General features: G+C 65.4%; 51 protein-coding genes and 3 tRNA genes (1 of these 54 cut by a window edge). 32 read left to right on the top strand and 22 right to left on the bottom strand.

Annotated features, from left to right (window positions below):
- Nucleotides 1-113: the 5' portion of a hypothetical protein gene (locus M9H71_RS00270; RefSeq protein WP_455403126.1), read on the bottom strand. It extends 94 nt beyond the left edge of the window; 113 of the gene's 207 nt are visible here — the first part of the coding sequence; its start codon is at nt 111-113; the stop codon falls past the left edge of the window.
- Between the two features lie 173 nt (nt 114-286).
- Nucleotides 287-361, bottom strand: a tRNA-Thr gene (locus M9H71_RS00265).
- Nucleotides 362-574: 213 nt separating this feature from the next.
- Here M9H71_RS00265 and M9H71_RS00260 point away from each other — a divergent pair.
- Entirely contained in the window at nt 575-1,048 is a 474-nt protein-coding gene (locus M9H71_RS00260; protein WP_455403125.1) for a hypothetical protein, read from the top strand.
- Nucleotides 1,049-1,119: 71 nt separating this feature from the next.
- The gene (locus M9H71_RS00255) at nt 1,120-1,623 is read left to right on the top strand and encodes a hypothetical protein (protein WP_455403441.1); all 504 of its coding nucleotides are present in this window, start codon (nt 1,120-1,122) and stop codon (nt 1,621-1,623) included.
- A gap of 22 nt (nt 1,624-1,645) precedes the next feature.
- Here M9H71_RS00255 and rlmB read toward each other — a convergent pair whose 3' ends face one another.
- The gene (gene rlmB, locus M9H71_RS00250; RefSeq protein WP_455403124.1) at nt 1,646-2,473 is read right to left on the bottom strand and encodes a 23S rRNA (guanosine(2251)-2'-O)-methyltransferase RlmB; all 828 of its coding nucleotides are present in this window, start codon (nt 2,471-2,473) and stop codon (nt 1,646-1,648) included.
- Nucleotides 2,474-2,682: 209 nt separating this feature from the next.
- Between rlmB and M9H71_RS00245 the strand changes: the two genes are divergently transcribed.
- Nucleotides 2,683-2,768: transfer RNA gene (locus tag M9H71_RS00245), tRNA-Tyr, on the top strand.
- 231 nt (nt 2,769-2,999) lie between these two features.
- On the opposite strand, the gene M9H71_RS00240 is transcribed toward M9H71_RS00245, so the two are convergent.
- Nucleotides 3,000-3,494, bottom strand: a complete 495-nt coding sequence (locus M9H71_RS00240) for a MarR family winged helix-turn-helix transcriptional regulator (RefSeq protein ID WP_455403123.1) — start codon at nt 3,492-3,494, stop codon at nt 3,000-3,002.
- A gap of 164 nt (nt 3,495-3,658) precedes the next feature.
- Here M9H71_RS00240 and M9H71_RS00235 point away from each other — a divergent pair, with 164 nt between their 5' ends.
- The 10 genes from M9H71_RS00235 to M9H71_RS00190 all read left to right on the top strand — a co-directional run bounded on the left by M9H71_RS00235 (nt 3,659) and on the right by M9H71_RS00190 (nt 14,388).
- Nucleotides 3,659-4,936 (top strand): amidohydrolase/deacetylase family metallohydrolase, encoded by a 1,278-nt coding sequence (locus tag M9H71_RS00235; protein WP_455403122.1) that lies wholly within the window; start codon nt 3,659-3,661, stop codon nt 4,934-4,936.
- 7 nt (nt 4,937-4,943) lie between these two features.
- On the top strand, nt 4,944-7,319 hold the full coding sequence (locus M9H71_RS00230; RefSeq protein ID WP_455403121.1) for a xanthine dehydrogenase family protein molybdopterin-binding subunit: 2,376 nt from the start codon (nt 4,944-4,946) through the stop codon (nt 7,317-7,319).
- Nucleotides 7,316-8,146, top strand: a complete 831-nt coding sequence (locus tag M9H71_RS00225; protein ID WP_455403120.1) for an FAD binding domain-containing protein — start codon at nt 7,316-7,318, stop codon at nt 8,144-8,146. The genes M9H71_RS00230 and M9H71_RS00225 overlap by 4 nt, the downstream gene beginning before the upstream one ends.
- Nucleotides 8,143-9,327: a xanthine dehydrogenase family Fe-S subunit gene (locus tag M9H71_RS00220; RefSeq protein WP_455403119.1), complete on the top strand. Its 1,185-nt coding sequence runs from the start codon at nt 8,143-8,145 to the stop codon at nt 9,325-9,327. The genes M9H71_RS00225 and M9H71_RS00220 overlap by 4 nt, the downstream gene beginning before the upstream one ends.
- Nucleotides 9,328-9,406: 79 nt before the next feature.
- The gene (locus M9H71_RS00215) at nt 9,407-10,561 is read left to right on the top strand and encodes an ABC transporter substrate-binding protein (protein WP_455403118.1); all 1,155 of its coding nucleotides are present in this window, start codon (nt 9,407-9,409) and stop codon (nt 10,559-10,561) included.
- Nucleotides 10,562-10,626: 65 nt separating this feature from the next.
- Complete coding sequence (locus M9H71_RS00210; RefSeq protein ID WP_455403117.1) at nt 10,627-11,499, top strand: branched-chain amino acid ABC transporter permease; 873 nt, start codon at nt 10,627-10,629, stop codon at nt 11,497-11,499.
- Complete coding sequence (locus M9H71_RS00205) at nt 11,496-12,530, top strand: branched-chain amino acid ABC transporter permease (RefSeq protein WP_164607423.1); 1,035 nt, start codon at nt 11,496-11,498, stop codon at nt 12,528-12,530. The genes M9H71_RS00210 and M9H71_RS00205 overlap by 4 nt, the downstream gene beginning before the upstream one ends.
- Complete coding sequence (locus tag M9H71_RS00200) at nt 12,530-13,336, top strand: ABC transporter ATP-binding protein (protein ID WP_455403116.1); 807 nt, start codon at nt 12,530-12,532, stop codon at nt 13,334-13,336. The genes M9H71_RS00205 and M9H71_RS00200 overlap by 1 nt, the downstream gene beginning before the upstream one ends.
- A complete protein-coding gene (locus tag M9H71_RS00195; RefSeq protein WP_455403115.1) occupies nt 13,329-14,033 on the top strand; it encodes an ABC transporter ATP-binding protein in 705 nt (234 codons plus the stop codon). The genes M9H71_RS00200 and M9H71_RS00195 overlap by 8 nt, the downstream gene beginning before the upstream one ends.
- Complete coding sequence (locus tag M9H71_RS00190; protein WP_455403114.1) at nt 14,026-14,388, top strand: Rieske (2Fe-2S) protein; 363 nt, start codon at nt 14,026-14,028, stop codon at nt 14,386-14,388. The genes M9H71_RS00195 and M9H71_RS00190 overlap by 8 nt, the downstream gene beginning before the upstream one ends.
- A 3-nt stretch (nt 14,389-14,391) precedes the next feature.
- On the opposite strand, the gene M9H71_RS00185 is transcribed toward M9H71_RS00190, so the two are convergent.
- Nucleotides 14,392-15,237 carry an alpha/beta hydrolase gene (locus M9H71_RS00185; protein ID WP_455403113.1) on the bottom strand — a complete coding sequence of 282 codons (846 nt, stop codon included), beginning with the start codon at nt 15,235-15,237 and terminating at the stop codon, nt 14,392-14,394.
- Nucleotides 15,238-16,058: 821 nt separating this feature from the next.
- Between M9H71_RS00185 and M9H71_RS00180 the strand changes: the two genes are divergently transcribed.
- The gene (locus M9H71_RS00180; protein ID WP_455403112.1) at nt 16,059-17,822 is read left to right on the top strand and encodes a chloride channel protein; all 1,764 of its coding nucleotides are present in this window, start codon (nt 16,059-16,061) and stop codon (nt 17,820-17,822) included.
- A 17-nt stretch (nt 17,823-17,839) separates the two neighbouring features.
- Here the strand turns inward: M9H71_RS00180 and M9H71_RS00175 are convergent, their stop codons facing one another.
- The 3 genes from M9H71_RS00175 to M9H71_RS00165 all read right to left on the bottom strand — a co-directional run bounded on the left by M9H71_RS00175 (nt 17,840) and on the right by M9H71_RS00165 (nt 19,885).
- Nucleotides 17,840-18,283 carry a PPC domain-containing DNA-binding protein gene (locus M9H71_RS00175; protein ID WP_230757015.1) on the bottom strand — a complete coding sequence of 148 codons (444 nt, stop codon included), beginning with the start codon at nt 18,281-18,283 and terminating at the stop codon, nt 17,840-17,842.
- Between the two features lie 64 nt (nt 18,284-18,347).
- The gene (gene petA, locus M9H71_RS00170; RefSeq protein ID WP_455403111.1) at nt 18,348-19,031 is read right to left on the bottom strand and encodes a ubiquinol-cytochrome c reductase iron-sulfur subunit; all 684 of its coding nucleotides are present in this window, start codon (nt 19,029-19,031) and stop codon (nt 18,348-18,350) included.
- Nucleotides 19,032-19,210: 179 nt separating this feature from the next.
- Entirely contained in the window at nt 19,211-19,885 is a 675-nt protein-coding gene (locus tag M9H71_RS00165) for a site-2 protease family protein (RefSeq protein WP_415216604.1), read from the bottom strand.
- A gap of 316 nt (nt 19,886-20,201) precedes the next feature.
- Here M9H71_RS00165 and M9H71_RS00160 point away from each other — a divergent pair, with 316 nt between their 5' ends.
- Entirely contained in the window at nt 20,202-21,386 is a 1,185-nt protein-coding gene (locus M9H71_RS00160) for a S1C family serine protease (RefSeq protein WP_455403110.1), read from the top strand.
- 265 nt (nt 21,387-21,651) lie between these two features.
- Here the strand turns inward: M9H71_RS00160 and M9H71_RS00155 are convergent, their stop codons facing one another.
- The 4 genes from M9H71_RS00155 to M9H71_RS00140 all read right to left on the bottom strand — a co-directional run bounded on the left by M9H71_RS00155 (nt 21,652) and on the right by M9H71_RS00140 (nt 26,242).
- Nucleotides 21,652-22,509, bottom strand: a complete 858-nt coding sequence (locus M9H71_RS00155) for a transglutaminase-like domain-containing protein (RefSeq protein ID WP_455403109.1) — start codon at nt 22,507-22,509, stop codon at nt 21,652-21,654.
- Nucleotides 22,510-22,668: 159 nt separating this feature from the next.
- A complete protein-coding gene (gene glgX / locus M9H71_RS00150) occupies nt 22,669-24,870 on the bottom strand; it encodes a glycogen debranching protein GlgX (RefSeq protein WP_455403108.1) in 2,202 nt (733 codons plus the stop codon).
- Between the two features lie 283 nt (nt 24,871-25,153).
- Nucleotides 25,154-25,720 (bottom strand): DUF4142 domain-containing protein, encoded by a 567-nt coding sequence (locus tag M9H71_RS00145; protein ID WP_455403107.1) that lies wholly within the window; start codon nt 25,718-25,720, stop codon nt 25,154-25,156.
- 12 nt (nt 25,721-25,732) lie between these two features.
- The gene (locus tag M9H71_RS00140) at nt 25,733-26,242 is read right to left on the bottom strand and encodes a YciE/YciF ferroxidase family protein (protein WP_455403106.1); all 510 of its coding nucleotides are present in this window, start codon (nt 26,240-26,242) and stop codon (nt 25,733-25,735) included.
- Between the two features lie 225 nt (nt 26,243-26,467).
- Here M9H71_RS00140 and M9H71_RS00135 point away from each other — a divergent pair.
- Nucleotides 26,468-26,541, top strand: a tRNA-Gly gene (locus M9H71_RS00135).
- Between the two features lie 158 nt (nt 26,542-26,699).
- Here the strand turns inward: M9H71_RS00135 and M9H71_RS00130 are convergent.
- Nucleotides 26,700-27,689 carry an NADPH:quinone oxidoreductase family protein gene (locus M9H71_RS00130; protein WP_455403105.1) on the bottom strand — a complete coding sequence of 330 codons (990 nt, stop codon included), beginning with the start codon at nt 27,687-27,689 and terminating at the stop codon, nt 26,700-26,702.
- Between the two features lie 144 nt (nt 27,690-27,833).
- Between M9H71_RS00130 and M9H71_RS00125 the strand changes: the two genes are divergently transcribed.
- The 3 genes from M9H71_RS00125 to M9H71_RS00115 all read left to right on the top strand — a co-directional run bounded on the left by M9H71_RS00125 (nt 27,834) and on the right by M9H71_RS00115 (nt 31,775).
- Nucleotides 27,834-28,901 (top strand): AraC family transcriptional regulator, encoded by a 1,068-nt coding sequence (locus M9H71_RS00125; protein ID WP_455403104.1) that lies wholly within the window; start codon nt 27,834-27,836, stop codon nt 28,899-28,901.
- 100 nt (nt 28,902-29,001) lie between these two features.
- Complete coding sequence (locus M9H71_RS00120; RefSeq protein ID WP_455403103.1) at nt 29,002-30,528, top strand: acyl-CoA synthetase; 1,527 nt, start codon at nt 29,002-29,004, stop codon at nt 30,526-30,528.
- A gap of 35 nt (nt 30,529-30,563) precedes the next feature.
- Entirely contained in the window at nt 30,564-31,775 is a 1,212-nt protein-coding gene (locus M9H71_RS00115; protein ID WP_455403102.1) for an ABC transporter substrate-binding protein, read from the top strand.
- A 75-nt stretch (nt 31,776-31,850) separates the two neighbouring features.
- Here M9H71_RS00115 and M9H71_RS00110 read toward each other — a convergent pair whose 3' ends face one another.
- From M9H71_RS00110 to M9H71_RS00085, 6 genes are all read right to left on the bottom strand, one after another.
- On the bottom strand, nt 31,851-33,038 hold the full coding sequence (locus M9H71_RS00110) for an acyl-CoA dehydrogenase family protein (RefSeq protein ID WP_455403101.1): 1,188 nt from the start codon (nt 33,036-33,038) through the stop codon (nt 31,851-31,853).
- A 153-nt stretch (nt 33,039-33,191) separates the two neighbouring features.
- Nucleotides 33,192-33,968 (bottom strand): enoyl-CoA hydratase-related protein, encoded by a 777-nt coding sequence (locus M9H71_RS00105; RefSeq protein WP_455403100.1) that lies wholly within the window; start codon nt 33,966-33,968, stop codon nt 33,192-33,194.
- A 14-nt stretch (nt 33,969-33,982) separates the two neighbouring features.
- The gene (locus M9H71_RS00100; protein ID WP_455403099.1) at nt 33,983-34,810 is read right to left on the bottom strand and encodes an SDR family NAD(P)-dependent oxidoreductase; all 828 of its coding nucleotides are present in this window, start codon (nt 34,808-34,810) and stop codon (nt 33,983-33,985) included.
- Nucleotides 34,811-34,833: 23 nt separating this feature from the next.
- A complete protein-coding gene (locus tag M9H71_RS00095; RefSeq protein WP_455403098.1) occupies nt 34,834-35,259 on the bottom strand; it encodes a MaoC family dehydratase in 426 nt (141 codons plus the stop codon).
- The gene (locus tag M9H71_RS00090; RefSeq protein WP_455403097.1) at nt 35,256-35,702 is read right to left on the bottom strand and encodes a MaoC family dehydratase N-terminal domain-containing protein; all 447 of its coding nucleotides are present in this window, start codon (nt 35,700-35,702) and stop codon (nt 35,256-35,258) included. Before M9H71_RS00090 ends, M9H71_RS00095 begins: the two co-directional genes overlap by 4 nt.
- Before the next feature lie 10 nt (nt 35,703-35,712).
- Nucleotides 35,713-36,897, bottom strand: coding sequence for a lipid-transfer protein (locus tag M9H71_RS00085; protein WP_455403096.1), 1,185 nt, complete (start codon nt 36,895-36,897; stop codon nt 35,713-35,715).
- 126 nt (nt 36,898-37,023) lie between these two features.
- Between M9H71_RS00085 and M9H71_RS00080 the strand changes: the two genes are divergently transcribed.
- From M9H71_RS00080 to M9H71_RS00040, 9 genes are all read left to right on the top strand, one after another.
- On the top strand, nt 37,024-37,806 hold the full coding sequence (locus tag M9H71_RS00080) for a TetR/AcrR family transcriptional regulator (protein WP_455403095.1): 783 nt from the start codon (nt 37,024-37,026) through the stop codon (nt 37,804-37,806).
- The gene (locus M9H71_RS00075) at nt 37,724-39,280 is read left to right on the top strand and encodes an acyl-CoA synthetase (RefSeq protein ID WP_455403094.1); all 1,557 of its coding nucleotides are present in this window, start codon (nt 37,724-37,726) and stop codon (nt 39,278-39,280) included. The genes M9H71_RS00080 and M9H71_RS00075 overlap by 83 nt, the downstream gene beginning before the upstream one ends.
- 549 nt (nt 39,281-39,829) lie before the next feature.
- Nucleotides 39,830-41,182 (top strand): substrate-binding protein, encoded by a 1,353-nt coding sequence (locus M9H71_RS00070; RefSeq protein ID WP_455403093.1) that lies wholly within the window; start codon nt 39,830-39,832, stop codon nt 41,180-41,182.
- 266 nt (nt 41,183-41,448) lie between these two features.
- Nucleotides 41,449-42,456 carry a branched-chain amino acid ABC transporter permease gene (locus M9H71_RS00065; protein ID WP_455403092.1) on the top strand — a complete coding sequence of 336 codons (1,008 nt, stop codon included), beginning with the start codon at nt 41,449-41,451 and terminating at the stop codon, nt 42,454-42,456.
- Between the two features lie 4 nt (nt 42,457-42,460).
- Nucleotides 42,461-43,684, top strand: a complete 1,224-nt coding sequence (locus M9H71_RS00060; RefSeq protein WP_455403091.1) for a branched-chain amino acid ABC transporter permease — start codon at nt 42,461-42,463, stop codon at nt 43,682-43,684.
- Nucleotides 43,681-44,451, top strand: coding sequence for an ABC transporter ATP-binding protein (locus M9H71_RS00055; protein WP_104512108.1), 771 nt, complete (start codon nt 43,681-43,683; stop codon nt 44,449-44,451). The genes M9H71_RS00060 and M9H71_RS00055 overlap by 4 nt, the downstream gene beginning before the upstream one ends.
- Nucleotides 44,448-45,200 (top strand): ABC transporter ATP-binding protein, encoded by a 753-nt coding sequence (locus tag M9H71_RS00050; RefSeq protein WP_104512109.1) that lies wholly within the window; start codon nt 44,448-44,450, stop codon nt 45,198-45,200. The genes M9H71_RS00055 and M9H71_RS00050 overlap by 4 nt, the downstream gene beginning before the upstream one ends.
- Nucleotides 45,201-45,616: 416 nt before the next feature.
- The gene (locus M9H71_RS00045) at nt 45,617-45,883 is read left to right on the top strand and encodes a hypothetical protein (protein ID WP_104512144.1); all 267 of its coding nucleotides are present in this window, start codon (nt 45,617-45,619) and stop codon (nt 45,881-45,883) included.
- A 206-nt stretch (nt 45,884-46,089) separates the two neighbouring features.
- Nucleotides 46,090-47,751: an NRAMP family divalent metal transporter gene (locus tag M9H71_RS00040; RefSeq protein ID WP_455403090.1), complete on the top strand. Its 1,662-nt coding sequence runs from the start codon at nt 46,090-46,092 to the stop codon at nt 47,749-47,751.
- Between the two features lie 29 nt (nt 47,752-47,780).
- On the opposite strand, the gene M9H71_RS00035 is transcribed toward M9H71_RS00040, so the two are convergent.
- Nucleotides 47,781-48,443 (bottom strand): TetR/AcrR family transcriptional regulator, encoded by a 663-nt coding sequence (locus tag M9H71_RS00035; protein WP_455403089.1) that lies wholly within the window; start codon nt 48,441-48,443, stop codon nt 47,781-47,783.
- A gap of 244 nt (nt 48,444-48,687) precedes the next feature.
- Here M9H71_RS00035 and M9H71_RS00030 point away from each other — a divergent pair, with 244 nt between their 5' ends.
- Nucleotides 48,688-49,920 (top strand): acyl-CoA dehydrogenase family protein, encoded by a 1,233-nt coding sequence (locus M9H71_RS00030; RefSeq protein ID WP_104512111.1) that lies wholly within the window; start codon nt 48,688-48,690, stop codon nt 49,918-49,920.
- 164 nt (nt 49,921-50,084) lie between these two features.
- Nucleotides 50,085-51,134, top strand: a complete 1,050-nt coding sequence (locus tag M9H71_RS00025) for a phosphotransferase family protein (protein WP_455403440.1) — start codon at nt 50,085-50,087, stop codon at nt 51,132-51,134.
- Nucleotides 51,135-51,461: 327 nt separating this feature from the next.
- Here M9H71_RS00025 and M9H71_RS00020 read toward each other — a convergent pair whose 3' ends face one another.
- Nucleotides 51,462-52,247 carry an SDR family NAD(P)-dependent oxidoreductase gene (locus M9H71_RS00020; protein ID WP_455403088.1) on the bottom strand — a complete coding sequence of 262 codons (786 nt, stop codon included), beginning with the start codon at nt 52,245-52,247 and terminating at the stop codon, nt 51,462-51,464.
- Nucleotides 52,248-52,403: 156 nt separating this feature from the next.
- Between M9H71_RS00020 and M9H71_RS00015 the strand changes: the two genes are divergently transcribed.
- Together M9H71_RS00015 and M9H71_RS00010 are read left to right on the top strand one after the other, a co-directional pair.
- The gene (locus tag M9H71_RS00015; RefSeq protein WP_455403087.1) at nt 52,404-53,159 is read left to right on the top strand and encodes a histidine phosphatase family protein; all 756 of its coding nucleotides are present in this window, start codon (nt 52,404-52,406) and stop codon (nt 53,157-53,159) included.
- Between the two features lie 182 nt (nt 53,160-53,341).
- Nucleotides 53,342-54,109, top strand: coding sequence for an SDR family NAD(P)-dependent oxidoreductase (locus tag M9H71_RS00010; RefSeq protein WP_455403086.1), 768 nt, complete (start codon nt 53,342-53,344; stop codon nt 54,107-54,109).
- Nucleotides 54,110-54,265: 156 nt separating this feature from the next.
- On the opposite strand, the gene M9H71_RS00005 is transcribed toward M9H71_RS00010, so the two are convergent.
- Entirely contained in the window at nt 54,266-55,489 is a 1,224-nt protein-coding gene (locus tag M9H71_RS00005; protein WP_455403085.1) for a serine hydrolase domain-containing protein, read from the bottom strand.
- Nucleotides 55,490-55,696: the final 207 nt, after the last annotated feature.

The raw sequence follows: 55,696 nt of genomic DNA, 5'->3' as shown, positions 1-55,696 counted from the left end.
TAGGTGCGGTGTTCGCTGCCACCGGGCGCGGGCGAATTGCGCGTCAGGTTCGCAACCGCCCCACACGCACCACAGGGGTGGAAAAAGTAGTCCCGGTGCTGAAACGATCGCATGCCGACGTATCCTGTAAAAAGGTAACGTGATATTTTTGGCGCCAATGCCATTGTGTGATTTGATGAAAATCAAGCCGGACGAAATTTGTTCGGCTTGATTAAGAGTTAGGCCAGTCTGCCGGCCCCCGGCGCGGCATCGATGGCGCAGCCGGAAAGGTCTTCTCGGGAAGGCGTGGTGCCGGCGGAGAGGATCGAACTCCCGACCTTCGGTTTACAAAACCGCTGCACTACCGCTGTGCTACGCCGGCATCGGGCAGACAGCTAGCAGCGCCGGTGCGGATCGACAAGGCCGCAGCAGCGCTTTCCGGTGGCGCGGGAGGGGGCGATTGAAAGCCGGCGTTAACGACGTTGCGGCGGAACGCAGCAAGCGGACCCGAAACCGTGCTCGCGCGTTAGGCTTACCGGCTGCTCGCGGCCGTGCCTTAACCCATCTGCCAGGCTTTTCCCTTACCGTTTGCCACATGTCCGATGTTTTCACCTTTCGGCGCCTGGTCCAGGCGATGGTGCTGCTGACCGCGACCGCGGCCCCGGCTTTCGCCGAGAGCGGCGGACGGGCGATCGTGATTCCCGGCCGGCCCGGCGTGCCGATCATCATCAACGGACGCGATGCGTCCTATGCGATGATCGAGGGCGATTGGGGGCTGGAGCGCGGCACCCACGTTCAGCCGACGATCTATGGCAGCCGGCGGGTGGTGTATCCAGAGGTCGGCCACTATTACCCCGGCTCAAACCGGCTGCCGGGCTACGGCCGCCTCGAGATCGAGCCGCCGCCGGACCGCAAGCTGCCGAAGCCGGCCGAGAGTTTCCATCAGTCCTGGGGCGCGGAATCGCTGCCACCGCAGCCGGCGCCGCCGACCCCGATGATCGAGCCCCAGGTGCTGATCGCGCCGCCGTTCGACGAGGCCCCGCGGCCCGGCCCGCGGCCGTACCGGTGATGGCGGCCGTGCCCTCGACCACGATCTCGACCGACCACGATCTCGACGACGACATCGAACAGGAGCGTAGCATGCGTAACATGATTTCCGGACTGGTCGCGGCGGTCGCCGTGGTGACCGTGAGCGCCGCGCCGGCGCTGGCCTGCGGGGGAGGGCTGTTCGGCGGCGGCTGCGGGACGTGCGGCCCGGTGGTCAGTCCGTGCGGCAACGGCTACGCCACGTTTGAAACCGGCTACGGCTATGGCTATGGCACCGCGGCGTTCGAACGCCTGCCGGACCCGACCCGCTATTATTACGTCAACCAGGGCCCGGCCTATACCGGCCCCGGCCAGTTCGCGCCGCGCCCCTATTACGACGAGCGCGCCGTCTCGGTGTATCGCACCGGCACTGCCTATACCGGCGGCGCCTATGCCCACGCGATGACCCATCAGGTGATCGGCGAACCGTCCTGGGGCCCTGTGATGGTGCGCTATCACGGCCGCCACCACGCCCGCTCCTGGGCGCACCGTCACCCGCATGCCGGCTGGCACCGCGGCCATCGCCCTCATGGGCCGATGCGTCACCACCGCTATTGATCGGCGTGTTGCGGTTTCGGCGTTAGCGGCGGCCCATCAGGCCGAGGCGGCTGGCGCCGATGTACAGCGCCAGCGCGGCGGCGTTGGAGACGTTGAGGCTCTTGATCTCGCCCGGCATGTCGAGCCGGGCCACGGTGTTACAGGTCTGCCGGGTGAGCTGCCGCAGGCCCTTGCCCTCCGCCCCCAGCACCAGCGCCAGCGGCTGGTGCAACTCGACCGCGGCGAGGTCGTCGTCACCCTCGCTGTCGAGGCCGACGGTAAGGAAGCCGCGGTCATTCAGCTCGGTCAGCGCCCGGGCAAGGTTCTGCACCAGCACCAGCGGCACCAGCTCCAGCGCGCCGGAGGCAGACTTGGCGAGCACGCCGGTGGCCTCCGGGCTGTGCCGGGCGGTGGTGACGATTGCCTGGACGGCGAACGCCGCGGCCGAGCGCAGAATCGCCCCGACATTGTGCGGATCGGTGATCTGATCGAGCACCAGCACGATGCCGTGCTGGGGGAGGGTGTCGATTCGCGGCGTGTCCAGCGGATCGGCCTCGGCCAGCATGCCCTGATGCACCGCGTCCGGCCCGAGCTGGCGGTCGATCTCCGACGGCCGGACGATCTCCGGCGCGATTCGGGTGTCGATGTTCTCTTCGGCCAGCCTGCGGGCGGCATTTTCGGTCAGCCACAGCTTGCGAAACTTGCGCTGCGGATTGGCCAGCGCCGCCGTCACGGTGTGCCAGCCGTACAGGATCACGGGCCCGTCGCCGTCGCGTTCGCGGGCTTCGCGGCGGAACCCGGCAGGGCGTGGCTTGCCGCGGGGCGGGCCATCGCGGCGGGAAAAGCGGGGATTCGGCGGTCTGTCGCTCATGGCGGCGCTTGTCTCACGCTCTCTTGCACAAGGCAATTTCGCTTAGATCGTCCGATATGACGAAGGAGTGTCGAAATCGTCATGGGGTTGGTTGACTTTAGGGGGCCGCATCGCCCATAACCGCGCCGCGTTGCAGGCCCGCCCGCGGGCTCGCTGCGGCTTCCGGTCCCGGTTTTGCCTGCCACAGGCGTTCGGCCGGCGGCACGGGCGGGGGAGTGTCCCGAGTGGCAAAGGGAGCTGACTGTAAATCAGCCGCCTCATGGCTTCGCAGGTTCGAGTCCTGCCTCCCCCACCATCCGACAAATTGCTGAAAAGATTAACTGATCGACGCGCCGGCGAAAGCTGCGGAACCACGCGCTCGAAGTCAGCGACAGCTGGGGTCGGGCTTGGTCGAGATTGTTCGGCCTACGGCGGCAGTTTCAATGATATTCCAATGCAAATGGCGGACGTCGCGTCATCTTTGAAGCCTGTTGCCTCTGGTCCCTGCTCAGTTCCTGGGCACGACGGGCGAGAAGCGAGCAGCCTCTCAATCCAGCGACGGCGCCTCGGTGTTCTGGTTGGCGTTCTGGTCAACGATACGCTGCATCATCGCGACGAACTGGACCTTCTCGCGTGTCGACAAGCCTTGCAGCGTTGCCTCGTGGGCCGAGCGCGCGGCGCCTTCAATCTTCGCCAGGAGCTGCGCGCCTGCCCGGGTCAGGCGACAGAGGCGTGCGCGGCGGTCGTCGGCGTTGACCGGTCGTTCGACCAAGTGGCGCGCTTCGAGGCGTTTCAGAGCGCCGGTGGTGGTGGTGCGGTCGAGCGCGATGTCGGCCGCAAGCGTTGTTTGATCTGCAGTTTTCCGCGCCGCGAGGGCAGACAGCAGGCTGTATTGGAGCGGCGTGACTTCAAATTGACCACACGCCTGCTGAAACAGCGCCACATGGATCTGGTGCAGCCGCCGGATCAGAAAACCGGGACGCTCGGCCAGCGGCCATGGTTTGTGCGCAGCCTCGGCCCCGCTGAAATGCTTCTGCCGCAAGCGTTTCTCTCCATCTCTCCAGGCTGACCGGCCACAGCCGCCCGCCGAAATCCAGTAACGCGATTCTCTACGTCCTTGGTCTCTTAGACTTTGGCATAGGTCTTGCTTGATGCAAATGCGAAGCATGCTTCGTAATTTTGGTCAGGTTCTTGGAGAGCGGTTCGATGTCGGTGAGTGCCAGCTTTGATCTTCTGTTGCGTGGCGGGCGAGTGATCTGCCCGGCCTCCGGCATTGATGGCGTGATGGATGTGGCGGTGCGCGGCGGCAAGATCGCGGCCGTGCAGAAGGACGTTCTGCCGTCGAGTGCCAAGGAGGTGGTGGACGTCGCGGGCCAGTTGGTACTTCCGGGTCTGATCGATACGCACGCGCACATCTATCAGTATGTCTCCGGACGCTTCGGCATGAACCCCGACATGGTCGGCGTGCGGTCCGGCGTCACCGCGCTGATTGATCAGGGCGGGCCGTCCTGCATGACGCTGCCGGGCTTTCGTCATTTCATAGCCGAGCCGGCGAAGTCGCGGGTCTATGCGTTCCTGTCGGCCTATCTCGTTGGCGGCCTCGAAGGCCATTACTACCCGCAGCTCTACAGCCCGGAGGGGGTTGATATCGACGCCACCGTGAAAGCTGCGCGCGCCAATCCCGACATCGTGCGCGGCATCAAGGCCCATGCGGAGATCGGTGGCTTCGCGCGCTGGGGCATTCGCGTCATCGAGATGGCAGCGGAGATCGGCCGCCGGGCCGAGCTGCCGGTGTACGTGCATTTCGGCCAGCTCTGGGGCCTGCCGAAGAGCGGCGCCAATGGCGAGGACGCCGACACCATCCTGACGCGCGTCATCCCGCTGCTGAAGGAAGGCGACGTGCTGGCGCATCCGTTCACGCGGCATCCCGGCGGCTTCATCAATCGCGAAGGCGTGGTGCATCCCGTGATTCAGGCGGCGATCGATCGCGGTCTGAAGGTTGATGTCGGCCACGGCAGCCACTTCTCTTATCGGCTCGCCAAGAAGGCGATCGCGGCCGGCATCGTGCCGACGACCCTCGGTGCGGACATCCACGGCTACAACACGCATGTGCCCGCGCCCGCCGGCACGCCCGATCAGCACGAGGACGAGGAGAATCATCCTTTCGCCGGTCAGGCCAAGTTTAGCCTGGTGCAGGCGATGAGTTCGATGATGGCGCTCGGCCTGTCGCTCGAACAGGTGGTGCCGATGGTCACCGCCAATCCCGCCAAGATGATCGCGCGTTCGGACGAGATCGGCGCTCTCAAGGTCGGCATGGATGCGGACGTGTCGGTGCTGACGCAGCGCGCCGGCCGCTTCGTGCTGCGTGACAACGAGAACACCGAAGTGATCGCGGACAGCCTGCTACAGCCGGCGTTCTGCCTGCGCGCCGGCACTCGCTACGACGCCGACGCGGCGATCCTGCCCGAAGCCGTCGCAGCCTGAGGAGGACATGGTGCACGGACTGATCGACCAGCATCAGGCCAGCGGGCAGGGGGTCGGCGCACGCCTGCCGCGCAAGGAGGACGACCGCCTGATGCGCGGTCGCGGCCAATACGTGGCCGACATCCGCCTCGCCGGTATGCAGGACGTCGCTTTCGTGCGCAGTCCGCTGGCCCATGCGCGGATCTGCGGCATTCACGTGCCGGAAGCGTATCGCGACCGTGTGTTCACCGCCGAGGATCTCGTCGGCGTCAATCCGATCCGTGCGGTCTCGGGTCTGCCGGGATTCAAGATTTCCGAACAGCCGGTACTCGCGACCGGCAAGGTGCGGCAAGTCGGAGAGCTGATCGCGATGTGCGTCGCGCCGACGCGTGCCGAGGCCGAGGATATCGCCGCCGCCGTGGTGCTCGATCTCGAAGAGCTGCCGGCGGTGCACGACATGCTGCAGGCCCGTGCGCCGGATGCGCCGCTGGTGCACGAGCATTGGGGCGACAACGTCTTTCTCGAAACCAACTTCGAGGTCGACATCTCGGCGGCACTCGACGCGCCGATCAAGGTGTCGCGCGAGATCAACACGGCTCGGCAGTGCATGGCGCCGCTGGAAGGCCGCGGAGTGGTCGCCAGCTTCGATCACCGGCTCGATCAGCTCGTCGTCACGACCTCGGCGCAGATGCCGCACATCAACCGCAACGGCCTCGCCGAATGCCTCGGCATGGATCAGGGCCGCATCCGCGTGATCTCGCCGGATGTCGGCGGCGGTTTTGGCCACAAGGGCATTCTGCTGCCCGAAGAGATCTGCCTGTCGTGGCTGACGATGCGGCTCGGTCATCCCGTGCGCTGGATCGAGGATCGTCGCGAACATCTCACCGCCAGCGCCAATTGCCGCGAGCATCACTACAAGATCACGGTCTATGCCGACCGCGACGGCAGGCTGCGCGGGATCGATTGCGAGGCGACCGTCGATTCCGGCGCGTACTCGTCCTATCCGTTCTCCGCGTGTCTGGAGGCCGCGCAGGTCGCCAGCATCCTGCCCGGGCCGTATGTGATGCCGGCCTATCGCTGCCGCACCTTTTCGGTTGCGACCAACAAATGCCCGATCCTGCCGTATCGCGGCGTCGCGCGCACCGGAGTCTGCTTCGCGCTGGAATTGATGCTCGATCTCGTGGCGGCCGAAGCCGGGCTGGAGCCGAGCGAGGTTCGGCTGCGCAATCTGGTGCAGCCCGACCAGATGCCGTTCGACAACATCACCAACAAGCATTTCGACAGCGGCGACTATCCGGAGGCGATGCGGCGGGCGCTGGAGGCCATCAATGTCGAGGCCCTGCGCGCGCGCCAGCGCCGTGGCGAGCCCGACGGTCGCCGTATCGGCCTCGGCCTCTCGATCTATTGCGAGCAGGCTGCGCACGGCACCTCGGTTTATTCCGGTTGGGGCATTCCGATGGTCCCGGGCGACGAGCAGGCGACGGCGCGGCTGACGCCGGACGGCGGGCTTGAGCTGCGCGTCGGCGTTCATTCGCACGGCCAGAGCATGGAAACCACGCTGGCGCAGGTCGCGCACGAGATGCTCGGCGTTGATGTCGGCAACGTCCGGATCATTTTGGGCGATACGGCGATGACGCCGTATTCGACCGGCACCTGGGGGTCGCGCTGCGCGGTGATGGCCGGCGGCGCGGTCGCGACCGCCTGCGGCGATCTCGGCGACCGGATCAAACGGATCGGCGCCAAGCTGCTGCAGCAGGACGTCGCCGACGTCGAACTGATCGACGCCGAAGTTCGCGGCCCGAACGGCAGCGTCACGCTGCGTGAGATCGCCCACACCTGGTATCGCCGCCCGCAGGATCTGCCGAAGGATGTCGATCCCGGAGGGCTCGACGTCACCTCCGGCTACAAGCCGCAGCGCGACAGCGGCACCTTCAGTTATGCGGCGCATGCCGCAGTGGTGGCGGTCGATCCCGATCTCGGCACCGTCGAAATCCTCGACTACGTGATCGTCGAAGACGGCGGCGTGCTGATCAATCCGATGGTGGTCGACGGCCAGATTTTTGGCGGCCTCGCGCAGGGCATAGGGACTGCGCTTTACGAAGAGATGCCGTTCGACGGGGCGGGGCAGCCGCAGGCGACGACGTTCGCCGACTATCTGCTGCCGGGGCCGACCGAGGTGCCGGCGCCGCGGCTCGATCATATGGAGACGCCGGCGCCCTATACGCGGTTCGGCGTCAAGGGCATCGGCGAGGGCGGTGCGATTGCGCCGCCGGCCGCAATCGCAAACGCCGTCAACGACGCGCTACGGCCCTGTGGTGCTGAACTGATGCGCTCACCGATCACGCCGCATCGCGTGGTCGAGGCGGTGATCGCGGCGCAGGGCGCGGGGAGGGCGGCCGCATGAAGCCCGCGCCATTCGACTACGCGCGCCCGCGCGACCTGTCTTCTGCGCTTGCGCTGCTCGGCAGCAACGCGGGCGCCAAGGTGATGGCCGGCGGTCAGTCGCTGGGACCGATGCTGAACCTGCGGTTGGCGCAGCCCGAGCAGATCATCGACATCACTGCGATCGACGAGCTGAAGCAGGCTGAAATCAGCGGCGACGAGCTTGTGCTCGGCGCTTGCATCACCCACGCCGACATCGAAGACGGCCGCGTCCCGGACGTCACCGCCGGCGCGATGCGCAGCGTCGCGGCCAATATCGCCTATCGCGCTGTGCGCAATCGCGGCACGATCGGTGGCTCGCTGAGCCACGCCGATCCATCCGCCGACTGGGTATCGGTGCTGACGGCCCTCGGCGCGCGGGTGACGCTGCGCAGCGCATCTGCAACCCGACAGGTGTCATTGTCCAATTTTATCGTCGGCGCGCTGCAGAGCTGTTTGCAGCCCGGCGAATTGGTGGCTGCGATCCATATTCCGAAGCGGTCGGCTACGGCTCATTGGGGCTATGTGAAGGCCTGCCGCAAGACCGGCGAGTTCGCGCACGGCCAGTGCGCAGCGCTGATCGATCCCGACGCGGGCTGGGCACGGATCGTTATCGGCGCACTCGATGCCACGCCGATCCTGATCACGGAGCCGGCCGAGCTATTCGGTGGCCGCATCGGCGCCGACTACAAGACCCGGTTCGATCCGCGTGTGGCGGACCGATTGCTGAACGAAGCAGGCGTCGCCGACGCCGCGCATCGCCACATTCATCTCACTGTGCTGAGGCGCGCATTGCAGGAGGCCGCATGAGCACGCTGGCCCTCACCGTCAACCGCCGCGCCGTCGATTGCCGTGCCGAGCCGCGCACCAGTCTCGCTGACGTGGTGCGCGATCATCTCGATCTCACCGGCACGCATCTCGGCTGTGAGCACGGCGTCTGCGGCGCCTGCACGGTGTTGATCGACGGTGTGCCGGCGCGGTCGTGCATCACTTTCGCTGCTGCTTGCGAGGGCGCCGCCGTCACCACCATCGAAGGGCTCGACGACGACGAGATCGCCACCGAGCTGCGTGCCGCCTTCACGCGCGAGCACGCGCTGCAATGCGGCTATTGCACGCCGGGCATGCTGGTGTCGGCACGCGACCTGGTGCTGCGGCTGCCCGATGCGGATGAGCAGGCCATCCGCGTCGGCATGAGTGGCAATCTGTGTCGCTGCACCGGCTATGTCGGCATCGTCCGCGCGGTGATGTCGGTGATTGCTGTCCGTCGGGCGCGCGGTCTCGCGGCCGAAGGGAGCGGCGAGCGCAAATTGGGGCCGGTCGGCTCCGGACATTGTGCGGAACAGACAAATCTGCGCGTCGCGACGGCGCAGACGATCGCGGGAGCCGCTGTCCCAGCAGCTAACGTTTCGATCGCTGAGTTCACGCCGGCCACGACGATCGAGCAAGCGTTCGAAGTGCCGCATCCGCCGTCGCAGGTTGCGGAACTGTTCACCGATGTTGCCGCGGTTGCCGCCTGCCTGCCGGGCGTGGCCCTTACCAACGCCGACGATCCGAGCCGGGTCGAGGGTGAGATCCGTGTGCAGGTCGGGCCGATCGCCGCGCAGTTTGCCGGCGTCGCCCGGATCGAGCGTGCCGACGACGGGCTCTCCGGCCGGATCATCGGCACCGGCAATGATCGCCGCAGCCGATCATCGACCCAGGGTGAAATCCGCTATCGGCTGAAGCCGTTGGACGCGGGGCGCGCGACGCGGGTCGACCTGACGATCGGCTACACGCTGACCGGTCTGCTGGCGCAGGTCGGGCGCAGCGGTCTGGTGCGCGATCTCGCGCGACGGCTGATCGATCAGTTCACCGGCAACCTCGAACGCAAGCTGTCCGGCGAGACGGTCGTGCCGGCCGGCGCTGATCAACATCTCAACGGGCTGGCGCTGTTGCTGGGCCTGATAAGGGCGCGGCTGCCGCGCTGGCTGGGAGGGACGACCCGCCGGTAGCGGTGGGCGAAGGCGACTTGCGACGGGCGCCGGGGGCGGCGTCCGATCAACCAAACAAAACGATCACGGAGAAACGAGGATGATGCGAACCCTGCGGACTGCTTCTCTCATCGCGGCGGCCACTGCGCTCCTGATGGGAACGGCCTCGGCCGAGACGATCAAGATCGGCGTGAACGAACCGCTGACCGGTGCCTTCGCGGCTTCCGGCACTTACGTCGTCAACGGCGCGAAGATTGCGGCGGACGAGATCAACGCCAAGGGCGGCGTGCTCGGCAAGCAGATCGAGCTGGTGATCGAGGACAACAAGAGCAACCCGACCGAAGCGGCGGCGGTCGCCGAGAAGCTGATCACCCGCGACAAGACGCCGGTGATGATGGGGGCCTGGGGCTCGAGCCTGACGCTGGCGGTGATGCCGAAGCTGATGGAATACGAGGTGCCGATGGTGGTCGAAACCTCGTCCTCCGGCAAGATCACCACCTCGGGTAATCCCTACATCTTCCGCATCTCGCCGCCGTCGGCGATCGAGGCTGCGGCGTTCGGCAAGATCGTCGATAAGCTCGGTCTGAAGAAGGTCGACTTCCTCGTCATCAACAACGATTGGGGGCGCGGCGCCGCCGAAGACTTCGGCAAGATGATGAAGGCGAAGGGCATCGCGGTCGGCCTGGTCGAGACCATGGACCAGGGCGCGCAGGACATGAGCGCGCAGCTCTCCAAGCTGAAGGGCTCTGACTCGGAGACCATCATCGTCACCGCCGCGGTCGATCAGCTCACGCTGCTGTTCAAGCAGGCCGCAGCCCTTGGCTTGAAGAAGCAGATCATCACCACCGGCGGCTCGCAGAACCCCGACCAGATCATTGCCCAGGCCGGTGCCGCCGCTAACGGCACCATGCATCTGACGACTTTCCTGCCGTGGTTCCCGGACAAGACGCCGAACCCCGAAGCGACCACCTACTTCGTCTCCGAATGGAAGAAGCGCGGTTTCGACTTCGCCGGTTGCACCGAGAGCTTCCGCGGCTATGACGGCATCCGCACCGCGGCGGCGGCGATCGAAAAGGCAGGCAAGGCCGAGCCGGCCGCGATCAAGGCGGCGCTGTGGGACATCAAGCTGAAGGGCCTCAACGGCGACATCGCTTTCCAGAAGTCTGGCCCCGCCGGCAAGGAAAGCGGTCAGAGCCAGCCCAACGTGTACCTGATCGAAATCGCGGACGGCAAAGTCGCGATGAAGGATCTCTGACCGCACGACACGACCGACGAGGCGCGACCCGCGCCTCGTCCTTCCCTGGAACGTGAGGATCGACCTTGGGCGAATTCTTTCAGCATCTCATCAATACGCTCGTGCTCGGCGGCACCTATGGGTTGCTCGGCATCGGCCTCACGCTGATCTTCGGCATCATGAATGTGGTGAATTTCACGCACGGCATTCTCTACACGTTCGGCGCCTACGTGATGTTCGTCGTGGTGCAGAAGTTCGAGTTGAACTTCTTCGTTGCACTGCCGCTTTCGATTGCGAGCGGCTGGGCGCTCGGCGCGCTGGTGGAACTGACGCTGCTGCGGCCGCTGCGCGGCTCCGACATCGACACCACCATGCTGGTGATGATCGGCGCCTGGATCGCGATGCAGTCGGCGACACTGTGGGTGTGGGGCGGTGTCGCCAAGTCGGTGCCGACGCCGTTCCCGGACGCGCCACTCGAGATCGGCCCGGTCTCGGTGTCGTGGCTGCGGCTGTTCGTGCTGGTGGCCGCCGGAGCGCTGATCGTGCTGACTTACGTCCTGATCAACCGCACCCGGCTCGGCAGCGCGATGCGCGCCACATTCCAGGATCAGGACACGGCGGCGCTGATGGGCGTCAACGTCAACCTGATCTACACCTCGACCTTTGCGCTGGGATCGAGCCTCGCCGCAGCGGCTGGCGCGCTGCTCGGACCGGTCTATGTGGTCTATCCGGCGATGGGCGATCTCGCGGCCGTCAAGGCGTTCGCCATCGTCATTCTCGGCGGACTCGGCAACATCACCGGCGCGGTGATCGGCGGCTTCATCCTGGCGCTCGCCGAAGAACTGGGCGCCGGCTACATCTCGTCCGGCTACCGCGATGCGATGGGCTTCCTGATCATCATCGCCGTGCTGATCTTCCGCCCGACCGGGCTGTTTCCTCGTGCGGAGCGCGTCGGATGAAATTGCTGCTGTCGATCGTCGTCGTCGCCGCGCTTGCCGCCGTTCCGCTATGGCTGAGCGATCCGTATCTGCTCAACGCGCTGATCACCACTGGGATCTTCGTCATCGGTGCAATGAGCCTCAATCTGCTGCTTGGCTTCACCGGCCAGCTCAGCCTCGGCCACATCGCCTTCTTCGGCATCGGCGCCTATGTCAGCGCGCTGACATCGCTCGGCTTCAGCGTCAGCCTGCCGTTCGGATTGCACGTCGTGCACGAGCCGTGGCCGCCGCTGGCCGGCTTCGCAATCGCCGTGCTGGTGTCGGGGTTGTGCGGCTATCTGGTCGGACGGCTGTCGTTCCGGGTGCGCGGGGCGTATTTCGTGATCGTCACCATCTCGTTCGCCGAGGTGGTGCGGCTGGTGGCGCTGAACTGGGTCGAGCTGACTCAGGGCCCGCTGGCGCTGACCAGCATCCCGCCGATGCAGGTCGGCTTCCCTGGGCTCGGCGAATTCGTCTTCCGCACCAAGCTGCACAACTATTATCTGGTGCTCGGCGTCGCCGTGGCTTGTTACCTGTTGATTGCGCGGCTGGTACGTTCCCATGTCGGCCGGGCGATGCGCGGGCTGATGGAGAACGAGACGCTGGCGGTGTCGATCGGCATCGACGTCACCAAGACGTTGACGCTGGCCGCTGTCGTGTCGGCCGGCATCTGCGGCGGCGCCGGCAGCCTCTACGCGCACTATATCAAGATCATCGATCCCGAAGTGTTCGCGTTCATTAATACGGTGACGATGGTGATCATGGTGATCACGGGTGGGAAGGGCACGCTTGCGGGTCCGGTGGTCGGCGGGCTGATCTTCGGCCTGATGCCGGTCGCGCTGCGGCCGGTGATGGCACCGGAGGCGCAGTGGATCGCCTATGGCAGTGCGCTGATCGTCATCCTGTTCATCATGCCGCGCGGCATCGTGCCGGCGCTGATGCAGTGGTTTCCGCGGATGAAGCCGGTGACGGCGCCCGGTTTCGCCAAGCGCGGTGTTGAGGAGAGCGCGTGATGACAGCTGCAGCAGCCTTGAAGCAACCGGCGGTGAAGACCGCGCTCAGCGTCGACAAGGTCGCGATGCATTTCGGCGGGTTGGTGGCGATCTCCGACATGACGTTCTCTGTCGGCGAAGGCGAGATCGTCAGCCTGATCGGCCCGAACGGCGCCGGCAAGACCACGGCGTTCAACGTCGTCACCGGCTTCCTCACGCCGACGCATGGCGATGTCACCTATCGTGGTCAGTCGCTGCGCGGAATGAAGCCGCAGGCAATCGCCGATCTTGGCCTGATCCGCACCTTCCAGCGGACCAGCGTGTTCCCCAACGACACGGTGTACGACAACGTGCTGATCGGGCTGCATCGCCGCGGCCGGGTCGGCGTGCTGCCGTCGGTATTGGGCCTGCCGCGGGTTCGCCGACTTGAAGTGGAGTTGAAGCAGAAGGCTGCCGAGCTGGTCGAATGGGTCGGCCTCGGCCGCCGCGCGGATGATCTGGCGGGCTCATTGTCTTACGGCGAACAACGGTTGGTCGGAGTGGCCCTGGCGCTCGCCGCCGAGCCGTCGATGCTGCTGCTCGACGAGCCGGTGTCGGGCATGAACGCGTCGGAAACGCACACCTTTGTGCAGCTCATCCGCAAGATTCGCGATCGCGGCATCACCATTCTGCTGGTCGAGCACGACATGCCGATGGTGATGAGCGTGTCGGATCGGATCGTTGTGCTGAACTACGGCCGGATCATTGCCGAAGGAACGCCGGACGTGATCCGCAACGATCCAGCGGTGATCGAAGCCTATCTCGGCCAGGGTGTGAAACATGCTTGAGGTGATCAACGCCGTATGCGGCTATGGCGGCGTCACCGCGCTGCAGGGCATCTCGTTCGAGGTCAAGGCCGGTCAGCTCGTCGCGCTGATCGGTGCCAACGGTGCGGGAAAGAGTACGACGCTGCGGGCGATCTCCGGCCTCGTGCCGCTGCGTGCCGGCGCGCTGCGGTTCGACAACGAAGTGCTCACCGGCGCGCGGCCGCCCCGCATCCTCAAATCCGGCATTGCGCATTGCCCGGAAGGCCGCCGTGTGTTCCCGCACATGACGGTCGAGGAGAATCTCGACATGGGCGCGTATTTGCGCAGTGACCGCTCCGAGGTCGCGGCCGACCGCGACCGGATCTATGGCGAGTTTCCCCGCCTTGCCGAGCGCCGCAAGCAGGCGGCCGGCACGTTGTCCGGCGGCGAGCAGCAGATGCTGGCGATCGGGCGGGCGTTGATGAGCCGGCCGCGGCTGGTGATGTTCGACGAGCCGTCGCTCGGGTTGGCGCCGAACATCGTCGAGCGAACCTTCGCGATCATCCGCCGGATCCGCGACGCCGGCACCACCGTGCTGCTGGTCGAGCAGAATGCCTTCGCGGCGCTCGATATGTGCGATCACGCTTATCTGCTTGAGGGCGGCCGTATCGTGCTGTCGGGCACCGGTGCCGAACTGATCGCCAATCCGCACGTCCGCAAGGCGTATCTCGGTGGCTGACGACCGCCGTGGTCCTGCATGGCCGCAGGACCAGTGGCTTCCGGTCTGCAGTCTGCCGCGGCTCACCGCAGCGGGCATCGTTGCCGTTCGGATCGCGGGCGTGGATCTCGTGTTGGTCGCGGACGGCGGATTAGTTACAGCCTGCGAGCGGGCCTGTCCGCATGAGCAGGCTGATCTCGCGTGCGGACGCCTCGTCAGCGGACGGCTCGCCTGTCCGCGCCACGACGCGTCGTTCAGCCTGATCGATGGCGCGATTTCGGACGGCTGGCCGAGCCGGCCGCTGCGGCTCTATCCGGTGCGGGCCGAGCGAGGCGAGGTGTTCATCAATGCCGCCTCGCTGAAGTCTGTGCGCTGAATCTCAGCCGACCAGCTCGCGCGCGGCCTTTACCAGTGCGCCTTCGGGGCGGCGCAGTTCGGCTAGGATCGAGAAGTGATCGTGACCGGGAAGCGGCAGCAGTCGCCCCGTTGCGCCAGCGGCCTCGCGACGCGCGTGCAGCTCCATCGAGTCGAGCACGAGCGCGGGCAGTTCGTTGGCGCCGTAGGCGAGATCGAGGCGCTTGTTGATCACCGGCAGTCGCAGCGGTGACAGCTTTTCGACTTCGTCATCGGTGAGTTGCAGCGCCTTGTTCAGCCCGGTGTCGCGGATCGGGCCGAGATCGAACACGCCGGAGATCGACAGGCCCGCGGTCACCAGCGGATGATCCAGCGTGATCGCCACGAGATGACCGCCGGCGGACCAGCCTGACGTCACGACCGGGCCGGCGACGCCGTGCTCGGGGCCATGAGCGGCCAGCCAGTCGAGCGCGGCGCGGCTTTCGTCGACGATCGTGGCGAGCGACACGTCGGGCGCCAGCGAGTAGCCGGGGATCGCCATCGACCAGCCGTGCGCCGCGATGCCTTCGACCAGCATGGCGAACAGCTCGCGCGAATTCTTCTGCCAATATCCGCCATGCCAAAACACGAGGCAGGGTGCGTCGCGCTCGGCGGCAGGATAAAGGTCGATCTTGTTGTTCGGGCGCGGGCCATAAGGCAGGTCGAGCACCGACTTCAACGTGGCGCGCGCCTTCGCCGACGAAGAGTTGCGCTCGGCGATCAGTTCGGGACTGTTCTTGACGGCGCTGTTATTGTCGTAAGCCGCGTCACGCTCGCTCTGCGCAAGTTGCGCCCAGTTGGTGCGGGGATCGGCAGGGCGGTCGTTCGTCATCGTGGCTCCATTGGCTGCGCGCTATTTATGGTCAGCTTTGCAACAAAGCCGCACGGCTGTCGATCGCATTGTCACGCCAAATGCCGCCTTGCGATTAATCAGACTGACGCGATCGCGCATCGACGCGTCTGCGCACTGCCGACGGTTTCTCGGGAGATAATCAGCCTGTCCGCGCGGGAGCGTCACGAGCGCGATTCCGTGTGATCGTATTTGTTGCACTGCGACTGCGTGGTCCAGATGGATGACGGCTTTGGCCGAAAATTGGCGTAGGGTGCTGCGCTAAGCAGTGAGCCGATCCGGTTGCCGTCACTAGGATCTGCAACGCCAGGAGTTCGATCGCAGGCTTGGGGTGGTTGCCATGGAGGAGCGAGTCGATCCGCCGATTAGCGAAGTCCTCGACCAGGAGATTTCCAGAGTCCTGTGCCCGCCTCACAAGAAAGAGATTTGAACTTTCGGAGAGCGGCTCACAGATTGCGACGATGCTGCGGCGCGAGGCGTTGCGGCTCCGGGTCGGTTCGGGCGTCTTGCTGAAAATTCCGAAGATGTTGCGGATTAAGGGATCGCGGAGGTCGCGCGCGCTGGCGGCTGTGCGCGAGCCGCCGGTCCGCGGCGCGCGTTCTTCCCAGATCGAAGCCCACTGCCGATTTCGCCGTCGGCACCGGGCGGTTTGAAAGAACGACGATGAATCAGGCAGTTCCGTCCGACGTGGCGTGGGTTCGGTCGTGACGCGGGGCGGAGCGGGAGCCGGCTCGACGGCAGCCGATCGTGCGCCGCCGCGTCGACGTTCCGGCCGGCCCTTGAGCCGTCGGCGGATCGCCGCGATGCTCTGGCCGCATCGGATCGGGTTGTTTCGCCTGTGCCTGCTGGCGGTTGTGGTCGGCGTCATTACCGGCTTCGGCGCGATCGCGTTTCGGGCTCTGATCGCGCTGATCCACAACGCGGCGTTCTTCGGGACGCTGTCGGCTTATTACGACGCCAATGAATTCACCCCGGCCTCGCCATGGGGGGCGCTGATCATCCTGGTGCCGGTGATCGGCGGTCTGGTGGTAGTCTGGCTGGTCAACAACTTCGCCCCGGAAGCGCGCGGCCACGGCGTGCCCGAGGTGATGGACGCGATCTTCTATCGCGAGGGCAAGATCCGGCCGCAGGTCGCCGCGATCAAGTCGCTGGCCTCGGCGATCTCGATCGGCACCGGCGCGGCGGTCGGCCGCGAGGGGCCGATCATCCAGATCGGCGCGTCGCTCGGCTCCTCGCTCGGCCAGCTCGTCGCGGTGGCGCCGTGGCAGCGGATCACGCTGGTCGCGGCCGGCGCCGGTGCAGGTATCGCAGCGACCTTCAACACCCCGATCGGCGGGGTGATGTTCGCAATCGAGCTGATGCTGCCGGAAGTCAGCGCGCGGACCTTCCTGCCTGTCGCGCTGGCGACCGGGACGGCGACCTTCATCGGGCGACTGTTCCTCGGCCTGGCGCCGGCCTTCGCGCTGCCGCAGGATCTGCTGCTGGCGGACCAGCCGACGCCGCTGACGTCGCTGTTGTGGTTTGCGCTGCTCGGCGCGCTGATGGGATTGGCCGCGACCGCCTTCATCCGCGGGCTGTCGGCGGCCGAGACGCTGTTCGAGACGATCAAGAACACCTATCTGCGCAATATCGTCGGCATGCTGATGGTCGGCGTCCTGCTGTACGTGCTGATGCGCAATTTCGGCCAGTACTACGTCGACGGCGTCGGCTATGCGACGATCCAGGCGATCATGACGGGCGGGCTGATACTGCCCGGGCTGCTGGCGCTGCTGTTCATCTGCAAGCTCGCCGCCACCTCGGTCAGCCTCGGCGCCGGTGCCTCGGGCGGCATCTTCTCGCCGTCGCTGTTCATGGGCGCGACGCTCGGCGGCGCGTTCGGCGCGGCGGTGGCGCTGGTCGATCCCGCGCCCGGCCTGACGGTCGCGACCGCTGGGATCGTCGGCATGGCGGCGATGGTCGGCGGCGCCACCGGCGCGGCGATGACCGCGGTGACGATGATCTTCGAGATGACCCGCGACTACGATCTGGTGATGCCGGTGATCGTCGCGGTGGCGTTGGCGATCGGCGTGCGCCGCCTGCTCAGCCGCGAAAACATCTACACCATCAAGCTGGTCGGCCGTGGTCATGCGATCCCGAAGGCGCACCACGCCAACATGTTCCTGGTCCGGCATGCCCACGAGGTGATGGATCGCAATCCGATCATCGTCGCGGCGACGACGCCGCTCGACGACTTCCTGCAGCGCGACGATCTTCCGCAGGGGCTCGCCCATGTGGTGGTGACACGCGGCGATATGATCGTGGGAGCGGCCCGGATCAATACCGGCTTTCGCCGCAGTACATCGCCGTCTTATTCCGGCGTCACGCTCGGAGATCTGGCGCAGAAGTTCACGATTGCTCGACGCCGCGACGTGGTGTTCGAGATCGTCGCCCGCATGACCCGCCGCCAAGCGTCGATGGCGATCGTGGTCGACAGCGAAGGCCGCCCACGGGCCTCGCAGGTAGTCGGTGTGATCACCAAGGAGCACGTTGCGGATTCGGTCGCCGAGAGCGTGCGACCCTACGGCTGAGCAGGGCCGCCGCGCGATCAGGTGTCGGTGCGGATCAGCGCCAGACCGGACTCCGGATCGTATGCCTTGCGCAGCAAGGTCGGGCTCTCGGTCAGCACGATCTCCAGCGTCGGCCGCACATGGCCTTCGCCGAGGTGACCCGCCATCGCGCTGCCGTCGCGCCGGCCGACCACGAGATGGATGTGCAGCGCCGGTTTGCCGGACGGCGCTTGTGCGATGTCGCCGGTGAGCGAAGCGACTTCGACCTGCTGGTCGACCGGGATCCGGATGTACTGCTTGGCGTCCCAGTCGAAGTAATTCAGCACGACCCGGCGAAATGCGCCGATCGCGCTGAACTGCGCGGCGAAGATGCCTTGCTCCTCGGCGAAGCGCTGCATGCACTGCATGACCTCGTCGCCGGTTTCGAGCACGATCACCCAGGTCGTCTGTCCGCCGTCGTCGTGCAATTTCCTGTGTTGCATAATGTCGCCTCGTTGATGGGCGGCAAACGGCGGACGGGCGTGAACGTTCCCCCGGCCACGATCCTCAGATCTGGCGGATCGTGGAGAAGTCGAACTTGCTGTTCGGCGGATTTTCGCCGATCCGGATCTTGGCATCGCCGATGAAATGATACGGCGGCACCGGCAAATTGTACGGTGCCGGAACGCCCCTGAAGACGCGTCCGGCCAGATCGTATTTGGAGCCGTGGCAGGTGCAGAAGTAACCACCCACCCAGTGCTCGGACGACGGCATGTCGGTTGGCAGCGGCTCGAATGTCGGGATGCAGCCGAGATGGGTGCAGATGCCGACCATCACGCCGAACTCCGGATTGACCGAGCGATGCCAATTGTCGGCGTAGTCGGGCTGCTGGTGCACGCTCGATGTGGGGTCGGACAGCCGCGCCAGCAGGGCTGGGGACTGCAGCGATTGCAGCGCCTGCGGCGTGCGGCGGTTGATGAAGATCGGGCGATCCCGCCAGCGAACGAGGATCTGCTGGCCGGGCTGCACGGCGCTGAGGTCGACGTCGATCGGGGCGCCGGAGGCCAGCGTCGAGGCGTCCGGCTCCATCTGATCGATGAATGGCCAAATCGCCGCTGCCGCGCCGACCGCCGCCATGGCGCCAGTGGCGACGAACAGAAAGTCGCGCCGCGTCGGTGTAAGCGGCTCGCGGCCGGGCGAGGGAGCAGGTGTGGAGGTCGAACTAGAATTATGAGTTGCGGCTGTGGTCACGGTGGTCGTCCCGCTTTGCCGCGACGCTTCCGGAAGGAGTCGCGCCGCGAACAGGTCTCGCCCCTGTCGTACCAAGTGGTCGCCGCGACTGCGGTTCCGCCTCACTGCGCATCCTGTCGCAGAGTTAATCGAATGGAGTGCGATGCCTGCCGAACACCGCCTGCGTGGCAGCTCATCGGTCAGACATTCCCGGTGAGCATCAGGATCGCTTGGACCACGACCCTGCTGGATTGCGCGATGAACTGCGTCGCCACGCCGATGCCGGCGAGCGGCAGGATGAAGATCAGCCCGAGCAGGATCAGCATGCCGTAAGGCTCCAGCCGTGCCAGCGGGTTCGCCAGCGCGCGCGGCAGGATGCCGACAGCGATCCGGCCGCCGTCGAGCGGCGGAATCGGCAGCAGGTTGAAGATCGCCAGCACGACATTGATCAGCAGCGCGTTGGCGAGGTTCTGCATCAGCCATTGGCCGGCCTCTCCCGGCACGTAGCCGACCAGATGGAAGGCGAGCCCCGCCAGCGCCGCCAGCACCAGATTGATCGCCGGTCCTGCCGCGGCGACCAGCACCATGTCGCGCCGCGGATTATTCAGGTTGCGGAAGTTCACGGGCACCGGCTTGGCATAGCCGAACAGAAACGGCGACTGGATCACCAGCAGGAGCAGCGGCAGCAGCAACGTGCCGAACGGATCGATGTGCTTGATGGGGTTGAAGCTGACGCGCCCCAGCATCCAGGCGGTGTTGTCGCCGCACAGCTTCGCCACATAGGCGTGCGCGGCTTCGTGGAACGTGATTGCGATCAGGAGCGGCAGCGCCCAGACCGAAATCACCAGCATCATATTGGAGAACGAACCTGTCATATCGATCGACTCGGGGTTTGGATCGATCGGAAGGCCGAAGATCCGAGGCGGGAACCAGCAGGATATAGAAGCCGCGCCGCCACCGCGCCAGCACCGGCAACCTCGTCGGCGTGATCATGGACTCGAAGTAATGCGGCGGCGTTCGGGGGCTGGCGTCGTAGACAATTTCTTAACCAAGACCGGAGGGCAGCGAGCGCTGCGCGCCCGCTTCACGACAATGGAACCGGATGGAACCTGATGCATTAGCGGAGGCAACACCACCGGCGTTTCGCATCGCCGGCGACTGACCTCTGCGCTTGTCCGAGACGCTCTCGCCATGACGTCGCTCCCGCCCCAAACCCCACCACCGCCTGGCTTCGATCCGCAGGCTCGTCAGGAAGCTCTCCGTCGCTCCCGCCGCAACGACCTGTTGCTGCGCGTCGCAATCGTCTGGCTGCTGGTGCTGGCGACGCTCTGGGTCGCACAGCCTTATCTCAGTGCGTTTTGGTTCTCCGTCACCGGCCCGCGCACCGTCACCGCACGCGGCGATCTGGCGCCGGCCGAGAAGGCCACCATCGAGCTGTTCAAGCAGGTGTCGCCCTCCGTGGTGCATGTGTTTGCGCAAGCGCAGCAGCGTGTGTCGCCGTTCTTCGCCCAGCAGGAAGCGCCGGTGCAGTCAGGCTCCGGTGTGATCTGGGACGCCGCCGGCCACGTCGTCACCAACAACCACGTCATTCAAAACGCCAGCCAGCTCGGCGTTCGGCTGGCGTCCGGCGAGTTCGTCACCGCACGCGTGGTCGGAGCGGCGCCGAACTACGATTTGGCGGTGCTCCAGCTCGAGCGGCCCCAGACGCCGCTGCGCCCGATCGCGATCGGCAGCTCGGAAGATCTCCAGGTCGGGCAGGCAGCCTTCGCCATCGGCAACCCCTATGGCCTCGAACAGACGCTCACCACGGGCATCGTCAGCGCGCTGCGGCGCCGATTGCCGACCGCGGCCGCGCACGAGGTCCGCGGCGTGATCCAGACCGATGCGGCGATCAATCCGGGCAACTCCGGCGGCCCGCTGCTCGACAGCGCCGGCCGGTTGATCGGAATCAACACCGCGATCATCTCAGGCTCCGGCGCTTCGGCTGGGATCGGCTTTGCGATTCCGGTCGACGCGGTCAATCGCGTCGTCACGGCCTTGATCACCAACGGCACGGTGCCGGTGCCGGGCATCGGCATCATCGCGGCGCGCGAGAACGAGACTGCTCAGCTCGGGATCGACGGGGTGGTGATCCTGCGGACGCTGCCGGACTCGCCGGCCGCCCAGGCCGGACTCGAAGGCGCCACCGACGACGGCTATGTCCGCGATGTCATCACCGCCGCAGACGGTAAGCCGGTTCACGGCATGTCGGATCTTGCCGCTGCGCTGGAGGACGTCGGAATCGGCCGAGACGTCAAGCTGACGGTCGAGCGCGACGGCCGGACCCGCACGGTCACCTTGAAGGTCACCGACATCTCACAGCGTCGCCGGACCTGACGAAGCTTTGGGCGCAGCCCAAGCATCCGCATCGGATGTGATCGATTCCGGCGAGCACGCAGATGACTGCGCCGGGCAAAAAAGTGCAGAAGCCAAGAAGAGACGGAGAAAAGAAAATCGAGCGGCGGGGCGAAGGCCCGACCGCTCGATTTTTCCCGGCATGAAGGCCGATCATTTCAGGAAGGCTGAGCATTGCGAGGAGCCCGGATCAGCGCTTCGCGCTGCCCGGGCAGAGACTGCGCGACGAAGCGCTTCGCTTGGAGGCTCAGGCCACTTTCGACAATGGCGTGTTCGACAATGGCGCGGCGGCGGCCTGCTCGGTCACTTCGTGGGTAATCACTTCGAAGTTCAGCAGATTGGTGACGCCGAACGAGGTCGAGATCGCAACGTCGGCGGCGTCGCGGCCGCGTGCAATCACGATGCGGCCGATCCGCGGCGTATTGTGGCGGGCGTCGAAGGTGTACCAGCGGCCGTCGAGATAGACCTCGAACCACGCCGAGAAATCCATCGGCGCCGGATCGATCGGCACGCCGATGTCGCCGAGATAGCCGGTGCAGTAGCGCGCCGGAATATTCATGCAACGGCAAAGCGCGACGGCGAGGTGCGCGAAGTCGCGGCAGACACCGATCTGCTCGAAGTGTCCTTCCGAAGCCGTGCGATCGTTACGGGCGAACTGATAGCCGAAGGTAATCCGATTATGCACGTAGTCGACGATCGCCTGCACCCGTTCCCAGCCCGAGTTGATGCCGCCGAACAGCGACCAGGCGAGGTTGGACAGCTTGTCGGTGTCGCAATAGCGGCTGCCGAGCAGATAGACCATCACCTCGTCGGGTAGCTCGCCGACCGGGATCTGCCGGGCTCCGGGCGCGACCTCGTCCGGCAGGCCGGAATCCTCGATCAGGAAGTCATTACTGATGTCGATGCGGCCGGGCGGTGCGACGATGCGGGTGCAGACATTGCCGAACATGTCGGTAAAGTCGCGCGACGGCACGTCCGGCGAAAACTTGATGACGTGCTCGCCGATCACATGCTGCGCGCGCGACGGATGCACGCTGAGCAGCAGGTTGATCGGCGTTTCCTGGAAACAGTGGAACGCGATATTGTAGCCTGCGCGAATGATCACCTGAAAAGCTCCGTTGCTGATCGAGAAGGGCCGATGATCGATCGGCCCCTATTGTTAATCTCAATCGCGAAGCGAACCGGGCGTTCCCGCTACCCAGCGGAGAAGGCTGCGCAAATTTGTGGCAAAACGCCGGCGCTCGGCCGCGGCGGCGTGTCTGGACTACTTGGAGAGCCCGAACAGCAGCAGGGAGCGGGCCGTGACTTGATACACCTCGCCGCAATCGAACTGCTCGTCGGGCATGCCGTGAGGCAGGTTGGTGTCGATCAGCAGCGACCATTTCGAGCCGTGCGGAACCTCCGGCAGGGTGAAGTCGACGACGCCGTCGAAGCTGTTCAGGATCAGCAGAACGGTGGCCTCCTGACCCTGCTTGTGGATACCCGTGGTCTGCGCCCGGCCGTCGAGCAGCATGCCGAAGCACTTCACATTGGCGTCGTCCCAGTGCTCCTGCTGCATCTCGCCGCCATTGGCGTTGATCCAGGTGACGTCCCGAACCTCGAGTTCCTCGTCGTATTGCCCGGTCAGAAACCGGCTCCGGCGCAGCGTCGGATTGGTCCTGCGCAGCTCGATCAGCCGCTGCGTGAAGTTCCGCAGGTGCTGCGCGGCCTCGTCGTGATCCCAATGGACCCAGGAGATTTCGTTGTCCTGGCAATAGGCGTTGTTGTTGCCGTTCTGGGTGCGGCCGAATTCGTCACCGGCGAGCAGCATCGGCGTGCCTTGGGCGAGCAACAGGGTCGCCAGCATGTTGCGCTTCTGCCGCTCGCGCAAAGCCATGATCGCTTCGTCGTCGGTCGGCCCTTCGGCGCCGCAGTTCCAGGAACGGTTGTCGGAGTGGCCGTCGCGATTGTCCTCGCCATTGGCGGCATTGTGCTTGTCGTTGTAGCTCGCCCAGTCGTTCAGGGTGAAGCCGTCGTGGGCGGTGATGAAGTTGACGCTCGCCCAGGCGCGCCGGCCCTGGCGATTGAACACGTCGCCGGAGGCGGATAGCCGCGGCGCCAGTGCCGCGGCCGACGCGTCGCCACGCCAATAGTCGCGCACGGTGTCGCGGAACTTGTCGTTCCATTCCGCCCAGCCGGGCGGAAAGCCGCCGACCTGATAGCCGCCGGGCCCGCAGTCCCACGGCTCTGCGATCAGCTTCACCGAGCTGAGCAGCGGATCCTGCATCACCGCTTTGAGAAAGCCGCTCTGCTCGTCGAAGCCGTAATGCTCGCGCGCCAGGATGGTGCCGAGGTCGAACCGGAAGCCGTCGATGTGCATCTCGCCGGCCCAATAGCGCAGGCTGTCGTTGACCATCTGGATCACGCGCGGATGCGTGAGGTTGACGGTGTTTCCGGTGCCGGTGTCGTTGATGTAGTAGCGCTTTTGCTCCGGCAGCAGCCTGTAGTAGCTGGCGTTGTCGATGCCCTTGAACGACAGCGTCGGGCCGAGCTCGTTGCCTTCGGCGGTGTGATTGTAGACCACGTCGAGGATCACGGCGAGACCGACGTCGTGCAGCCGTGCGACCATCTCCTTGAATTCGCGCAAGCTGTTCGGCACGTCGGCGGCGTAACGCGGGTCGGGCGCGAAGAAGCCGATGGTGTTGTAGCCCCAGTAGTTCACCAGCTTCTTGTCGAGCAGGTAGCTGTCGTTGACGAAGGTGTGGATCGGCAGCAATTCGACCGCCGTGACGCCGAGCGAGGCGATGTAGTCGACCACCGGCTTGGTGCCGAACCCCGCATAGGTGCCGCGCAGATTGTCCGGCACCTCGGGGTGCAGCATCGTGAAACCTTTGACGTGGGTTTCGTAGACGATGGTCTGGTCCCACGGCACGAATTGACGGCCGGGCTCGCCCTTCCAATCGAAGTCCGGATCGACCACAACGCATTTCGGCACGAACCTGGCGCTGTCGCGCTCATCGAAGGTGGTGTCGTCGCCGCTCTCCATCACGTAGCCGAACACGGCCGGGTCCCAGGTCAGCTCGCCGGCGTGAGCGCGCGCGTAGGGATCGAGCAACAGTTTGTTCGGATTGAAGCGGTGGCCGTTGTCCGGCTCGTAGGGGCCGTACACCCGATAGCCGTAGAACGTGCCGGGACCGACATCGGGAATGTAGCCGTGAAACACCTCGTCGGTGTACTCGGGCAGTTCGATCCGGCGCTCGGTATCGCCGTCGAACAGGCAGACTTCCACCTTGGTGGCGTTGGCGGAGAACAGGGCGAAATTGGTGCCGTTGCCGTCCCAGCAGGAACCGAGCGGATAAGGCAGGCCTTCGCGCACCGTGCCGGTGTCGTACACCACGTTGTAGCCGGGGGCCGTCTGGGGCTTTGCTGCGGGTTCAGCCGCTTCGGTCTCCGGCGGAAGCTCGAGCGTTTCGGTGGTGTCGGTCATTGCGGCTCCTGCACATGCGATGGCAACTCATCCGAGTGGTGGCGCGCTTCGTAACGCGCGGCCCACGGACGATGTGCGCCGACGGTCGTGTCATGCACAAGCCCCCACACCCGTGACTGCCGACAATGCACGAGTGTGGCTCCGGTTCCATCGCTGGGGAGGGCGGAGCGGCGCCGCGCTGCTCTGGCGCGAATCCGTTCGGCTCATGCTTGCTCAGAACGAAAGCGGCCCGGCGGATCGCGCCGCCGGGCCGGGTCGTCATCGAAATGCAGGCGAATGCCGCTTACTTGTTGGCTTTCGACTCCGAGGTGGTGTTGGTGCGGTCGCGATCGAGTTGCTGCGCCATTTCGAGATGGTGCTGCAGCTTGGGCAGCGTGGTGCCGGCCCAGTTCTTCAGCGCCGCATTGTCGCCACCCTTGGCGTAGCGTTCGAACAGCGACACCGCATCCTTGTGTGCGGCCACCTGCTGCTCGTCGAACGCCTCGTTGAACTCGGCGCCATTGGCGTTCTTCAGCTTGTCGAGTTTGGCCTGGTGGGCGGAATCGAGCGCGGTCGGCAGCGTGGCCTTGACCTTGCCGTCGGACACCAGCGACTTCAGCTCGCTCGACGTCTTGGTGTGATCGGTGATCATCTGCTTGGCGAACGCCTGCTGCGCGGCGTTGCCCTTGCGTTCGGCGAGCTGGTTCGACTGGATCTCGAACATATCGCTGATGGCGACCTGCTTGACGAAGTCCTCGGTCGAGGGCGCGATCCCGAGCACCGAATTGACGCCGGTCTTCTCGGTGACCGATTCCGCCAGGGCAGGGGTTGCGACCAGGAGGCAGCCGAGGACGAGTGCGGTGCGGTTCATCTTGGTTTCCTTTCAGCTTGCGGCTTTGCGGTTGACGCCCTTGCGGAGCGCCACGGTGTTGAGCTTGGTGTTGGCGGCCTTTTCCTCGTTGAGATTGGTGGTGAGGAAGCGGACGATATCGTCGTGGCCGAGCGCCTCGGCCCAGGCGATCAGCGTGCCGTAGCGGGCGATCTCGTAGTGCTCGACCGCCTGCGCATTGGCGACGATGGCGGCGTCCAGCACGGTCTTGTCGGCGATCTCGCCGGCGGTATCGTCGGCTTCCTTGATCAGGCCATCGATCGCCGGGCAGTCGATCCCGGACGGCTTCTCGCCGAGCTTCTTGAATACCTGATCGAGGCGCTCGATCTGCTTCTCGGTTTCTTCCAGATGAGCTTTCAGGCCCTGCGACAGCTCGCGATTGGTGGCCTGCTCGATCATCTTCGGCAGCGCCTTGATGATCTGCTGTTCGGCGTAATAGATGTCGTGGAGGCCGTGCAGCAGCAGGTCCTCCATCGTCTGAATGTCCTTGCTGAAAAATCCCATCGTTGCTTCCCCTCGGATGAGCCGCGTCCTGCGACTCGACCGGAGAACCGGGGACGGTCGATTCCGTTCCGTCCGGCGACAAGAGGAGAGAGCGGCCAATCCGACGGCCCCGACGGTGTTCGCGGGCTGGCAGGACATCGCGCTGCGCTCAAGGACGGGGAAGTTGGTGGTGCGCCGGCAAGGGGAGTTGAGAGCCCGCGGCTAACGTGTTACGGGGGCTGCATCGCGGGTGTAGCTCAATGGTAGAGCAGCAGCCTTCCAAGCTGAATACGAGGGTTCGATTCCCTTCACCCGCTCCAATGATTTCAATGAGTTAGGGGCGGTCGTCTGGCCGCGATGAGCGCCAAGCGGATTCGCTGGCGGATGGTCGTCGCGTTCACCGCACCGGGCCAAACCCTGCCGAATCTCTGGCTGCATTTGGATAAAGCTCGGGTGCGGCGGGCTCTGCCGCGGCTCGTCACATCACAACCACCACTTTGCCGACGGCGCTGCGGTCGGCGATGCGTTGGATCGCGCGGTCGCCTTCGGGAAGCGCGAATTCTGCGGTAACGCCTGACGATAGCTGCCCTTCGGCGTACCAGCGCTCGAGCTGCCGCTTGTTGTCGCGCAGCGCCGCCGGCTGGGTCAGCGTGAAGGTCCGCCAATTGACGCCGAGCACATCGCAGTTCTTCAGCAGCGGGAGATTGAGCGGCAGCGACGCAATGCCGGCGGTGAAGCCGAGCACGACGTAGCGGCCGCCATCGGCGACACAGCGAATCGCCGGGTCCGTCAGCCAGCCGCCGACCGGATCGATCACGACGTCGGCGCCGCCGCCGCCGACAGCCTCCTTGAAGCGCTGGCCGACCGCCTTGCGGTCCTGCGGGGCTTCGGCCGGATACAGCACACCATCGGCGGCGCCATGGGAGCAGGCGAAGGCCAGCTTCTCCGCGGAGGAGGCCGCCGCAATCACCCGGGCCCCGAGATTGCGGGCCACCTGCACTGCGGCGACGCCGACGCCGCCGCCGGCACCGAGGATCAGCGCGGTTTCGCCGGGCTGTAGCCTGGCGCGGTTACGCAGCGCGTAAAGCGCGGTCTCGAAGGTGAACTGCATCACCGCGGCGTCGACGAACGACATCCCGTCCGGAATCGGTGAGCAGCGCTCGACATCGACCGCGACGGCTTCGGCCATGCCGCCGGTGCCGATCCGGGCCGCGACGCGGTCGCCGACTGCGAATTCGTCAACGCCTGTTCCGAGCGACGTCACCACGCCTGCGATCTCTGCACCCGGCGCGAACGGCCGCGCGGTTTTGACCTGATAAAGGTCCTGTATGGTCAAAAGATCCGGATAGTTGACGCCACACGCCTTCACCGCGATCACCATTTGGCGGGGGCCCGCGACCGGCTCGGCGACGTCGAGCAGTTTCAGGCTGTCCGGTCCTCCCGGCTCGCAACTCAGCAACGCGCGCATGACATCCCGCCTTCCTTGATCGTTCACTGCGCCGGCATCTATCTCCGTCGCCGATGATGCAATGACCGGATTGCCCGTTTGCGTTGGCCGACGGCTCCAGTTCGGCGCTGGCGGCCGTGGAGGCGGGTCGCTAACATGTTGCCCATGCCGCACATTGCCAAACGTCCGCGCCGAACTAGCCGTGCCGCCACATCCCGGTCTGCGATCGATACCGGCTATGTCGGGCTGATCCTCAGCGGCGTCCGCGAGGCGGGATACGACGTCGACAAGTTGCTGGCGCGCGCCGGGATCTCTGCCGACCAGCTCGACCAGCCCGGTTCGCGGCTGCCGCAGGAGCAATTCGCGCGGATGATCGCGACCCTGACGCGGGTGACGCACGATGAAATGTGGCTGCTCGGAAGTCGCCCGATCAAGCCAGGCACCTTCCGAATGATGTGCCGGCTGCTGATCCACTGCGCAAATCTGCGCGAAGCGATCCGGATCGGCTGCCAGTTCTATCATCTGGCGGTCGACGATTTCGTGGTGCGCCTCGCCGAAGGCGAGCACGATGCGTCGGTCTACGTCACCGACACCATCGAGCAGCCGAGGCGCCGCCGCATGGTGAACGGCGCGATCCTGATGTTCACCTACGGTTTGATGTGCTGGCTGGTCGGCCGCCGGCTGCCGCTGATCACGGTGCACTATGTGTTCCCGGAGGAGGCGTTCAGCTCCGAACTCGAGCCAGTGTATCAGGCCCCGATGCTGTTCGATCAGCCGCGCACCGAGATCCGGTTCGACGCCGAACTGCTCGACTTGCGGATCATGCCTGACGAACAGCGGTTGCGGCGGTTTCTTGCCTCGATGCCGAGCGCGCTGCTGGTGCGTTATCGCGACGACGCCAGCGTCGCCGAGCGCGTTCGCGGCATCCTCCGCCGCAATCTGAAACGGCCTCTGTCGCTGGAAGACGTTGCCGCCATGCTGGCGATGTCACCGCAGACGCTGCGGCGTCGCTTGCTCGACGAGCAGCAGGTCGGCTTTCAGGAGATCAAGGATCAGGTGCGGCGCGACGTGGCCACCCACATGCTCAAGAAGTCCCGGCTGTCGCTCGAGGAGATCGCGCTGTCGCTCGGCTTCTCCGAACTCAGTACCTTTCACCGCGCGTTCCGGCGCTGGACCGGACTGACGCCGGGCGAATTTCGCGACCGCTCTGCACAACCCAACGGGGCGGCGTAGGATTCCGCCAACCGAAATGGCACGCACGGTCATTCAGCCGAGCCGCGTTTGACCGGATACTCCCCGCAACAGGCCCATCAGAGCCGCCAACGGGGAAGAGATGCCGATACTAAGACAATGGGCCGAGCGCCATCCCGATAAGTTCGCCGCACGGATCGCTTTTGGTGACGACACCATCAGCTATCGGGAACTCGATCGCCGCGCCAACGCGGTCACTCAGCTCTTGATGTGGATGGGACTGTCGGCCGGCGACGGCATCGCCGTTCTGCTCGACAACGATCTGCGCTACTTCGAGCTGCTGTGGGGCGCGCGGCGGCATGGCGTGTACTACACCCCGGTGTCGACGCATCTGAAGCCGGACGAAGCCGCCTATATCGTTCGTGACAGCGGCGCCAAGCTGCTGTTCGTCGGGGCGCGCTTCGGTGAGGTGATGCGCTCGCTCGCCGCCGACAACCCGCACCGCTGCACCGTCATCGTGATCGGCGACGAGGTCGCTGGCGGGCTCGACTACGCCCACGAGCTGGCGCGGTTCGATCGGATGATCGAGATTCCGGACGGGCCAGTCGGCAAGGACTTTTTCTATTCGTCCGGCACCACCGGAAAGCCGAAGGGCATCAAGCAGCCGCTGTTCGCCAATCTGCGCCAGGCTCAGGCCTCCGGCGACTGGGTGCGGGAGAATTTCGGCTTCGACGACGACACGGTGTATCTGTCGCCAGCTCCGCTGTATCACGGCGCGCCGCTGCGCTTCACCATGCGCACGCTGGAGAGCGGCGGCACCGCGGTCGTGATGACGAAGTTCGCCGCCGAGCAAGCGCTGGCGGCGATCGAACGCTATCGCATCACCCACAGCCAGTGGGTGCCCACCATGCTGTTTCGCCTGCTAGCGCTGCCGGACGACGTCCGTGACCGCTACGACCTGTCGTCGCATGCCTGCGCCATCCACGCCGCCGCGCCGTGTCCGCCGGAATTGAAGGAGCGGATGATCGCCTGGTGGGGGCCGATCGTGTGGGAGTATTACGCCGGCTCGGAGCGCAACGGCGCCACCTGCATTTCCAGCGCCGACTGGCTGAGCCATCGCGGATCGGTCGGGCGGGCCTGCGTCGGCACTATCCACATCCTCGACGAGGATCACAACGAACTCGGGCCCGGCGAGATCGGCGACGTGTATTTCGACGGACCGAGCTTCGTCTATCACAACGATCCGGACAAGACCGCGCGGTCCCGCAACGCGCTCGGCTGGTCGACGATCGGCGACGTCGGCTATCTCGACCAGGACGGCTTCCTGTATCTGACCGACCGCCGTTCGCACATGATCATCTCCGGCGGCGTCAACATCTATCCGGCCGAGATCGAGAACTGCCTGGCGCTGCATCCGCTCGTCGCCGATGTCGCGGTGTTCGGGATCCCGAACGTCGAGTACGGCGAGGAGGTCAAGGCGGTGGTCCAGCTCAAGGATCCGTCGCTGGCGACGCCGAACTTGGCAGAGGATCTGATGGCGTTCTGTCGTGAACAGCTCTCCCATGTGAAGTGTCCGCGGTCGATCGACTTCGAGGCCGAGCTGCCTCGCCAGGAGAACGGCAAGCTGTTCAAGCACGTTCTGAAGCGGCGCTATCTGCAGCCCGCCTGAATCAATCCTTCCTCCACCAGCGACAGGACAACACCATGAACAAGCTGATTGCAGCGGCATGCGCCGCTGCGTGCGTCGCCGTGTCCGCGGCTGCGCATGCCGATGCCAAGAAGTACGGACCCGGAGTCTCCGACACCGAGGTGAAAATCGGCCAGACCATGCCGTACAGCGGTCCGGCGTCGAGCTTCGCGGCGATCGGCCGGGCGATGACGGCGTATTTCGAGAAGCTGAACGCCGAAGGCGGCGTCAACGGCCGCAAGATCAACCTGATCTCGCTCGACGACGGCTACAGCCCGTCGAAGGCGGTCGAGCAGACGCGCCGGCTGGTCGAAAGCGACGAGGTGCTGGCGATCGTTGGCACCTTCGGATCGCCGACCAATTTCGCGATCCAGAAGTATCTCAACGTCAAGAAGGTGCCGGGTCTGTTCCTCGGCACCGGCGCCAATCGGGTGTCGGAGCCGAAGACCTACCCGTGGTCGATGGGCTGGCAGCCGAACAACCACGCCAAGGGCGTGATCTACGCCAAATATCTGCTGAAGGAGAGGCCGAACGCCAAGGTCGCCGTGCTGTATCAGAACGACGACTTCGGCCGCGACTATGCCAAGGGCTTCCGCGACGGGCTCGGAGACAAGGCTGAATCCATGATTGCCAAGGAGCTCAGCTACGAGGTCACCGAGCCGACGGTGGACTCCCAGATCCTGCTGCTGAAGTCGACCGGGGCCGATGTGTTCCTCAACATCTCGACGCCGAAATTCTCGGCGCAGGCGATCAAGAAGATGGCCGAAACCAAATGGGACGCTCTGCATCTGCTGAGCGATGCCGCCGGGTCGATCTCCAGCACGTTGGTGCCGGCAGGCCTGGAGAACTCCAAGGGTGTCATCACGGTCGCCTTCCGCAAGGACCCGAACGACCCGGTCTGGGCCGACGATCTCGGCATGAAGCAGTACCTCGACTTCATGAAGCAATATATGCCGAACGCCGATCCTTCCGAGACCTACTACGTGTTCGGCTATGCCACGGCTCAGACCTTCGAGCATGTGTTGAAGGCGTGCGGTGACGATCTGACCCGCGAAAATCTGATGAAGCAGGCGGCCAGCATCAAGGATCTGGAGCTGCCGATCCTGCTTCCCGGCATCAAGCTCAACACCAGCGCCACTCATTTCACGCCGATGAGCCAGGAGCAGTTGATGCAGTTCGACGGCACCAGGTGGAAGCCGATCGGTACCGTGATCGACGCCGAGAAGTAGGCCGACGAGAGGTCCGCAAACGAGAACGCCCGGTGCGAGCCGGGCGTTTTGCGTTCACGGGAACGACGGTCGCGATCAGCCGGCCATGCTGTCGCGTAGCACCTCGCGGGCGATCGTCATCTTCATCACCTCGGTGGTGCCTTCGGCGACCTGAGCGATCCGACTTTGGAAGTAGAGCTGGCCGAACCGGCTTTCCTGCAGCACGCCGAGCCCGCCATGGATCTGGATGGCGCGGTCGATGACGCGGCAGGCGGCGAGCGGGGCGAAGCACTTCACCATCGCGGCTTCCTTGCGGGCGTCGAGCCCCTGATCCAGCATCCAGGCGGTCTTGTAGACCATCAGCCGCGACTGCTCCAGGTCCATCTCAGACTCGGCGAGCATCCATTGGATCGCCTGGCGTTCCGACAGCGGCTTGCCGAAGGTTTCGCGCTGGCGCGCGCGCTTGGCCGCCTGGTCCTGCGCCCAGCGCGCGGTGCCGGTGAGTCGGGCGCCGATGACGGTGCGGTTGCGATTGAGCTGGTCCATCATGTAGCGAAAGCCCATGCCCTCGGCGCCGAGCATGTTCTTGGCCGGGACGACGCAATCCTTGTACTGATAGTCGCAGCTTCGACCCAGATAGGTGCCGGGCGCCATGGTGGTGTATTCGCGCAGCACCGAGACGCCGGGGTTGGGGTAGTCGACCAGAAACAGGCTGATGCCTTCGTAGCCGCGGCCGGGATCGGTGACGGCGTAGCACAGCAGATATTTCGGCGTGATCCCGGGGTGGTTCGGCGGGGGTGCCCAGCGCTTGATGCCGTTGATCACGTAGTTGTCGCCGTCGCGCACCGCGGTGGTCTCGATGCCGGCGGCATCCGAGCCGGCGCCGGGCTCTGAAATGTTGATGTGATAGAATTTGTCCTCTTTCAGGATCGGATAGAGGTACGCTTCCTTCTGCCATTCCGGCGCGACGTAGAGCGCCGGATGCGGATCGAGGAATCCGGACCACGTCGTCAGCAAGCCGTGCATCACCGGAGATTTGACGATCTCTTCGTACACGAGGCATTTGGCCATGGTGCCGAGCCCCTGACCGCCGGCATCTTTTGGGACGGCGAGGCCCCGGAAGCCGTACTCTCGGAACTTGCGGACCACGTCCATGAAGACGTCGTGCGGGACCGCATAGTCATCGATGCCCCATGTGGCTTCGAGCGGTCTGCAGACCTGCTCGACGAAGTCGGCAGCGCGCCCCTTGATCTCGCGTTGCTCCTTGGAAAGTTCAAAATCCACCTGTGATCTCCAGCCAGTTCAAAACGGCCGACGGTAGATCGCGCGCAGGGCCGGCGACATGGCGCCGGCCGTCAATCTCGTTGGCCGATTGATCCAGAAGATCGCAGCAGGTGCTGGCCCGGTTGTTCGGGGCCCGCGCCGCTCGTTGAGCGGCTAGCGCCCGGTAAACCGGGCAGGGCGCTTCTCGACGAACGCAGCGGCGCCTTCGCGCAGGTCCGCGGTGACGAAGGCGCGGCCCTGCTGTTCGGCTTCGTCGTCCAGCACCTCGGCGAGCGGGGCTGCCCATGCGGCTTCGATCTGACGCTTGATCAGGCCGATGCCGATCGGCGGTCCCGCTGCGAGCTGCTCGGCGATCGCCATTGCTTCGTCCATCAGGCGATCGTCGTCGACCGCCTGGAAGATCAGGCCGGATTGTTCGGCCTGTTCGGCGGACAGCGGCCGGCCGAGCAGCGCCAGCGCGCGGGCGCGGGCGACGCCGATCGCGCGCTGCACGAACAGCGAGGTGCCGGCATCGAGCGCGGCGCCGAGCTTGACAAAGCTCAGCACGAACTTCGCCGAGCGCGCCGCCAGCACGATGTCGCCCGCGAGCGCCAGCCCGACGCCGGCGCCGGCCGCGGGGCCGTTGACCGCCACGACGATTGGCTTCTCGGCGCCGCGCATCGCTTCCAGTACCGGGCTGAGCTCGGCGCGCATCCACGGCGCCACATCGGCGCCGGCGTCGAACGTCTCGCTGCCGAGCGCCGCGCCGGCGCAGAAGCCTTTGCCGGCGCCGGTGAGCAGGATGGCGCGCACCGCGTCGTCGGCGAGCGCCGCGTTCAAGGCGGCGCCGAGCTCGCCGAGCAGGCCGCGGCGCATTGCGTTGTATTGCGCCGGATTGTTCAGCGTCAGCACCGCGACGGCGCCGCGCCGCTCAGATAGAACGAGGGTCATCGCCGTATTCCCGCTTACAGGATCAGGCCGCCGCCGCAGACCAGCACCTGGCCGCTGACGTAGTTGGATTCCGGGCTGCAGAACAGATACACCGCGTCGGCCGCTTCCTCCGGCGTGCCGCCGCGCCCGAGCGGGATCATCCGCGCCATCGCATCCAGCATCTGCGGCTGCACGCCGACCTTGATGTCGCGGCCGGCGACGTCGATGGTCTTCTGCTGCGCTTCGATCGGCTGGGTGAGGCGGGTGTTGATCAGGCCGAACGCGACGCAATTGACGTTGACCTTGTAGCGTCCCCATTCCTTGCACAGCGTCCGTGTCAGCCCGACCAGCGAGGCTTTCGCCGACGAGTAGCTGGCTTGGCCGGCGTTGCCGTAGAGCCCGGCGATCGACGAGATGTTGACGACTTTGCGGAACACTTCCTTGCCGGCCTCGGCTTCCTTCTTGGCGAAGATCCGGATCGGCTCGGCGGCGGCGCGCAGGATGCGGAACGGCGCCACCAGATGCACGTCGAGCATCGCCTGGAACTGCTCGTCGGTCATCTTCTGGATCGTCGAGTCCCAGGTGTAGCCGGCGTTGTTGACGATGATGTCGAGGCCGCCGAATTTCTCCACCGCGGCACCGACGAAGCGATCGGCGAAGCCGGCTTCCGAAACGCTGCCGTTGACCGCGATCGCGTCGCTGCCCATCGCCTTGATCTCGGCAGCCACGGCGTCGCCCGGTTCGGCGTCGAGATCGTTGACGACGACGCGCGCACCTTCGGATGCGAGCTTCAGCGCGATGGCGCGGCCGATGCCGCGGCCCGATCCGGTGACCAGCGCCACCTTGCCTTGTAGTTTGCCCATGAGGTTTCCTCGAATGCTTGTTGTTATGACAGGGCGACGATCGCTTCGCCGGCGAGTTTGATCTCGCCGGTCTGATCGCGGGCGTTGAGGGCGAGCCGGGCGCGGCGCTCGCCGCCGGCTTCGATCAGCTCGGTGACTTGGCCTTCGCAGGTGATCTCGGCGCCGAGCTGGGTGATCGCGGCGAACCGCGTCGAGAAGCTGCGGATCCGGCCCGGCGGTACCGCGTCGCTGAGCGCCTGGCCGAGATAGCCCATCACCAGCATGCCGTGAGTGAACACGTCGGGAAAACCCGACGCCTTGGCGAAGTCGATATCGACATGGATCGGATTGTGATCGCCGGAGGCGCCACAATACAGCGCCAGCCGGTGACGGTTGATCGCCGGGAAGCGCTTGTGGACGATACGGTCGCCGACCGCGGGGGAGGTGGTCATGTCCATCGTCTCGGTCATCCGTTGCGCACCACTATTGTCCGCGTCGTATCGGCGACGTGGACGCCGTGCTGATTGGTGACGGTGGTCTCGACGCCGATCAGCGTCATTGCGCCACCCTTCTTGTCGGTGACGCTGGTCACCTGCGGGCTGAAGGTGAGGGTGTCGCCGACCATCACCGGGGCGTGGTAGGTGAAGCTCTGCTCGCCGTGCAGCACCCGGCCGAGATCGATCTGAAGCGCAGTGAGAAACTCGAACGGCTTTTCGTTGTCGAGCATCTCGAGGCAAAACAGATAGGTCGGCGGGATCGGCTGCGCCACGAAGCCTTCGGCCTTGGCCGCGGCGGCGTCGCGATACACCGGATTGGTCTCGCCGAGGGTGTCGAGAAAATAGCGCAGCCGGCCGGCTTCGACATGGGCAGTCACCGGCGTGAACCGGCGACCAACAGCGGATTGATCGACCATCGCGTCAGCCTCACGCGCGCTCGTACAGCGTCACCACGCAGGCGCCGCCGAGGCCGAGATTGTGCTGCAGTGCGCGTTTGGCGCCGTCGACCTGTGTCGCCTCCGCGGTGCCGCGGAGCTGCCGGGTCAGCTCGTAGCATTGTGCGAGGCCGGTGGCGCCGAGCGGATGGCCCTTCGACAGAAGACCGCCGGATGGGTTGGTGACGAATTTTCCGCCATAAGTGTTGTCGCCGTCGGCGATGAACTTCTCGGCGCCGCCTTCGGGGCAGAGACCAAGCGCCTCGTAGGTGATCAGTTCGTTATGGGCGAAGCAGTCGTGCAACTCGACGACGTCGATGTCGTCCGGCCCGACGCCGGCATCTTCGTACACCTTAGTGGCCGCGGCACGCGCCATGTCGTAGCCGACCACGCGCATCATGTCGTGCGCCTCGAAGGTCGACGGCGTGTCGGTGGTCATCGCCTGCGCGGCGATGCGGACACGGGTGTCGAGGCCGTGCTTCTTGGCGAAGGCTTCGGACACCAGCACCGCGGCGGCGCCGCCGCAGGTGGGGGGACAGGCCATCAGCCGGGTCATCACCCCGGGCCAGATCACCTGATCGTTCAGCACGTCGTCGGCCGAAAGTTCCTTGCGGAACAGCGCCAGCGGATTCTTCGCGGCGTGGCGGCTCGCCTTGGCGCGGACCTTGGCGAAAGATGACAGCGGGGTGCCGTATTTCTGCATGTGGCTGAGGCCGGCGCCGCCGAAATAGCGCAGCGCCAGCGGTACGCCGGGCGCATCGATCAGCTCGTCGGCTGCGGCATCGAAAGCGTCGAACGCGCTGGGACGATCAGCGAACACCGCGCCGAGCGCACCGGGCTTCATCTGCTCGAAGCCGAGCGCCAGCACGCAGTCGGCCGCGCCGGAGGCGATCGCTTGCCGCGCCAGAAACAGGGCGGTCGAGCCGGTCGAGCAGTTGTTGTTGACGTTGACGATCGGGATGCCGGTCATGCCGACTTGGTACAGCGCGCGCTGGCCGCAGGTGGAGTCGCCGTAGACGTAGCCGACGAACGCCTGCTGGATCGCGTCGTAACCAAGGCCGGCGTCGCACAAAGCGAGCCGCGCCGCCTCGGCGCCCATCAGGTGATACGGCTCGTTCGCGCCCGGCTTGACGAACGGGATCATGCCGACGCCGGCGACGTGGACGGGTGACACCATCGTTTCCTCCCTAAACTTACCCATTGGACTTTTTATTACCCATGAGTAATATATGCGAGCCGGTCGCGAGTCAATCGATCGGCGATGGATCAGTTACTTGTTGAATTTCTGCTTGCGGAATTTGTGATGAACGAACGCGTCATCGACGATCAATCGCCCTGGATGCCGTTCGAAAGCCGCCGGCGCGCCCGCGACGAAAAGCGCGAGGCGGTGCTGCGGATCGCGGTGCAGCTATTCCTCGAACAGGGTTATCATCGCGCGACGCTCAACGAAGTCGCCGAACGGCTGAACATCACCAAGCCGGCGCTGTACAATTATTTCCGCAGCAAGGAAGACATCCTGTTCGAGTGCTGGGCGCTCGGCCAGGAGCAGGTCGACGAGATCATCGCAGTCATCAACGAATCGGGTGAGGACGGGCTCGGCAAGCTGCGCGCCCTGGTGCGCGCCTATGCCGCGACGATGGCGACCGATTTTGGTGCCAGCATGGTGCGGTTCAATCCGCGCGATCTGTCGCCGGACAACGAGAAGACGGTGCGCGCCGCTAAGCGTGGCATCGATCGCACGTTCCGGCGCTACATCGCGGACGGCGTCGCCGACGGATCGATCAAACCGTGCGATCCGAAGTTGACAGCGTTCGCGATCGCCGGATCGCTGAACTGGATCGGCCATTGGTATCAGCGCGACGGTGCGCTGTCGCCGGAGGCGATCGCCGACGAATTCGCGGTGCGCCTCACCGAGGGGCTCGCCACCCGATCAACCAAGAAGAAGAGCACCCTTCAGGTGCCCGAAGGCAACAACAACAGGAAACGACCCAAGGGAGGACTTCATGAACATCACTCACGGCCTGCGTCGCGCGCTGCAGATCAACCCGGAAGGGCTGGCCACCGTCTGCGCCGGCCGCCGCCGTAACTGGCGCGAGGTCGGCGATCGCGTCGCGCGGCTCGCTGCCGGTCTGCGTGCCAGCGGCGTCGGCGAGGGCGAGCGCGTTGCTATCCTGTCGTCGAATTCGGACCGTTATCTGGAAATGTATCTCGCCGCCGGCTGGTGCGGCGGCGTGATCGTGCCGCTCAACATCCGCTGGAGCGCGCTGGAGAACGAAGACGCGCTCAAGGACTGCCGCGCGGTGGCGCTGGTGGTCGACAAGGCGTTTGCTGCGACCGGTGCTGTGCTGGCAAAGGCGATTCCGTCGATGGCGATGATCTATGCCGACGACGGCGACGTCCCGGCCGGGATGCAGGGCTATGAGGATCTGATTGCCACGCACGCGCCGATCCCGGATGCAATGCGCAAGGCCGAGGATCTCGCCGGAATCTTCTACACCGGCGGCACGACCGGCCGCTCCAAGGGCGTGATGCTGAGCCACGGCAATCTGATGGCGAACGCGCTGAATGCCATGGGCGAGGGGCTGTTCCCCGGCACCTCGGTGTATTTGCACGCTGCACCGATGTTCCATCTCGCGAACGGCGCGGCGATGTATTCGCTGCTGCTGTCGGGGGGCTCCAACGTGATGATCCCGTCGTTCACGCCGGAGGGCGTGATGCAGGCGATGCAGAACGATCGGGTCACCGACGTGTTGCTGGTGCCGACCATGATCCAGATGTTCGTCGATCACCCTGCGCTGAAGACTTACGACCTGTCGTCGCTCAAGAACATCGTCTACGGCGCTTCGCCGATCAGCGAGGCGGTCCTGGCGCGGGCGAGCGCGGCGCTGCCGAACGTGCAGTTCACCCAGGCCTACGGCATGACCGAGCTGTCGCCGATCGCCACCTTGCTGCACTGGAAGGAGCATATCGGCGACGGCAAGGCCAAGGGCCGGCAGCGCGCCGCCGGCCGCGCCACGCTGGGCTGCGAAGTAAGAATCGTCGATGCCGAGGATCGCACCGTGCCTTACGGGACCGTCGGCGAGATCTGCGTCCGCGGCGACAACGTGATGATGGGGTATTGGGAGCGGCCGGAGGAGACCGCGCGGGCGCTCGTCGGCGGCTGGATGCACACCGGCGACGGCGGCTACATGGACGAGCACGGCTTCGTCTACGTCGTCGACCGGGTCAAGGACATGATCATCTCGGGCGGCGAAAACGTGTATTCGGTCGAGGTCGAGAATGCGGTGGCTCAGCATCCGGCTGTGGCGCAATGCGCAGTGATCGGCATTCCGCACGAGGCGTGGGGCGAACAGGTCCACGCGGTGGTGGTCACCAAGGCCGGCGTCACGGTGACGGCGGACGAGCTGATCGCTCACTGCAAGGCACTGATCGCCGGCTACAAATGCCCGCGCAGCGTGGAGATCACCGAAACACCGCTGCCGCTGTCCGGCGCCGGCAAGATCCTCAAGCGCGAGCTGCGCCAGCCATATTGGGAAAGCCGCGAGCGTCGGGTGAGCTGATCGCGTCGCCTGCCGCGTGGGGACAATCGAATCGTCGTGCGGGAGCGCCGTCAGTCAGCGCCGCTCCCGTCTGCCTCGATCTCAGCCGCTGAGGCGGCTGAGATTTCATGCTGATCCCGAAAACGTGTTGTTGCGTCGCACTGTGATGAGACGGGTTCGCGACCAAACGTCACACAGCTTGGCTGCGTGTTTCCCCATCAGCATCCTCATGATCTGTGGAAAGCGTGTTGCGTTGCAATATGTGACGGTTTGATTGCGGCGCCTGCACTGATCAGGTGAGAATTTCCCCACGTCGCTTGTCGCAACGCATCATGATCTGTCACGCCAGCGTGACGATTAGTTCTGTCAACGGAACTAGCAATTACCTACGCAACTCCCGCGTGGAGTCCTCCTTAGACAAAAGGAGCGGTTGACCCTGATTGGCCCGCTCTCCAAGACTTCGGGCTCGCTGCCACCAAGAGCAGCCCAGGCATGGACACGCGCGCCTATGCGCCGCCGAGCCTGAGACTAACAAAACGACTTCCCGAGGAACCTGAGGAGAGACGCCCCATGGCCGACAACAAATTCATTATCGACCGCAGAACTGCGCTCAAGACCGGCCTGGCCGGTGCTGCGGCTCTCGCGACACCCACTTTCTTCATCCGCAACGCCTTCGCCGACGACTTCTGCAACATGCCGAAGGGCAAGGACGTCGTGTTCGGCTTCAACGTTCCGCAGTCCGGCCCCTATGCCGACGAAGGCATGGACGAGCTGCGCGCCTACCAGCTCGCGGTCAAGCACCTCAACGGTGAGGGCGACGGCGGCATGCTGAAGACCATGAAGCCGCTGGCGCTCAAGGGTAACGGCGTGCTCGGCAAGAAGGTGACCTTCGTCTCCGGCGACACCCAGACCAAGTCGGACGCGGCGCGCGCCTCGGCCAAGCGCATGATCGAGAAGGACGGCGCGATCATGATCACCGGCGGTTCGTCGTCGGGTGTCGCGGTCGCGGTGCAGTCGCTGTGCCAGGACGTCGGCGTGATCTTCATGGCCGGCCTGACCCACTCCAACGACACCACCGGCAAGGACAAGCGCGCCTACGGTTTCCGTCACTTCTTCAACGCCTACATGTCGGGTGTCGCGCTCGGCCCGGTGCTCGCCGAGGCTTACGGCAAGGATCGCGCCGCCTACCACCTGACCGCCGACTACACCTGGGGCTGGACCCAGGAAGAGTCGATGAAGGAAGCCACCGAGAAGCAGGGCTGGAAGACCGTCAAGGCAGTCCGCACTCCGCTCGGCGCCGCCGACTTCTCGCAGTACATCACTCCGGTGCTGAATTCCGGTGCCGACGTGCTGGTGCTGAACCACTACGGCAAGGACATGATCAACTCCTTGACCCAGGCGGTACAGTTCGGCCTGCGTGACAAGATGGCGAACGGCAAGAAGTTCGAGATCGTCGTGCCGCTGTTCTCCGAACTGATGGCGCAGGGCGCCGGCGATGCGATCAAGGGGATCTACGGCACCGCCAACTGGGACTGGAAGCTCGAGGACGCCGCCACCAGCGCCTTCACCAAGTCGTTCGGCGCGGCCTACGGTGCGCCGCCGTCACAGGCTGCGCAGACCTGCTACGTCCAGGCAATCCTGTATGCCGACGCCTGCGAGCGCGCCGGCACCTTCAACCCGACCCAGGTGATCAAGGCGCTGGAAGGCTTCGAGTTCGACGGACTCGGCAACGGCAAGACGCTGTACCGCGCCGCCGACCATCAGTGCTTCAAGGACGTGCTGGTGGTGCAGGGCAAGGAAAAGCCGAAGGACAAGTACGATCTGCTCGAAGTCAAGAAGATCGTGCCGGCCTCGCAGGTCACCTACGACCCGAGCATTTTCGGCGGCGATCTCGGCTCCAAGGACGCCAAGAAGTGCGGCTGATCTGATCGAGCCGGGCTGCGGATACGCGGCCCGGCACGCTGACGCGTGACCGGTCGGCTGAGCCTCGGGCGCAGCCGACCGGTACGTGTCTCGCGAATGCCCCTCGCGCGTGCGCGCGTTGCGTCGTGCGTTCGAGGACACCTAGCGACTGTGTCGTTCGACGACTGTCTCGTTTTCGTAATGGCTCGGCGGCCGGGGTCGGTCGTCGAGGAAGTGTGATGGACGCGCGCCGTGGGCGCTGCGGACACAAGGGAGATTGACCACGCATGGACGCGATCGTTCTGCAGATCCTGAACGGCCTCGACAAAGGAGGGGCTTATGCGCTGATCGCGCTCGGGCTGACCTTGGCCTTCGGCACGCTCGGCGTGGTGAACTTCGCCCACGGCGCGCTGTTCATGCTCGGCGCGTTCTGCGCCGTGGTGTTCAACAAGCTGTTGACGCTGGAGATCGTCAAAGTCGACCCGACGCGGATGACCCCGTGGGGCTCGCCAATGGAAATCAAGACTCCTTACGTCCAGGCGATGCTCGGCGACTGGGGTAAGGTGCTGATCGACTATTCGGTGCCGGTCTCGATCCTGATCGCGATCCCGGTGATGTTGCTGATCGGTATCGTGATCGAGCGCGGCCTGATCCGGTTCTTCTACAAGCGGCCGCATGCCGACCAGATCCTGGTCACCTTCGGCCTGGCGATCGTGCTGCAGGAGATCGTCAAGCATTTCTTCGGCGCCAATCCGATCGCGCAATCGGCCCCCGCATTGTTCTCCGGCTCACTGCAGATCACCGACGCGATCGTTTATCCGTACTGGCGCATCGTTTATCTCGGCTTCTCGCTGGTGGTCATCGCCGGGGTGTTCGCCTTTCTGCAGCTCACCACCTTCGGCATGGTGGTGCGAGCCGGCATGCAGGATCGTGAAACGGTCGGCCTGCTCGGCATCAACATCGAGCGGCGGTTCACCATCGTGTTCGGGCTCGCGGCGATTGTCGCCGGCCTCGCTGGAGTGATGTACACGCCGATCGTGCCGCCCGATTATCACATGGGCATGGACTTCCTGGTGCTGTCGTTCGTCGTCGTCGTCGTGGGCGGCATGGGGTCGCTGCCCGGCGCGGTGCTGGCCGGGTTCCTGCTCGGCATCCTGCAATCGTTCGCCTCGATGAACGAGATCAAATCCGTGCTGCCGGGCATCGACCAGATCATCATCTATCTGGTCGCCGTGGTGGTCTTGTTGGTGCGCCCGCGCGGATTGCTGGGGCGCAAGGGCGTGATGGAGAGCTGATCCGATGAAGCACACCTCCAAACTCGCCGACATCGCGCTGCTGATCGGCTTCACCATCATGGTGGCGCTGGGGCCGATCATCTTCACCCCGATCGGCGCCGGCTATCCCGATCTGCTGCAGAAATTCGCGATCTACGGCATCTTCGCGATCGGCTTCAACATCCTGTTCGGTCTCACCGGTTATCTGTCGTTCGGCCACGCCGCGTTCCTCGGCGTCGGCTCTTACGCCGCGGTGTGGTCGTTCAAGCTGGTGTCGATGGACCTGCTGCCGGCCGTCGCGCTGTCGGTCGTGCTGGCCGGGCTCCTGGCGCTGGCGATCGGCTTCGTGTCCCTGCGCCGCTCCGGCATCTACTTCTCGATCCTGACGCTGGCGTTCGCGCAGATGTGCTACAACATGGCATATTCGGTGCTGACCCCGATCACCAACGGCGAGACCGGCCTGCGTGTGCTCCGCAACGATCCGCGGGTACTCGACGCTGCGTTCGGCTACGTCTCACCGATGCCGTCGCTGTTCGGGATGCAGATCACCGGCTGGACCGGATTCTACATCTGCGGTGCGGTGCTGGTGGCGGCGTTCGGCCTGTCGATCGCGATCTTCCGCTCGCCGTTCGGCATGACGCTGCGCGCCATCAAGTCCAATCAGAACCGGATGGGATACACCGGCTACTCGACCCGGCCGTATTTGCTGTCGGCCTTCGTGATCTCCGGCATGTTCGCCGGCCTCGCCGGGGCGCTGCTCGCCGCCACCGATCCCTTGGCTGGCGCCGAGCGGATGCAGTGGACCGCGTCGGGCGAGGTGGTGCTGATGACCATCCTCGGCGGCGCCGGAACGCTGCTCGGTCCAGTGCTCGGCACCGGCATCATCAAGTATTTTGAGAACATCTTCTCGGCCTATAACGAGCACCAACTGATGTCGGTGTTCTCGTTCCTGCCGGACGCGGTACGCGAGGGGGTGGTGAAGACCTTGAGCTTGTTCGTCGGCGAAGGCTGGCAGCTCACGCTCGGCCTGCTGTTTATGGCGGTGGTGATCTTCCTGCCGGGCGGCGTGATGGAAGGCATCAACCGGCTGATCGGCCTCAAGCACACCCCGAAGGTCAGGTCGCTCGGCGACTCGCCGCAGCGTGACGGCCTCGGCGAAATGGTGATCGAGGAGATGCCGTCCCACGACCGCACCTCCGAGATCGAAAAGAAAGCCGCCGAGAAGAAAGCGAGAGCAACCGCGCCATGAACGTGAACAGCGACATCGTTCTGCACATTGATCACGTCCACAAGACGTTCGCGGGTCTGCATGCGCTGGCCGACGTGCATCTCGACATCCGTGAGGGCGAAACCCACGCCATCATCGGTCCCAACGGCGCCGGCAAGTCGACGCTGCTCAACGTCTGCGTCGGCGTGCTGCCGCCGACGCAGGGCAAGGTGATGTTTCACGGCACTGAGCTCACCGGTCTGAAGCCCTACGAGATCAATCAGCTCGGAGTGGCGCGGGTGTTCCAGACGCCGGAGATCTTCGGCGATCTCACCGTGCTGGAAAACGTCATGATGGCGATGCTGTCGCATCAGGACGGCGCGTTCCGGCTCAAGCTGGTGTCGCGGTTCGACGAACAGGGCGAGATCGGCCAGCGTGCCGTGCAGGCGCTGCGCGAGCGCGGCCTCGGCGAGCATCTGTATCATCTGGCCGGCGCGCTTTCGCGCGGCGACAAGCGCCGGCTCGAACTGGTGATGGGGCTGGTGCAGAAGCCGAAGCTGCTGCTGCTCGACGAGCCGACCGCCGGTATGGCGCGCGCCGACACCAACGCCACCATCGACATCCTGCGGCAGATCAAGCAGTCGGGCATGACCATCGTGATCATCGAGCACGACATGCACGTCGTGTTCTCGCTCGCCGACCGCATCACCGTGCTGGCCGGTGGCCGTGTCATCGCGCAGGGCGTGCCCGACGAGATCAAGGGCAATCCGAAGGTGATCGAAGCCTATCTCGGCGAGGAGCAAGTATGACGACGATGACCGCCGAACGGCCGCTATCCGCTTCATCGGGCGAGGCGCCGTATTTCTGCTGCCGCAATCTCAACGCCTATTACGGCGACAGCTACATCGTGCAGAACGTCTCGTTCTCGCTCAACAAGGGCGAGATCCTGGCACTGCTCGGCCGTAACGGCGCCGGCAAGACCTCGACGCTGCGGTCGATCGCGCGCGCCTCGACACCGGAGCTGGTGTCGGGCGAAGTGATCCTCGACGGCGTCAAGCTGCACGGCAAGCCGAACTACGTCGCCGCGGGGGCGGGCATCCAACTGGTGCAGGAGGACCGCCGCATCATTCCGGGCATGACCGTGGAGCAGAATCTGCAGCTTGCGGTGATCTCCGGCAGCGTCGGCTGGTCGTTCGAGCGGATCTACGAACTGTTCCCGCGGCTCGCCGAGCGCCGCAAGCAGGAAGGCGTGACGATGTCCGGCGGCGAGCAGCAGATGCTCGCGATCGCCCGGGCGCTCGCCCGCGACCTCAAGCTGTTGTTGCTCGACGAGCCCTATGAAGGTCTGGCCCCGGTGGTGCGCCAGGACATCGCCAAGGCTTTGCGCGAAGTCCGCGCTGCCGGCATCACGACCATCATCGTCGAACAGAACGCGGTCGCCGCGTTGGAACTGTCCGACCGCGCCGTGATCCTCGATACCGGTGAAGTCGTATACGACGGCTCGGCCAAGCACGTCCTCGACAGCGAAGACTTGCGGCATCGCTATCTGGCGATCTGAAGCGCGTTTCGACGAGCTCAGTCCTATCTCCCGTCGTCATCCTGAGGTGCGCGCTTTAGCGCGCCTCGAAGGATGACCGCTCCGCAGACGATGCGAGCTGCCCGCCGCACGGTCGTCCCGCTCGACGCCGCGCGAGCTGCACACGGCGGCGTGACTGACTACAAACAGTGTTGACTCGATCACAGGTACGGGCGTAGGGCTCCGGCCGGGTCGAGCCTTGGTGCGCGATCCTTCCTTCTCATCCAACGAAGAGCACATGGGCCCTAGCAGCTTTGGCCGCCTTCTCCCCGCGATAGGCCGGGCGAATGCGACCGCAACACATCGGACCGCGACCGTGTCGGGCCGCGTGAGCAAGGTGCGCTGCTAGCCGCCTGATCTCACCGTCCCGCCGTCTTGCGCGGCTGTGGAGGTGAGTGATGTCGATCAACTTCAAAACCGCTTGGTGGCCGGCATGGACCGGCCGCGCCGCGCGCCCGGCCGAGAGCCGCCGCGCCCACGCCAACGACAACGTCCGCAGCACGCCGCGCCGGACGCAGCGTCCGGCGCTGGCGCTGCATTGGCATGTCGGCTCGGCCGGCACGCTGGTGGCCGGCTGGACATTGGTGCCGTCGGACGACGCGGCGGGTGCCGAATCGGGTGATGCCGGCGACCGCGTGTACCAGCCGCCCTCGCGCGCGGCGTAAATCCAACGCCCGGCTGCGCTTCGGGCAGGAGCCATCACGATGGACCATCAACCCAGATTGCCCGCCGCCTGCGTGCGTGCGGCGGGCCTGCCGATCTCGAAATCAGCATCAGACGTGGCCGCGCCGCATCGGCGCCGGGCGGGCGAGGGCGCTTAGCGCCGCTCTCCGGTCCGGCCTCTGCGCGCAGGCCGGATCAGGAGAGTACCATGACCAAGCACATCCCCTTGCAGGCGGCGTCGGCCTGCGCCTCCGTTCCGCACAGCGCGGTGCTGGACAGCGCTCATCTCGGCGAGATCCGCGGTGCGCTCGGCACCATCGCGGCCGATGATCGCGCGCCGCGGCAAACGCTCAAAGCCCGGCTCCAGACGCTGCTGGCGATCGCCGGTCCCGGCTTGATCGTGATGGTCGGCGACAACGACGCCGGTGCATTCGGCACCTACACCCAGGCCGGCCAGAATTACGGCACTACGCTGCTGTGGACGCTGCTGCTGCTGATCCCGGTGCTGTACGTCAACCAGGAGATGGTTGTGCGACTGGGCGCGGTCACCGGCGTCGGCCACGCGCGGCTGATCTTTGCGCGGTTCGGCAAGTTTTGGGGCGCGTTCAGCGTCGCCGACCTGTTCCTGCTCAACGCGCTGACGCTGGTCACCGAATTCATCGGCATCAGCCTGGCGCTGCAGTATCTCGGCCTGTCGCAGTTCTGGGGCGTGATCGCGGCCGCGGTGATCATCACCTTCGCTGTCTCGACCGGCGATTTCCGCCGGTTCGAGCGGTTCGCGCTGGTGCTGGTCGCTGGCAGCCTGCTGCTGATCCCGGTTGCCGTGATGGTGCATCCGCCGCTGCCGCAGTTGGCGCATGATTTCTTCGTGCCGAAGATGCCGGAGGGCGCGCCGCTCGGCGAGGTGATGCTGTTGATCATCGCCATCGTCGGCACCACGATCGCGCCGTGGCAGCTATTCTTCCAGCAGAGCTATTTGATCGACAAGCGCATCACCCCGCGCTTCATCCGCTACGAGCGCTGGGATCTCTGCGTCGGCATCGGCCTGGTGATCATCGGCGCGGTGGCGATGATCGGCTTCTCGGCCGCGGCCTTCGCCGGCCGGCCGGAGTTCGGCGCCTATACCGATGCGCTCGGCACCGCGCACGGCCTGGAGCAGGCCGCCGGGCGGTTGCCGGCGATCCTGTTCGCGCTGGCGCTGCTCGACGCCAGCATCATCGGTGCGGCGGCCGTCTCGCTGTCGACCGCTTACGCGATCGGCGATGTGTTTGCAGTGGCGCATTCGCTGCATCGCAAGCCGCGAGAGGCGAAGGGGTTCTACGCGGTCTATGCCGGGTTGATCGCGTTCGCGGCGGCGCTGGTGGTGACGCCGGGGATGCCGCTCGGCCTGCTCACCAATGCGGTGCAGACGCTGGCCGGCGTGCTGCTGCCGAGCGCGACGGTGTTTCTCCTGCTGCTGTGCAACGACAAGGCCGTGCTCGGGCCATGGGCTAACGGTCGTGCCGGCAACCTGTTCACCGGCGCGATCGTCGCGGTGCTGGTGCTGCTGTCGGTGATCCTCACCGTGTCGGTGCTGTTTCCCGGCGTCGGCGAGGGGATGATCCTCGGCATCCTGGGCGGCGGCGTGGTCGGTGCGCTGCTGCTGTCCGGCGCCGTGGCGCTGATCGCGCGCCGCGGGCGGGGTGTCCGCACCGAGCCTGTGGCGGCGTCCGCTGTTGCGCCGGAAGAGTGGCGGATGCCGCCGCTGGCGACGCTGCCGCCCGCGCGCCTTAGCGCGGTGAGCCGCATCTGGCTGCTGGTGCTGCGCGGTTATCTGGTTCTGGCGGCTGGGCTGGTGTTGTACCGCATCGTCGAGCTGATCGCGCGCTGATTCATCCGGCGGTAGCTGCGCCGATCGGCTCAGCGCCGCCGCGAGACCGCAACCTCGCTGGTGCCGACAGCGCCCATCCTCAGCGCCAGTGACGCCGCCGCGACCACACGGTCGATCACGCCATCGACGTCGTCGAGATCGCATTTGCCGTCCGACAATCGGGTCAGTCGTTCGCTTTCCCGCACGGTGTGGTGCGCCATCGCCAGTGCGAAGTGCAGTCCCCAGTAGATCGTCTCGTCCGATGTGCCGGGCAGCGAACGCCGCATCGCGGCGGCGAATTTGCGCAAGTGGTCGATCTCGCGGTTCTTGATCTTGCGGATCGGCGGGATGGTTTCGATCGAAGCGCGGATCATGAAGCGCGCCGCGTCCGAGCGCTGGCTGTCAGGGCCGAGGCAGCCGCGCATCGACGGGGCGACCAGCGCCCGCAGCACTGCCTCGATCGGCGCGCGGCCGCCGCCGGCGGCTTCCGCCGCTTTCAACTCGTTGAGCCGCTCGCGATTGGTGACGATCGAGCGCGTCACGAACAGTTCGGCGATCAGTTCGTCCTTCGAGCCGAAGTGATAGTTGACCGCGGCGAGGTTCACGCCGGCCGCGGCGACGATGTCGCGCAAAGTGACATCGCCGAAACCGCGTTCGGCGTACAGCCGCTCGGCGGCGGTCAGGATGGCGCTGCGTGTGGTGTCGGTCGACATGCCGCTCCGCGGGAAATCATCGATCTTGCATTTCAAACAACTGTATGAAACTATCGTTTCACAGCCGGAAGTCAATGCGCCGTCGGGCCCAGAGACGCCGGCGCCGTCGTTTTCGCGGTTCGCGGCCATCCGGTTGTCGGGAGGCGCGGGGCGGAAATCCGACTTGCGGGCTTGATGCGGCAGGACGACAGTGCCGCCACCCCGTCGGTCACAACAGTCTGGGAAAAACAGTGAGGATCGCCTGATGGATTTCACGATGTCCGATCGCCAAAGCGAATGGCTGGACCGCGTCACCAAGTTCATGAACGACCACGTTCGCCCCGCAGTGCCGATCTACAAGCAGCAGGACGCCGAGGGCGAGCGCTGGAAGGTGATCCCGGTTCTCGAGGAGCTGAAGGCCAAGGCGAAGGCCGAAGGTCTGTGGAACCTGTTCCTGCCGCCGTCGACGCACGACGACGATGAATTCCACGGCGCGGGCCTGAGCAATCTCGAATACGCGCTGCTGTCGGAGCAGATGGGCCACATCTCCTGGGCCTCCGAAGTGTTCAACTGCTCGGCGCCGGACACCGGCAACATGGAGGTGCTGTTCCGCTACGGCACCAAGGAGCAGAAGCAGAAGTGGCTGCGGCCGCTGATGGCCGGCGAGATCCGCTCGGCGTTCCTGATGACCGAGCCGGCGGTGGCCTCGTCGGACGCCACCAACATCGAGACCCGGATCGAGAAGGACGGTGATCACTACGTCATCAACGGCCGCAAGTGGTGGTCGTCGGGCGTCGGCGATCCGCGCTGCAAGATCGCGATCGTGATGGGCAAGACCGATCCCAACGCCGCCCGCCATCAGCAGCAGTCGCAGATCCTCGTGCCGCTCGACTCCCCCGGCATCACCATCGAGAAGATGCTGCCGGTATTCGGCTTCGACGACGCGCCGCACGGTCACGGCGTGGTCAAGCTGGAGAACGTCCGCGTGCCGGCCTCGAACCTCCTGCTCGGTGAGGGCCGCGGCTTCGAGATCGCGCAGGGCCGCCTCGGTCCGGGCCGCATCCATCACTGCATGCGCACCATCGGCAAGGCCGAAGAGGCGCTGGAGAAGATGGTCAAGCGCCTGCAGTCGCGCGTCGCGTTCGGCAAGCGGATCATCGAATTCTCGGTCTGGGAGCAGCGGATCGCCGAAGCCCGCATCGACATCGAGATGACCCGCCTGCTGTGCCTCAAGGCCGCCGACATGATGGACAAGGTCGGCAACAAGACCGCGCAGCTCGAGATCGCGATGATCAAGGTGGCAGCGCCGCGGATGGCACAGCGCATCATCGACGAAGCGATCCAGGCGTTCGGCGGTGCCGGCGTGTCGGACGACGCGGGTCTGGCCAAGGATTACGCCAACATCCGCACGCTGCGGCTCGCGGACGGTCCGGACGAGGTGCACAATCGCGCCATCGCGCGGCTCGAGATGAAGAAATACGCCAACGCGGCGCACTGACGCGCACGCGAGCTGCACAAAACGGCATCGCCGGACTTGATCCGGCGATGCATCTCTTGAAAAGATGGATACCCGGGTCAAGCCCGGGTATGACTGTTTTGGATCGACGGAACGCGCGGCACGTCAACGCGCGAACAAGAACAAGGGAGCGCCACTTGGTCGGGATGCGAAAAGACGACGACTACACCGGCACCAAGCCGGTGGAGGAACGGCATCGGGTCGACGAGGCCCGCCTCGCCGAATGGATGCAGGCGAATGTCGAGGGCTATCAGGGCCCGCTCGAGGTGCAGCAGTTCAGGGGCGGGCAGTCCAACCCGACCTACAAGCTCATCACCCCGAACCGCTCCTACGTGATGCGGCGCAAGCCGTTCGGCAAGCTGCTGCCGTCGGCGCATGCGGTCGATCGCGAATTCCGCGTCATTGCCGCGCTCGGCAAGCAGGGTTTCCCGGTCGCCAAGGCCTATGCGCTGTGCACCGACGACTCGGTGATCGGCGTGTCGTTCTACATCATGTCGATGGAAGAGGGCCGGGTGTTCTGGGATCCGACCCTGCCGACCCAGACGCCGGACTCGCGCTGGGCGATCTTCAAGGCCAAGATCGAGACCCTGGCGCAGCTCCACAGCTACGAGCCGGAGAAGATCGGGCTCGGCGACTTCGGCAAGCCGGGCAATTACTTCGCCCGCCAGATCGACCGCTGGAGCAAGCAGTACAAGGCGTCGGTGGCCGAGCCCATTCCGGAGATGGAGCGGCTGATGGAATGGCTGCCGAGCACGGTTCCGGTGCAGGAGCGGGTGTCGGTGGTGCACGGCGACTACCGGCTCGACAACATGATCTTCCATGCCACCGAGCCGCGCGTGCTGGCGGTACTGGATTGGGAGCTGTCGACGCTCGGCGATCCGATGGCCGACTTCACCTATCTGCTGATGCAGTGGGCGATGCCGGGCCTCGCCGAGGCCGATCTCAAGGCGCTGAATCTGCCGACGCTGGAGCAGGCCGCCGATATCTATTGCAAGGCCGCGGGCATCGCCGGCGTGCCGAACCTCAATTGGTATCTCGCCTATAACACCTTCCGCCTCGCCGGCATCCTGGCGGGCATCGCCGGCCGCGTCCGCGACGGCACCGCCGCCTCCGACAAGGCCAAGGAATCCGCCTCCCGCACCGTCCCGATGGCGCAGTTGGCGTGGGAATACGCGCAGAAGGCCGGCGCGAAGTAAGCGACGAGATTTCTACTTCAAAAGAAGAGGCGCGGTCCGAAACGGCCGCGCCTCTTTTTGTCATCCGGTCATTCCGGGCCGCCGCGCAGCGGCGAACCCGGAATCCCGAGATTGGTACGACGAGATTCTGGGTTCGCGCGTTTCTCGCGGCCGGAATGGCGAAATTGCGGTATTGAGTTCAAAAAGGGTCGTCATCGCCCGGCTTGACCGGGCGACCTAGTATCCCAGAGCGTTCCTGTTATCACGAGCGCTCTGGAATACTGGATCCCCGCATACGCGGGGATGACGGTCGTGTGTTGAGCGGACTGCTCTGCTCATCATCCCGTGTCAGATCGGCTTGCCCGCATAGGGCATCGACGCCGTCAGGCCACCGTCGACCGGGAACGCCTGGCCGTTGACGTAGGACGCTTCGTCGCTGAGCAGGAAAAGGCCCATGGTGGCGAGTTCGTGCGGCTGGCCGGCGCGCTTCAGTGGGTTGAGCTGACCGATCTTGTGATCGGTGCCGCGGGCGCGGGCGCCGTCGAACACCGGCTTGGTCATGCCGGTCTCGATCAGGCCGGGACACACCGCGTTGATGCGCACGCCGGTGCCGGACAGCGAATAGGCGGTGGTCTGCACCAGGCTGATCACACCGGCCTTCGATGCCGCGTAAGGGTGTCCCGAGGCGCCGCTCTTCAAACCCGCGACCGAGGCAGTGCAGACAATCGCGCCGTGGCCCTGTTTGATCAGATGCGGCATGGTGTGCTTGATCGCCAGGAATGGCCCGATCAGATTGACGCGCAGGATTTCCTGCCAATGCTCCGGTGTCTGTTCGGGCAGCGGCACCAGGCCGCCGCTGATACCGGCATTGGCCCAGATGCCGTCGAGCTTGCCGTAAGCGGCGATCGCTTTGGCGACGAAGCCCTTCACGTCGTCCTCGGAGCCGGCGTCAGCCATCACCGCCTCGGCTGTGCCGCCGGCCTTGCGCACCAGCTCGACGGTTTCGTTGACGCCCTCGGTGCGATCGACGGCGATCAGTTGCGCGCCTTCCTTGGTGAACAGCAGCGATGCCGCGCGGCCGATGCCGCTGCCGGCGCCGGTAATGATGATGGATTTGCCTTCGAGGCGGCCCATGCGTTGCTCCCTGCTGATCATTTGCGGCGTTTGCCGCTTGACGGAATTGGAACGACGATCATTCGATCGACATCGCGCGTCCGCCACACAAGTGACTTGAGACGATGCGAGGTCTGACGTACAGCGACTTGTGACCGGATTGAAGGATTTTCTCGCATGACGAACGTGCCGCCGTCTTCCAACGACAAACCGTTCGTCGCGCAGCATTCGGTGCCGGCGGGCGTCACCGCGACGCGGTGGTGGTGGGTGCGGCACGCGCCGGTGCGCAGCGACGGCGGCAACATCTATGGCCAGATCGACATTGATTGCGACTGCAGCGACAAGGTGGTGTTCGACGCGGTCAGCCGGGTGCTGCCGCAGAACGCGGTGTGGTACGCGAGCAAGTTGAAGCGCACCCACATGACCGCGGACGCGATCTTTGCCGCCGGCTTCCCGCGACCCGAGACCATCACGCAGGACCCCGATCTCAACGAGCAGCATCTCGGCGACTGGCAGGGCACCAACCGCGCCGCGTTCTTCGCCAAGCTGCCGGTCAATCTCGACACCTTCTGGTTCGCGCCGATCGACGAGCGCGCGCCGAACGGCGAGAGCTTCATGGATCTCTACGAGCGCACCCGGCGCGCGATCGCGCGGATCACCGCCGCGCATCCGGGCGAAGACATCGTCGCGGTCGCGCACGGCGGTACCATCAAGGCCGCGATCGGCGTCGCGCTTCGCGATCAGCCGGAGCGGGGGCTCGCCTTCACGATCGACAATTGCTCGATCACCCGGCTCGACCATATGGCGTCCAACGGTCACGAGGGCTGGCGGATTCCGATGGTCAATCAGCAGCCGTGGATCGCCGACCCGTCGCACGCCGCGATGCATCAGCCGGCCGGCCCGGAATTGGCGACGCCGAGCAAGCTGGCCTAGGCGCCATTGTCGAACCCAAGCTATCCGTCATTGCGAGGAGCGAAGCGACGAAGCAATCCAGCGTAGTGCACGGACCTGGATTGCTTCGCGGAGCCTGTGCTCGGACGGCGCGAAGCGCCGATCCGTGTGCTCGCAATGACGGATAAGTCATCCACTCAAAACAATCACAACGGGAGAGAAACATGAGCTTGTTCGACCTGACCGGCAAAGTCGCGGTCATCACCGGTTCGTCGCGCGGTATCGGCAAGGCGATCGCCGAGCGGATGGCCGAGCAGGGCGCCAAGGTGGTAATCTCGTCGCGCAAGCAGGACGCCTGCGACGCGGTGGCGAAGGCCATCAACGACAAACACGGCGCGGGCACCGCGCTGGCGCTGGCCGCCAACATCTCCAGCAAGGACGATCTGAAGCGCCTGGCGCAGGAAGCGACGCAAGCCTTCGGCAAAATCGACGCGCTGGTCTGCAACGCTGCCTCGAACCCATATTACGGCCCGCAGGCCGGCATCAACGACGATCAGTTTCGCAAGATCCTCGACAACAACATCGTGGCCAATCACTGGCTGATCAGCGAAGTGGTGCCGCAGATGATTGCGCGCAAGGACGGCTCGATCACCATCGTCTCCTCGATCGGCGGGCTGAAGGGCTCGACCGTGATCGGCGCCTACTGCATCTCGAAGGCCGCCGACATGCAGCTCGCCCGCAACCTCGCCTGCGAATACGGCGAGCACAACATTCGCGTGAATTGCATCGCGCCCGGCCTGATCAAGACCGACTTCGCCCGCGCGCTGTGGGAGAACCCGGACACGCTGAAGGCCTCCACCGCGCGCTCGCCGCTGCAGCGGATCGGCGAACCCGACGAAATCGCCGGCGCCGCGGTGTTCCTCGCCTCCAAGGCCGGCACCTTCACCACCGGCCAGACCATCGTGATCGACGGCGGCGCGACGATCAGCTGAGCCGCTCCTCCTCGCCACACACTCCGTCATTCCGGGATGCGCGCCGCAGGCGCGCAGACCCGGAATCCCGAAGTAGTGGGGCGAGAGGGACGTCGCAGAACGCGTCGAGATTCCGGGTTCGCGCTTCGCGCGCCCCGGAATGACTCGGGGAAAGGGTTACTCCACCGCCGCGTAGACCAGATCCCGCACCAAAGTCCGGAAGTATTCGCGCTGTCCCGGCCCTTGCGACATGAAGACCGCAAACATCTGTTCGGCCGGGTCGATCCAGAAGAACGTGCCGGCGATGCCGCTCCAGTAGTACTGGCCGACCGAGCCGGGAAACGGCGAGATGCCGGCTTGCGTGCGGACCGCGAAGCCGAGGCCGAAGCCGTTGCCGGGCGGCAGGATGTAGTTGTCCGGCGGGATGTGCGGCTCGAGGTGATTGCTCGCCATCAGCTCCAGCGTCTTGCGGCCGATGATGCGCGTCCCATCCAGCGTGCCGCCGCCGAGCAGCATCTGGCAGAACCGCGCATAGTCCATTGTGGTCGAGACCAGGCCGCCGCCGCCGGATTCCATCGCCGGCTTTTCCAGCATGTTGAACAGCGCTACCTGATCGCCCGTCCACGGGTCGGTCGGGAACGCCTCGGCGAGGCGGCTCTTGTTCTCGGCCGATGTGTGGAACCCGGTCTCGGCCATCTGCAGCGGCGCCAGGATGCGTTCGGTGAGGAAGGTTCCGAGCGTTTGGCCGGTCACCACTTCGATCACCCGGCCAAGGATGTCGGTCGAGCGGCTGTAATTCCACGCCGCGCCCGGCTGACACACCAGCGGCATTGAGGCGACCAGAGTGGCGTGCTCTTCGTTCGTGATCTTGCGGCTGCGGATCCGCGAAGCGCGGTACATCTTGTGGATTGGACCGTCGCCGGTGTGGTCGTAGGTGATGCCCGAAGTGTGGCGCAGCAGATCCTGGATGGTGATCGGGCGCTGCAGCGGCACCAGTTCGAGTTCGCCGCCGCGCACGATGCCGACATTGGTGTTCTCGAATTCGGGAATGAACTTCGAGAGCGGATCGTCGAGCAGCATGTGGCCGTCTTCCACGAGCTGCATGATGCCGACCGAGACGATCGGCTTGGTCATCGAGAAGATCCGGAAGATACTGTCCTGGCTCATCGGCGCGTCGGAACCCGGCGCTTGGCGGCCCAGCGCGTCGAACCAGCCGATCCGCCCCTTGCGCGACACCAGCACCGTGACGCCGGGGATGGTGCCCTTGTCGATCTCGCGCTTGAAGGCGTCCGACATCACCTGCAGCCGTCGCGGCGACAGGCCCAGGGTTTCGGGCTTGGCATCCGGCAAAGCGGGGGTCTGCGGAGTGGCGGCGGAGGTTGCGGCGGCGGTCGCGGTCATGGCGTCTCCCGGGTGCTGTTTTTTGTTGTGATCGGGCGCCGGCGTTCACACGCGTGTCATCCGGGCCTGCGGGGTGCGTTCCGCGCCAGATTGACCCATAAAATCCGGCTTGAACAGGGTGCTTTTCCGCAGTAACCAGCCGCGGTTTCGCCGCCTTCCAGGCTGGCGCCGACTAGGATGGAGAACGATGGCCAAAGCAAAGTTTGA

It is taken from the genome of Rhodopseudomonas parapalustris, from assembly GCF_053772255.1.
Note: the sequence above shows the minus strand (reverse complement) of the source record. Positions and strands in the feature narration are given on the sequence as shown.

Bases quoted from the DNA above. Each gene is read 5' to 3' on its own strand.
- M9H71_RS00125 (WP_455403104.1), top strand. From the start codon at position 27,834: ATGCCGCACATTGCCAAACGTCCGCGCCGAACTAGCCGTGCCGCCACA.
- M9H71_RS00230 (WP_455403121.1), top strand. From the start codon at position 4,944: ATGGTGCACGGACTGATCGACCAGCATCAGGCCAGCGGGCAGGGGGTC.
- M9H71_RS00005 (WP_455403085.1), bottom strand. From the start codon at position 55,489: ATGACCGCGACCGCCGCCGCAACCTCCGCCGCCACTCCGCAGACCCCC.
- M9H71_RS00260 (WP_455403125.1), top strand. From the start codon at position 575: ATGTCCGATGTTTTCACCTTTCGGCGCCTGGTCCAGGCGATGGTGCTG.
- M9H71_RS00145 (WP_455403107.1), bottom strand. From the start codon at position 25,720: ATGAACCGCACCGCACTCGTCCTCGGCTGCCTCCTGGTCGCAACCCCT.
- glgX (WP_455403108.1), bottom strand. From the start codon at position 24,870: ATGACCGACACCACCGAAACGCTCGAGCTTCCGCCGGAGACCGAAGCG.
- M9H71_RS00095 (WP_455403098.1), bottom strand. From the start codon at position 35,259: ATGACCGAGACGATGGACATGACCACCTCCCCCGCGGTCGGCGACCGT.
- M9H71_RS00225 (WP_455403120.1), top strand. From the start codon at position 7,316: ATGAAGCCCGCGCCATTCGACTACGCGCGCCCGCGCGACCTGTCTTCT.
- M9H71_RS00165 (WP_415216604.1), bottom strand. From the start codon at position 19,885: ATGACAGGTTCGTTCTCCAATATGATGCTGGTGATTTCGGTCTGGGCG.
- M9H71_RS00070 (WP_455403093.1), top strand. From the start codon at position 39,830: ATGGCCGACAACAAATTCATTATCGACCGCAGAACTGCGCTCAAGACC.
- M9H71_RS00175 (WP_230757015.1), bottom strand. From the start codon at position 18,283: ATGCAACACAGGAAATTGCACGACGACGGCGGACAGACGACCTGGGTG.
- M9H71_RS00020 (WP_455403088.1), bottom strand. From the start codon at position 52,247: ATGGGCCGCCTCGAAGGCAAATCCATCATCATTACCGGCGCCGGCAGC.
- rlmB (WP_455403124.1), bottom strand. From the start codon at position 2,473: ATGAGCGACAGACCGCCGAATCCCCGCTTTTCCCGCCGCGATGGCCCG.
- M9H71_RS00060 (WP_455403091.1), top strand. From the start codon at position 42,461: ATGAAGCACACCTCCAAACTCGCCGACATCGCGCTGCTGATCGGCTTC.
- M9H71_RS00195 (WP_455403115.1), top strand. From the start codon at position 13,329: ATGCTTGAGGTGATCAACGCCGTATGCGGCTATGGCGGCGTCACCGCG.
- M9H71_RS00215 (WP_455403118.1), top strand. From the start codon at position 9,407: ATGATGCGAACCCTGCGGACTGCTTCTCTCATCGCGGCGGCCACTGCG.
- M9H71_RS00185 (WP_455403113.1), bottom strand. From the start codon at position 15,237: ATGACGAACGACCGCCCTGCCGATCCCCGCACCAACTGGGCGCAACTT.
- M9H71_RS00035 (WP_455403089.1), bottom strand. From the start codon at position 48,443: ATGTCGACCGACACCACACGCAGCGCCATCCTGACCGCCGCCGAGCGG.
- M9H71_RS00100 (WP_455403099.1), bottom strand. From the start codon at position 34,810: ATGGGCAAACTACAAGGCAAGGTGGCGCTGGTCACCGGATCGGGCCGC.
- M9H71_RS00080 (WP_455403095.1), top strand. From the start codon at position 37,024: ATGAACGAACGCGTCATCGACGATCAATCGCCCTGGATGCCGTTCGAA.
- M9H71_RS00055 (WP_104512108.1), top strand. From the start codon at position 43,681: ATGAACGTGAACAGCGACATCGTTCTGCACATTGATCACGTCCACAAG.
- M9H71_RS00105 (WP_455403100.1), bottom strand. From the start codon at position 33,968: ATGACCCTCGTTCTATCTGAGCGGCGCGGCGCCGTCGCGGTGCTGACG.
- M9H71_RS00075 (WP_455403094.1), top strand. From the start codon at position 37,724: ATGAACATCACTCACGGCCTGCGTCGCGCGCTGCAGATCAACCCGGAA.
- M9H71_RS00085 (WP_455403096.1), bottom strand. From the start codon at position 36,897: ATGGTGTCACCCGTCCACGTCGCCGGCGTCGGCATGATCCCGTTCGTC.
- M9H71_RS00130 (WP_455403105.1), bottom strand. From the start codon at position 27,689: ATGCGCGCGTTGCTGAGTTGCGAGCCGGGAGGACCGGACAGCCTGAAA.
- M9H71_RS00255 (WP_455403441.1), top strand. From the start codon at position 1,120: ATGCGTAACATGATTTCCGGACTGGTCGCGGCGGTCGCCGTGGTGACC.
- M9H71_RS00050 (WP_104512109.1), top strand. From the start codon at position 44,448: ATGACGACGATGACCGCCGAACGGCCGCTATCCGCTTCATCGGGCGAG.
- M9H71_RS00025 (WP_455403440.1), top strand. From the start codon at position 50,085: ATGCGAAAAGACGACGACTACACCGGCACCAAGCCGGTGGAGGAACGG.
- M9H71_RS00140 (WP_455403106.1), bottom strand. From the start codon at position 26,242: ATGGGATTTTTCAGCAAGGACATTCAGACGATGGAGGACCTGCTGCTG.
- M9H71_RS00220 (WP_455403119.1), top strand. From the start codon at position 8,143: ATGAGCACGCTGGCCCTCACCGTCAACCGCCGCGCCGTCGATTGCCGT.
- M9H71_RS00160 (WP_455403110.1), top strand. From the start codon at position 20,202: ATGACGTCGCTCCCGCCCCAAACCCCACCACCGCCTGGCTTCGATCCG.
- M9H71_RS00015 (WP_455403087.1), top strand. From the start codon at position 52,404: ATGACGAACGTGCCGCCGTCTTCCAACGACAAACCGTTCGTCGCGCAG.
- M9H71_RS00065 (WP_455403092.1), top strand. From the start codon at position 41,449: ATGGACGCGATCGTTCTGCAGATCCTGAACGGCCTCGACAAAGGAGGG.
- M9H71_RS00205 (WP_164607423.1), top strand. From the start codon at position 11,496: ATGAAATTGCTGCTGTCGATCGTCGTCGTCGCCGCGCTTGCCGCCGTT.
- M9H71_RS00115 (WP_455403102.1), top strand. From the start codon at position 30,564: ATGAACAAGCTGATTGCAGCGGCATGCGCCGCTGCGTGCGTCGCCGTG.
- M9H71_RS00045 (WP_104512144.1), top strand. From the start codon at position 45,617: ATGTCGATCAACTTCAAAACCGCTTGGTGGCCGGCATGGACCGGCCGC.
- M9H71_RS00040 (WP_455403090.1), top strand. From the start codon at position 46,090: ATGACCAAGCACATCCCCTTGCAGGCGGCGTCGGCCTGCGCCTCCGTT.
- M9H71_RS00200 (WP_455403116.1), top strand. From the start codon at position 12,530: ATGACAGCTGCAGCAGCCTTGAAGCAACCGGCGGTGAAGACCGCGCTC.
- M9H71_RS00030 (WP_104512111.1), top strand. From the start codon at position 48,688: ATGGATTTCACGATGTCCGATCGCCAAAGCGAATGGCTGGACCGCGTC.
- M9H71_RS00010 (WP_455403086.1), top strand. From the start codon at position 53,342: ATGAGCTTGTTCGACCTGACCGGCAAAGTCGCGGTCATCACCGGTTCG.
- M9H71_RS00120 (WP_455403103.1), top strand. From the start codon at position 29,002: ATGCCGATACTAAGACAATGGGCCGAGCGCCATCCCGATAAGTTCGCC.
- M9H71_RS00180 (WP_455403112.1), top strand. From the start codon at position 16,059: ATGCTCTGGCCGCATCGGATCGGGTTGTTTCGCCTGTGCCTGCTGGCG.
- M9H71_RS00090 (WP_455403097.1), bottom strand. From the start codon at position 35,702: ATGGTCGATCAATCCGCTGTTGGTCGCCGGTTCACGCCGGTGACTGCC.
- M9H71_RS00235 (WP_455403122.1), top strand. From the start codon at position 3,659: ATGTCGGTGAGTGCCAGCTTTGATCTTCTGTTGCGTGGCGGGCGAGTG.